At 48.2% G+C, this 57,671-nt stretch carries 55 protein-coding genes and 1 tRNA gene (2 of these 56 only partly in view); 34 read left to right on the forward strand and 22 right to left on the reverse strand.

The window, feature by feature from the left end; genetic code table 11:
• The 4 genes from ppk1 to ACFOET_RS16735 all read left to right on the forward strand — a co-directional run.
• A protein-coding gene (gene ppk1, locus ACFOET_RS16720; protein WP_379024742.1) for a polyphosphate kinase 1 crosses the window boundary here: on the forward strand, positions 1-1,834 show its 3' portion. It extends 224 nt beyond the left edge of the window; only the last 1,834 of its 2,058 coding nucleotides appear in the window; its start codon lies off the left edge, out of view; it ends in the stop codon at positions 1,832-1,834.
• A 6-nt stretch (positions 1,835-1,840) separates the two neighbouring features.
• Positions 1,841-2,743 (forward strand): Ppx/GppA phosphatase family protein, encoded by a 903-nt coding sequence (locus ACFOET_RS16725; protein WP_379024744.1) that lies wholly within the window; start codon positions 1,841-1,843, stop codon positions 2,741-2,743.
• 35 nt (positions 2,744-2,778) lie between these two features.
• Positions 2,779-2,864: transfer RNA gene (locus ACFOET_RS16730), tRNA-Leu, on the forward strand.
• Between the two features lie 204 nt (positions 2,865-3,068).
• Positions 3,069-4,139 (forward strand): glycoside hydrolase family protein, encoded by a 1,071-nt coding sequence (locus ACFOET_RS16735; protein WP_379024746.1) that lies wholly within the window; start codon positions 3,069-3,071, stop codon positions 4,137-4,139.
• Positions 4,140-4,193: 54 nt separating this feature from the next.
• Here the strand turns inward: ACFOET_RS16735 and ACFOET_RS16740 are convergent, their stop codons facing one another.
• From ACFOET_RS16740 to ACFOET_RS16750, 3 genes are all read right to left on the reverse strand, one after another.
• Positions 4,194-4,928, reverse strand: a complete 735-nt coding sequence (locus ACFOET_RS16740) for a peptidase associated/transthyretin-like domain-containing protein (RefSeq protein ID WP_379024748.1) — start codon at positions 4,926-4,928, stop codon at positions 4,194-4,196.
• Between the two features lie 84 nt (positions 4,929-5,012).
• Positions 5,013-6,989 (reverse strand): M1 family metallopeptidase, encoded by a 1,977-nt coding sequence (locus tag ACFOET_RS16745; RefSeq protein WP_379024750.1) that lies wholly within the window; start codon positions 6,987-6,989, stop codon positions 5,013-5,015.
• 22 nt (positions 6,990-7,011) lie between these two features.
• On the reverse strand, positions 7,012-7,356 hold the full coding sequence (locus ACFOET_RS16750) for an ArsC family reductase (protein ID WP_379024752.1): 345 nt from the start codon (positions 7,354-7,356) through the stop codon (positions 7,012-7,014).
• Positions 7,357-7,595: 239 nt separating this feature from the next.
• Here ACFOET_RS16750 and ACFOET_RS16755 point away from each other — a divergent pair, with 239 nt between their 5' ends.
• The gene (locus ACFOET_RS16755; protein ID WP_379024754.1) at positions 7,596-9,425 is read left to right on the forward strand and encodes a DNA polymerase III subunit gamma/tau; all 1,830 of its coding nucleotides are present in this window, start codon (positions 7,596-7,598) and stop codon (positions 9,423-9,425) included.
• Between the two features lie 15 nt (positions 9,426-9,440).
• Here ACFOET_RS16755 and ACFOET_RS16760 read toward each other — a convergent pair whose 3' ends face one another.
• From ACFOET_RS16760 to ACFOET_RS16800, 9 genes are all read right to left on the reverse strand, one after another.
• Complete coding sequence (locus tag ACFOET_RS16760) at positions 9,441-10,184, reverse strand: LOG family protein (RefSeq protein ID WP_379024756.1); 744 nt, start codon at positions 10,182-10,184, stop codon at positions 9,441-9,443.
• 186 nt (positions 10,185-10,370) lie between these two features.
• The gene (locus ACFOET_RS16765; RefSeq protein ID WP_379024758.1) at positions 10,371-11,102 is read right to left on the reverse strand and encodes an HAD family hydrolase; all 732 of its coding nucleotides are present in this window, start codon (positions 11,100-11,102) and stop codon (positions 10,371-10,373) included.
• Positions 11,103-11,259: 157 nt separating this feature from the next.
• Complete coding sequence (locus ACFOET_RS16770) at positions 11,260-12,378, reverse strand: ABC transporter permease (protein ID WP_379024760.1); 1,119 nt, start codon at positions 12,376-12,378, stop codon at positions 11,260-11,262.
• 125 nt (positions 12,379-12,503) lie between these two features.
• Positions 12,504-13,610 carry an ABC transporter permease gene (locus tag ACFOET_RS16775; protein WP_379024762.1) on the reverse strand — a complete coding sequence of 369 codons (1,107 nt, stop codon included), beginning with the start codon at positions 13,608-13,610 and terminating at the stop codon, positions 12,504-12,506.
• Between the two features lie 4 nt (positions 13,611-13,614).
• On the reverse strand, positions 13,615-14,361 hold the full coding sequence (locus ACFOET_RS16780; protein ID WP_379024764.1) for an ABC transporter ATP-binding protein: 747 nt from the start codon (positions 14,359-14,361) through the stop codon (positions 13,615-13,617).
• A complete protein-coding gene (locus ACFOET_RS16785; RefSeq protein ID WP_379024766.1) occupies positions 14,351-15,274 on the reverse strand; it encodes an ABC transporter ATP-binding protein in 924 nt (307 codons plus the stop codon). The genes ACFOET_RS16780 and ACFOET_RS16785 overlap by 11 nt, the downstream gene beginning before the upstream one ends.
• Positions 15,275-15,284: 10 nt before the next feature.
• Entirely contained in the window at positions 15,285-16,181 is an 897-nt protein-coding gene (locus ACFOET_RS16790; protein ID WP_379024768.1) for an HlyD family secretion protein, read from the reverse strand.
• Positions 16,182-16,199: 18 nt separating this feature from the next.
• Positions 16,200-17,471 carry a TolC family protein gene (locus tag ACFOET_RS16795; protein WP_379024770.1) on the reverse strand — a complete coding sequence of 424 codons (1,272 nt, stop codon included), beginning with the start codon at positions 17,469-17,471 and terminating at the stop codon, positions 16,200-16,202.
• Between the two features lie 61 nt (positions 17,472-17,532).
• Entirely contained in the window at positions 17,533-18,147 is a 615-nt protein-coding gene (locus ACFOET_RS16800) for a TetR/AcrR family transcriptional regulator (protein ID WP_379024772.1), read from the reverse strand.
• A 282-nt stretch (positions 18,148-18,429) separates the two neighbouring features.
• On the opposite strand from ACFOET_RS16800, the gene metA reads away from it, so the two are divergent.
• Positions 18,430-19,371: a homoserine O-acetyltransferase MetA gene (gene metA, locus ACFOET_RS16805; protein WP_379024774.1), complete on the forward strand. Its 942-nt coding sequence runs from the start codon at positions 18,430-18,432 to the stop codon at positions 19,369-19,371.
• A 34-nt stretch (positions 19,372-19,405) separates the two neighbouring features.
• On the forward strand, positions 19,406-19,636 hold the full coding sequence (locus ACFOET_RS16810; RefSeq protein ID WP_379024776.1) for a hypothetical protein: 231 nt from the start codon (positions 19,406-19,408) through the stop codon (positions 19,634-19,636).
• 102 nt (positions 19,637-19,738) lie between these two features.
• Here ACFOET_RS16810 and ACFOET_RS16815 read toward each other — a convergent pair whose 3' ends face one another.
• Entirely contained in the window at positions 19,739-20,203 is a 465-nt protein-coding gene (locus tag ACFOET_RS16815; protein WP_379024778.1) for a hypothetical protein, read from the reverse strand.
• A gap of 164 nt (positions 20,204-20,367) precedes the next feature.
• On the reverse strand, positions 20,368-22,143 hold the full coding sequence (locus ACFOET_RS16820) for a DNA topoisomerase 3 (RefSeq protein WP_379024780.1): 1,776 nt from the start codon (positions 22,141-22,143) through the stop codon (positions 20,368-20,370).
• Positions 22,144-22,332: 189 nt separating this feature from the next.
• Between ACFOET_RS16820 and bla the strand changes: the two genes are divergently transcribed.
• Together bla and ACFOET_RS16830 are read left to right on the forward strand one after the other, a co-directional pair.
• Entirely contained in the window at positions 22,333-23,076 is a 744-nt protein-coding gene (gene bla / locus ACFOET_RS16825; protein ID WP_379024782.1) for a subclass B1 metallo-beta-lactamase, read from the forward strand.
• Between the two features lie 28 nt (positions 23,077-23,104).
• Positions 23,105-23,464, forward strand: a complete 360-nt coding sequence (locus tag ACFOET_RS16830) for a DUF4180 domain-containing protein (protein WP_379024784.1) — start codon at positions 23,105-23,107, stop codon at positions 23,462-23,464.
• 50 nt (positions 23,465-23,514) lie between these two features.
• Here ACFOET_RS16830 and ACFOET_RS16835 read toward each other — a convergent pair whose 3' ends face one another.
• The 4 genes from ACFOET_RS16835 to ACFOET_RS16850 all read right to left on the reverse strand — a co-directional run bounded on the left by ACFOET_RS16835 (position 23,515) and on the right by ACFOET_RS16850 (position 26,058).
• Positions 23,515-24,237, reverse strand: a complete 723-nt coding sequence (locus ACFOET_RS16835) for a pseudouridine synthase (RefSeq protein ID WP_379025134.1) — start codon at positions 24,235-24,237, stop codon at positions 23,515-23,517.
• A gap of 13 nt (positions 24,238-24,250) precedes the next feature.
• Positions 24,251-24,523: a DUF4342 domain-containing protein gene (locus tag ACFOET_RS16840; protein ID WP_379024786.1), complete on the reverse strand. Its 273-nt coding sequence runs from the start codon at positions 24,521-24,523 to the stop codon at positions 24,251-24,253.
• A gap of 196 nt (positions 24,524-24,719) precedes the next feature.
• Positions 24,720-25,433 carry a 3-ketoacyl-ACP reductase gene (locus tag ACFOET_RS16845; protein ID WP_379024788.1) on the reverse strand — a complete coding sequence of 238 codons (714 nt, stop codon included), beginning with the start codon at positions 25,431-25,433 and terminating at the stop codon, positions 24,720-24,722.
• A gap of 157 nt (positions 25,434-25,590) precedes the next feature.
• On the reverse strand, positions 25,591-26,058 hold the full coding sequence (locus ACFOET_RS16850) for an NUDIX domain-containing protein (RefSeq protein WP_379024790.1): 468 nt from the start codon (positions 26,056-26,058) through the stop codon (positions 25,591-25,593).
• 194 nt (positions 26,059-26,252) lie between these two features.
• Between ACFOET_RS16850 and ACFOET_RS16855 the strand changes: the two genes are divergently transcribed.
• Both ACFOET_RS16855 and ACFOET_RS16860 read left to right on the forward strand, forming a co-directional pair.
• Positions 26,253-27,506 (forward strand): exonuclease SbcCD subunit D, encoded by a 1,254-nt coding sequence (locus ACFOET_RS16855; protein WP_379024792.1) that lies wholly within the window; start codon positions 26,253-26,255, stop codon positions 27,504-27,506.
• Positions 27,503-31,234, forward strand: a complete 3,732-nt coding sequence (locus ACFOET_RS16860; RefSeq protein ID WP_379024794.1) for an AAA family ATPase — start codon at positions 27,503-27,505, stop codon at positions 31,232-31,234. Before ACFOET_RS16855 ends, ACFOET_RS16860 begins: the two co-directional genes overlap by 4 nt.
• A gap of 45 nt (positions 31,235-31,279) precedes the next feature.
• Here ACFOET_RS16860 and ACFOET_RS16865 read toward each other — a convergent pair whose 3' ends face one another.
• Complete coding sequence (locus tag ACFOET_RS16865; protein WP_379024796.1) at positions 31,280-32,767, reverse strand: hypothetical protein; 1,488 nt, start codon at positions 32,765-32,767, stop codon at positions 31,280-31,282.
• Between the two features lie 166 nt (positions 32,768-32,933).
• Here ACFOET_RS16865 and ACFOET_RS16870 point away from each other — a divergent pair, with 166 nt between their 5' ends.
• The 13 genes from ACFOET_RS16870 (at position 32,934) to ACFOET_RS16930 (ending at position 48,014) form a co-directional block, all read left to right on the forward strand.
• A complete protein-coding gene (locus ACFOET_RS16870) occupies positions 32,934-33,794 on the forward strand; it encodes a ribokinase (RefSeq protein ID WP_379024798.1) in 861 nt (286 codons plus the stop codon).
• Between the two features lie 37 nt (positions 33,795-33,831).
• Positions 33,832-34,836, forward strand: coding sequence for a GRP family sugar transporter (locus ACFOET_RS16875; RefSeq protein WP_379024800.1), 1,005 nt, complete (start codon positions 33,832-33,834; stop codon positions 34,834-34,836).
• A gap of 30 nt (positions 34,837-34,866) precedes the next feature.
• Positions 34,867-37,803 carry a SusC/RagA family TonB-linked outer membrane protein gene (locus tag ACFOET_RS16880; protein ID WP_379024802.1) on the forward strand — a complete coding sequence of 979 codons (2,937 nt, stop codon included), beginning with the start codon at positions 34,867-34,869 and terminating at the stop codon, positions 37,801-37,803.
• Between the two features lie 27 nt (positions 37,804-37,830).
• The gene (locus tag ACFOET_RS16885; protein WP_379024804.1) at positions 37,831-39,345 is read left to right on the forward strand and encodes a RagB/SusD family nutrient uptake outer membrane protein; all 1,515 of its coding nucleotides are present in this window, start codon (positions 37,831-37,833) and stop codon (positions 39,343-39,345) included.
• Between the two features lie 42 nt (positions 39,346-39,387).
• Positions 39,388-40,377, forward strand: a complete 990-nt coding sequence (locus ACFOET_RS16890) for a nucleoside hydrolase (protein ID WP_379024806.1) — start codon at positions 39,388-39,390, stop codon at positions 40,375-40,377.
• A 142-nt stretch (positions 40,378-40,519) separates the two neighbouring features.
• Positions 40,520-41,221, forward strand: coding sequence for a MarR family winged helix-turn-helix transcriptional regulator (locus tag ACFOET_RS16895; protein ID WP_379024808.1), 702 nt, complete (start codon positions 40,520-40,522; stop codon positions 41,219-41,221).
• A 175-nt stretch (positions 41,222-41,396) separates the two neighbouring features.
• Positions 41,397-41,957 carry an SgcJ/EcaC family oxidoreductase gene (locus ACFOET_RS16900; RefSeq protein WP_379024810.1) on the forward strand — a complete coding sequence of 187 codons (561 nt, stop codon included), beginning with the start codon at positions 41,397-41,399 and terminating at the stop codon, positions 41,955-41,957.
• A gap of 259 nt (positions 41,958-42,216) precedes the next feature.
• Positions 42,217-42,792: a GNAT family N-acetyltransferase gene (locus ACFOET_RS16905; RefSeq protein WP_379024812.1), complete on the forward strand. Its 576-nt coding sequence runs from the start codon at positions 42,217-42,219 to the stop codon at positions 42,790-42,792.
• Positions 42,793-42,812: 20 nt separating this feature from the next.
• On the forward strand, positions 42,813-43,358 hold the full coding sequence (locus ACFOET_RS16910) for an alpha/beta fold hydrolase (protein WP_379024814.1): 546 nt from the start codon (positions 42,813-42,815) through the stop codon (positions 43,356-43,358).
• A gap of 845 nt (positions 43,359-44,203) precedes the next feature.
• Positions 44,204-45,280, forward strand: a complete 1,077-nt coding sequence (gene bioB / locus ACFOET_RS16915; RefSeq protein ID WP_379024816.1) for a biotin synthase BioB — start codon at positions 44,204-44,206, stop codon at positions 45,278-45,280.
• A 777-nt stretch (positions 45,281-46,057) separates the two neighbouring features.
• On the forward strand, positions 46,058-46,471 hold the full coding sequence (locus tag ACFOET_RS16920; RefSeq protein ID WP_379024818.1) for a hypothetical protein: 414 nt from the start codon (positions 46,058-46,060) through the stop codon (positions 46,469-46,471).
• 331 nt (positions 46,472-46,802) lie between these two features.
• On the forward strand, positions 46,803-47,234 hold the full coding sequence (locus ACFOET_RS16925) for a VOC family protein (protein ID WP_379024820.1): 432 nt from the start codon (positions 46,803-46,805) through the stop codon (positions 47,232-47,234).
• A 225-nt stretch (positions 47,235-47,459) separates the two neighbouring features.
• Entirely contained in the window at positions 47,460-48,014 is a 555-nt protein-coding gene (locus ACFOET_RS16930) for a hypothetical protein (protein ID WP_379024822.1), read from the forward strand.
• Between the two features lie 325 nt (positions 48,015-48,339).
• Here the strand turns inward: ACFOET_RS16930 and ACFOET_RS16935 are convergent, their stop codons facing one another.
• Together ACFOET_RS16935 and ACFOET_RS16940 are read right to left on the reverse strand one after the other, a co-directional pair.
• Positions 48,340-49,257, reverse strand: a complete 918-nt coding sequence (locus tag ACFOET_RS16935) for a helix-turn-helix domain-containing protein (RefSeq protein ID WP_379024824.1) — start codon at positions 49,255-49,257, stop codon at positions 48,340-48,342.
• Between the two features lie 111 nt (positions 49,258-49,368).
• Entirely contained in the window at positions 49,369-50,205 is an 837-nt protein-coding gene (locus ACFOET_RS16940) for an SDR family NAD(P)-dependent oxidoreductase (RefSeq protein WP_379024826.1), read from the reverse strand.
• Positions 50,206-50,624: 419 nt separating this feature from the next.
• On the opposite strand from ACFOET_RS16940, the gene ACFOET_RS16945 reads away from it, so the two are divergent.
• The 9 genes from ACFOET_RS16945 to ACFOET_RS16985 all read left to right on the forward strand — a co-directional run bounded on the left by ACFOET_RS16945 (position 50,625) and on the right by ACFOET_RS16985 (position 56,755).
• A complete protein-coding gene (locus ACFOET_RS16945) occupies positions 50,625-51,005 on the forward strand; it encodes an iron chaperone (RefSeq protein ID WP_379024828.1) in 381 nt (126 codons plus the stop codon).
• Between the two features lie 492 nt (positions 51,006-51,497).
• The gene (locus ACFOET_RS16950; protein WP_379024830.1) at positions 51,498-51,827 is read left to right on the forward strand and encodes an MmcQ/YjbR family DNA-binding protein; all 330 of its coding nucleotides are present in this window, start codon (positions 51,498-51,500) and stop codon (positions 51,825-51,827) included.
• Between the two features lie 314 nt (positions 51,828-52,141).
• Positions 52,142-52,360, forward strand: coding sequence for a hypothetical protein (locus ACFOET_RS16955; protein WP_379024832.1), 219 nt, complete (start codon positions 52,142-52,144; stop codon positions 52,358-52,360).
• A gap of 192 nt (positions 52,361-52,552) precedes the next feature.
• On the forward strand, positions 52,553-53,086 hold the full coding sequence (locus tag ACFOET_RS16960; RefSeq protein ID WP_379024834.1) for an NAD(P)H-dependent oxidoreductase: 534 nt from the start codon (positions 52,553-52,555) through the stop codon (positions 53,084-53,086).
• Positions 53,087-53,166: 80 nt separating this feature from the next.
• Entirely contained in the window at positions 53,167-53,508 is a 342-nt protein-coding gene (locus tag ACFOET_RS16965; RefSeq protein WP_379024836.1) for a YciI family protein, read from the forward strand.
• Positions 53,509-53,510: 2 nt separating this feature from the next.
• Entirely contained in the window at positions 53,511-54,758 is a 1,248-nt protein-coding gene (locus tag ACFOET_RS16970; protein ID WP_379024838.1) for an RNA polymerase sigma factor, read from the forward strand.
• 112 nt (positions 54,759-54,870) lie between these two features.
• Positions 54,871-55,242, forward strand: coding sequence for a hypothetical protein (locus ACFOET_RS16975; protein ID WP_379024840.1), 372 nt, complete (start codon positions 54,871-54,873; stop codon positions 55,240-55,242).
• Entirely contained in the window at positions 55,242-55,613 is a 372-nt protein-coding gene (locus ACFOET_RS16980; protein WP_379024842.1) for a hypothetical protein, read from the forward strand. Before ACFOET_RS16975 ends, ACFOET_RS16980 begins: the two co-directional genes overlap by 1 nt.
• Positions 55,613-56,755, forward strand: a complete 1,143-nt coding sequence (locus ACFOET_RS16985; protein ID WP_379024844.1) for a glutathionylspermidine synthase family protein — start codon at positions 55,613-55,615, stop codon at positions 56,753-56,755. The genes ACFOET_RS16980 and ACFOET_RS16985 overlap by 1 nt, the downstream gene beginning before the upstream one ends.
• Positions 56,756-56,818: 63 nt before the next feature.
• Here ACFOET_RS16985 and nrdI read toward each other — a convergent pair whose 3' ends face one another.
• Entirely contained in the window at positions 56,819-57,478 is a 660-nt protein-coding gene (nrdI, locus tag ACFOET_RS16990; protein ID WP_379024846.1) for a class Ib ribonucleoside-diphosphate reductase assembly flavoprotein NrdI, read from the reverse strand.
• 172 nt (positions 57,479-57,650) lie between these two features.
• Here nrdI and ACFOET_RS16995 point away from each other — a divergent pair, with 172 nt between their 5' ends.
• Positions 57,651-57,671, forward strand: partial view of a hypothetical protein gene (locus tag ACFOET_RS16995; protein WP_379024848.1) — the start only. The gene runs 402 nt beyond the window's last position; 21 of the gene's 423 nt are visible here — the first part of the coding sequence; its start codon is at positions 57,651-57,653; its stop codon lies beyond the right edge, outside the window.

The raw sequence follows: 57,671 nt of genomic DNA on the forward strand, positions 1-57,671 counted from the left end.
CCCGAAGAAAATCCTGAACGAGATCAAGAATACCGTAGTGAAGCTCGAAAAGCGGTTTGACTACCTTTACGAGCAGGAAATTATAAAAGAGCTTGAAGCACAGAAGATTTTCATCATTAACGAGCAGCAACTGAACGTAGCCCGGGGCACCTATGTACGCGAGTATTTCAGGCGGCACGTGTTGCCTACACTTGTGCCCATTATGCTGGAGGGTGAGGACGCGTCCAAGCCATTGCCTGAACTAAAAGACCGCCGTATTTATTTCATCGTAAAACTCACCTTTCGCAAGAAAGTGAGGTATGCGTTGATAGAAATACCAACAACCATTATATCCCGTTTCCTCATTTTACCCGAAAACAGGGGGCTGAAGTTTATCATCCTATTGGATGATATCATCCGGTATTGCTTGGACGACCTGTTTTTTATTTTCGAATACGATACGGTGGAAGCATTCAGCATACAGCTGACACGGGATGCCGAGCTGGACATCGATGCGAATATAAGTGAAAAGTTTGTAGACGCGTTGATGCAAAGCTTACAACGGCGGGACAAAGGTAGGCCGATGCGCCTTCTCTATGACAGCGATGTGCCATTGGATACGCTCAATTATCTGGTATCCCGGATGCAACTGGAGGCGGAAGCACTAATTCCCGGCGGACGATACCACAATTTCAAGGATTTTATTGATTTTCCGAACGTTGGTGGTCCGTCGCTTGAATATCCCGCCATGCCACAGCTACGGGTGAATGACCTGGATTTGGGGCGCAGTATATTTAGCCAAATGGCAAAGCGGGATTATCTGGTAAGCTTACCCTACCAATCATTTGATTATATCGTTCATATACTAAGGGAAGCTGCGATAGACCCGAAGGTGAAGGAAATTAGTATATGCCTATACCGGCTGGCTGAGAATTCTAGCGTCATAAATGCACTTATCAATGCCGCTCAGAATGGCAAAAAGGTAAATTGTTTGCTTGAACTGAAGGCACGGTTTGACGAAGAAGCTAATATCTATTGGCGGAACAGGCTCGAAGAGGGGGGGGTTAATGTGAATATTGGTGTTGTTCAGTATAAAGTGCACGCCAAGATTTGCTTGATCGCACGCCGGGAAAAGCGGGGACTGGTATATTATGCCAATCTTGCTACGGGAAATTTCAACGAGAAGACGGCTAAGTTGTATTGCGATCATAGCTTGTTTACTGTGAATCCGCTGATTACCAAAGATCTTAGGCGTCTCTTCAAGGGGCTGGAAAAGCAGACATTCCATCGGGGTTACAAAGCCATCATTACCTCACCGCTGGAAACGCGCAAGCGATTGTACGACCTCATCGAGAACGAAATCGAAGTGGCAAAGACCGGAAAGAGGGGGTACATGATTCTGAAGATGAACAGCCTATCGGATGAAGGGATAATAGGAAAGCTATATGAGGCAAGCAATGCCGGCGTCACCATCCAACTGATTGTCCGAGGAATGTGCTGTCTTGTGCCTGGCCAGGAGGGATTCAGTGAACGTATTTCGGTGCGAAGCATCGTGGATCGCTACCTTGAGCATGCCCGCATATGGATTTTTGGCAATGGTGGGGAAGAATTGATTTATTTATCGTCGGCAGACATGATGACACGCAACATAGACCGCAGGGTGGAGGTTGCCTTTCCAGTTATCGATCCTCACATCAGGCGCGAGGTGCGCGACATCATCGATATCCAGCTTCGCGACAATACGAAGGCCAGAGAGATCAACCAGTTTAATAATAACCGGTACATTGGTGCTAAAAATAAAATCAGGCATCGTGCACAGGAAGACATCTATAATTATCTAAAATATAAATCCTGATAAAAGGTGAGGTACGCAGCAATAGACATCGGATCGAATGCAGTACGGCTCTTGATAGCCGATATTATTCAGAACAACGATATTGTATCATTCAATAAAAACACGCTCGTGAGGGTGCCGTTGCGCCTGGGAGACGATGCGTTCATCGACCACCGGATATCTGAGCCAAAGGCCGTGGATTTGGTGAAGACGATGGTCGCTTTCCGCAATCTGATGGACGTGTATAAGGTAAGCGAATACATGGCCTGTGCTACATCCGCCATGCGCGAAGCTAAGAATGGTCAGGCGTTGGTGGATGAAGTTAAGGCTAAAGGTATTGATTTGCAGATAATCGACGGACGGGAAGAGGCTAAAATTGTTTACAATAGTCATATTGAGCAGCACCTGGGCAATAAAAAAACATATTTGTATATAGATGTGGGAGGGGGAAGCACCGAGCTCTCTTTATTTTCGGATACGCAACTGGTCGCTTCCGCGTCATTCAACATCGGTACCATACGTATCTTGGACAACCAGGATAAAGAAGAGACTTGGGAGGAAATGAAGGCTTGGGTCAAACATCATACGCGCATGTTCAAGACCATCTATGGCATTGGTACGGGCGGCAATATCAACAAGCTGTCCAGGCTTGCCAGCAGCAAGGAGGATAAGCCTATTTCTTACGTGAAACTGAAGTCAATGTATGAGTACCTCAATTCTTTTTCGCTGAAAGACCGCATCAATGTACTGGGACTGAACAACGACCGCGCAGATGTGATTATCCCGGCCTGTGAGATCTTTCTCACACTGATGAAATACGGCCACTTACGGCAAATTATTGTGCCCCGGGTAGGATTGGTAGACGGCATCATTCAAACGTTGATAGATAAACATATTTCTGCTCCGGTTGCTGAAAAAATTCTTGAATAAAGAAAAATTTAGCTTACTTTTGCGGCATCAACCCTGCGGAAGTGGCGAAATTGGTAGACGCACCATCTTGAGGGGGTGGCGCCCTACGGGCGTGGCAGTTCGAATCTGCTCTTCCGCACCAACCAAAAAGCCCCTGCTAAACAGGGGTATTTTTTTGCATTAGCACACTAAGCTTGCTTGAAATGGGTCTATGCAAAAATACCAAAGCACGACGTGCTGGTTCAATGAACTGAGGTCGCGATCATGTTAGCCGAATGCAAAACACTCGAAAACCGATCACACCTTGAAGGAAAAGAAGAAGATGGTAAAGAATAATCTTTTGACGATGACGTGGCTAATAAGCTTGTTGATTCTTTCTGCTTGCAATAAGGACACGCTGCAGCGAACACCTGAACATCCGGCAGGAGCCGGTAACTGGAACGAATTTTCAGTATCGGAACCGGCTTTTATAGATCAGGCTGGGGTAGATATGAGAGGCTACTGGCCGGATGGTAAAATATCTGTCGTTGAGAATGACCTTTCGGGGAAATATACGTTATACTGGGGAGAAAGATACAGTTTCCGGACGGTAGCTGAAACACCCTTTCCCGAAGACCATATTTCACAGGTAAGACCAGGGAACCGGGTTTTTGGAATCGGATTTGGAGAAAAAGCAGGTTTTACAGACGGCGGAGCGTGGTTTATCGGTATTTATAAGCTAAAAGACGGTAGGCTTGCCGGATTTTTCCATGCCGAGAGTCATTGGGGCGGGTTACAGGCTTACAAAAGTATCGGGGTGGCATATTCATCTGACGATGGGTTGACATGGACCCGCGGTGAAAAGATATTAAACGTAGATTACCCAAAGCCAGCAAATCCGCGCTGGAGCGGTCTCGGTGATGGATGTGTCATATACGACGAGGAAAACGAACGATTTATTTGTTATTACTCCGCTTTTGTAGACAATCAAGACTATAAAATATGTATGGCAATATCGGAGGACGCTTCGGGAGCACCCGGTACCTGGAAAAAATGGGATGGCCAACGTTTCTCGGTCGAAGGGTATAATCCCAGCAACAATTTAGGCGGCAGGGATTACGGCATCGCTGGCCTGAAGGTTCGCTCGGGCGCCAATCCGTCGGTGATGTGGAACGAATACCTCAAGCGGTGGGTCATGGTGTACGCCGGATGGAACGAAGTGCTCTACATGTCTGCTAGCGATGACGGAATCGCCTGGGAAAGACCGATAGCGATCACAGATGTCGTGAATGAAACCGCTCGCTATCCCAACCTCATCAGCGAAAACGGCGATTTAAAAGGTGGGAGCGTCGTAAAATTGTATTATGGCCGTAACCAAAATTCGGCGGGCGTAAGGCAATTTGCCTTACGGACAATTACCTACGATGAACAACCTTAGCTTCGTACCGCTATCTGTAAGCTCACGCTGAAACTAAACGCGCGGCGAACACAGCTAAGTTGTGTCTTTTGGAGCCTTAATTTTGGAGCGTTGTTCTGGCGTAAGGTCTTTGAATTCCGCGTAGGTGTCCATAATGTAAAGTCGCAGATCAGCTTCGTCTGCCGTAGAAAGGAACTTAGTTGAAGGACGATACTTAGTCATGTATAGATCCAGCTCTTCCCCCTTCAATGGGGTGAGGGCCATGATGGCTTCTGGCGTAAAGCGGGCATCGACCTTTCGACGGTCCTGCTCGGCTAGCAAAAGCTTATAGCGCCGACGTGCTTGCTTGCCTTCCTTGCCGAACCACCGGGATGGCGAAATGCGGACACCGCCTCGGCGCTGGGAAGCTTCGGAAAACTGGCCTTCTTCCTCGGCACGTTTTATTTCCGTTTGCAAGCGGCTGTCTGTCATTGCTTGTATTTGTACCTCGTCAATCAGGATGCTGCTGCCATCTGGTGTCATGTATATCCGTTTGATGTCAAACTCAATGACCACTAATGTGTCGGTACGGTATCCTGGATATTCAAATCGCAGCCGCTCGTTTTTCTGCACAGCAATACTAAAACTTCCGTCCGCTGAGCTTTCGGCTGCTGCACCGGTATTTAAGTTCTTTATTTCGACATATTGCAGGGGCTCGCCGCTGTCCAGCTCGAGTATATAGCCGCGTAAAACCGAATTTTGCTGCGCAACAGCGACCGGAGTGCTAAGGGTGCCGATAAGTAATAGAACATACAGGGTCTTAACTAACATTTGTTTCATCATATCGAGTAGCATGGGCTGTTATTATAGACACTGTATGTTCTTGTTTGTTTAATGTTTCGGTAATTAATGCCGTTATTGTGCAGGCGCCTCCCAGCGGTTGTTGTCCGGGTTGTGGTCGGGATATACCTTATCGGGGTCAAGTTGTACCGCTATCACCTGCTCGGTGGTCGGATATCTGAATGTCCACGAGGTATTCCGTTCCCAGATTTCAACAGGCAGTTTGACACGGTGGATTTCGCCGCCTTTTGTCGTGATGTCTACCACTACAGGCATGGGCAGCTTTTCGAGGTTGTCAATGGTGATCAATACACCGTTTGCAGGATCATTATCCTGATAGGTTACATTGCGTATTGCCTGATCAAGCCGCCAGTTGTATTTAAACCAGCCGCGCCAGAACCAGCTGAGATTCTCGCCAGCGACATTTTCGATGGTGCGGAAGAAATCATCCGGCGTCGGGTGCTTGTATGCCCAGCGGTACAGATAAGCTTTGAATGCCCGATCGAAGCGCTCGGGGCCGAGGATTTCGTCGCGGAGCAGGCGGAGCCCAAAACCAGGCTTTAAGTAAGCGAGCATCCCTATATTGCGTTCCTGCATGTTTTGCGGAGCGCTCATAACAGGTTCAAGGTCCGGTCGAGTCAAAGCCTGTGCCAACCGATTGGCGTCGCCCATCGGCCGGTAGTATTCCCCGTTGTTGAAGGATTCAGTAGACAAGTCATTCATGAACGTATTAAACCCTTCATCCATCCACGCATGCAGGCGCTCATTGCTCCCTACGATCATTGGAAACCAGATGTGACCGAATTCATGGTCAGTCACACCCCACAGTCCTGCCGCTTTGGATTTGTAGCTGCAGAAAACAATGGCTGGATATTCCATTCCGCCAATATCCGCTGCGACATTGATGGCCACGGGGTAAGGATACTCCATCAACAGCTGCGAATAAAATTCGACGGATGCCTTCGTGTATTCGGTTGAGCGCTCCCAAGCGTTCCCACCATTGCTTTCCACTGGATAGGCCGACAGTGCTAATGCGGTTTTACCGCTTTCAAGGTTTATTTTCGCACCATCAATAATGAAAGCTGGCGAGGACGCCCAGGCAACGTCGTGAGCATTCTCAAGCCTGAATCTCCACGTCAGTTCCTTTCCTTTCGGACGGGATTCCGGCTGGATTACTTCTTCAGCTGAACGGATCATGACGGTTTTGTCGCTTTTCTTTGCGTGGTCTAGCCGTTTTACCTGTTCGGGGGTATATACCTCATTCGGGTTAAGCAGTTCCCCACCCATAACTACGATGTGATTGGCTGGCGCGGTAATTTCCACGTCATAGTCGCCGAACTCCAAATAGAATTCGCCTGGTCCGGTATAGGGCTGCACATTCCAGCCGAGGATATCGTCATATACGGCCACCCGTGGAAACCACTGGGCGATAGCGAATATTTTGCCGTTTTGGGTCTCCAGTACCCCCGTGCGGTCGGCACCATGCGTGGGCACGATGTATGAATAGTCAATGGTAATAGACGTTTTGCCGCCGTTCGGCTTCAGCGGTTCGGGCAGAAACACTTGCATACGGGTATCAGTAATCAAGTGTTCTGCAGCTGCGCCAGAGCCAATCTTCACGGATTTGATATCATAGCCACCGTCAAAATCAGATAAGGCATTACCGTAACGGCTCCGGGTGAGCGGTACGATTTTTCGGCCACGGCCCTCCTTTGAAAACATGTTTTGGTCCAACTGCAACCAGATGAAGTCAAGCAAATCAGGGCTGTTGTTGGTGTATTCCATAATAACCGTAGCGGTAATCTCGTTGGTCTGGTCATTCAGGCGGGCGCTGATTTTATAATCCACGGCATTCTGCCAGTATTTAGGTCCGGGCATACCGCTTGCAGAACGGTATTCATTACCGTTGTTGCTGTAGAAGAATGGGCTGAACGCTTCTTTATAGTCGTACTTACTCGCTACGGTTTGTGCCGTCGTAAGCGTTGGGAAAATGCCGACCAGCGACATGGTGCCGATGCTGATAATGCTTAGTATGATTAGTGATTTTTTCATCTGTGATTATTAGTTGGTTTGCCTATTTAAATTTTATTGCATATTCGTCGGGATTGAATCCCAAAATAAGGCCTTTAGGGCTCTCTATCACGGGGCGTCTGATGACACTCGTCTTGGCTTGCATTAACGTAAAAGCAGATTGCGCATCTACTGCGGCACTTTGCTCTGCAGGCGAGAGCTGCCGCCAGGTCGTACCCTTTTTATTTACCAGCGGCTCCCATCCGATTTCTTTTGCCCACATTTTCAGCTTTTCTTCAGAAACGCCTTCCTTCTTGAAATCATGAAACGTATAAGGAATATTGTTCTCTTCTAACCAAGTAAGTGCTTTTTTAACCGTATTGCAATTTTTGATCCCGTAAATGTGCATAAAAGATGTTTTGAAGCAAACATACTACAAATACAGAACAAGTGAATAACGATTCTGCTAATTTCCGTTAAAAACAGTGGCCGGCATCGAGTTAAGTTTGTTGGTAGTTCCTGTCGGTTTTGCTGTCTTTGGCTGAGAACGAAAGCATGTAACCGGATGGTGAATGGTAAGGTTGTGAAGGTAGCGAAAGCGATGAAGTCGAGTAGATAGTTTCGTGCGAAATCCTTACCTTCGTACCGATGGATAATTTTATCGTTTCGGCTCGTAAATACCGTCCCGCCACCTTCGATACGGTGGTAGGCCAGCAGCATATCACGGTCACCCTTAAAAATGCCATTAAAAACAAGCAGCTTGCTCAGGCATTCTTGTTCTGCGGCCCGCGGGGTGTTGGCAAAACAACCTGTGCCCGTATCTTGGCTAAGACCATCAACTGCGAGCAGCTTCGGGACGATGTAGAGGCCTGTGGTCAGTGCGATAGCTGCAAGTCCTTCCAGCACGGCAATTCCTTCAGCATACATGAGTTAGATGCCGCTTCCAACAACTCGGTAGATGATATCCGTAGTCTGATAGACCAGGTCCGTATACCGCCGCAGACCGGAAAATATAAGATTTATATTATTGATGAGGTGCACATGCTATCGCAGCAGGCATTCAATGCCTTTCTAAAGACGCTTGAAGAGCCACCTGCTTACGCGATATTTATCCTCGCCACCACGGAAAAGCACAAAATCCTGCCAACCATCCTTTCCCGATGCCAGATTTTTGATTTTAATAGGATAAAGGTTGGGGACATGGCCAGCCACCTGGCCGCTATCGCAACAAAGGAAGGGGTATCGCATGACCCGGACGGGTTGCACATTATTGCCCAGAAGGCGGATGGCGGCCTGCGCGATGCACTTTCAATGTTCGACCAGATCGTAAGCTTCTCTAATAAGGCAGTGACATACCAGGCCGTCATAGACAATCTCCATATTCTGGATTTTGAATATTATTTCGGGCTTACGGATGCCATTATAAAAGAAGACTCTCCATCGGCGTTACTTCTTCTTGACGAAATCCTTTCCCGTGGATTTGACGGAAGCCATTTCATCAGCGGGCTGGCATCGCATTTCCGCGATTTGCTGGTGGCAAAGGAGCCTGCGACGCTGAAATTGCTGGACACTAGCGATACCATCAGGCAGCGGTATATGCAGCAATCCCAGCAGGCATCGCCGGGGTTATTGCTTTCTGCACTCAATATTGCAAATCAATGCGAAATCAATTACCGCACGAGCAAGAACCAGCGCCTGCAGGTAGAGCTGGCCTTGTTGAAGATGTGCCATATCGGGTCAGCCATCCAGTTGGCGAAAAACGGCGCGGTGCAACTCGTTAACGGGGAGGCTGAAAAAAAAAAGCTTAATGAGTCGGTAACGGCGGTCGCTGCATCCGACAGGCCGGATGAACCGGCCGATGATTCGGCGGCGGGTGCGAGGCCTGTCGCAGCCACAGCTAGTCATGTCGCTCCCGCCGAACCGGGACCACGGGTTGCAGACCGTCAACCATCCGCCGCCGTTTGTGATCCCGCTCCGGCTACCACCATGAAAAGCCGCTCGTGGGGCAGCGTAAAGCTGAGTAATGCTATTCCCGATTTAACCAAAATCTTCGATGACAAGGAAGCTGAAACAGGTGTCGACGAACCCGAACTGCTGAGTGGCGACGAACGCGAACATTTCACCCATGAAGACTTACTGAAGCAATGGCACGCTTACGCCGATAGGCTGAAAGCGGAAAACAAGATTAACCTGTTCACTTTGATGACAGCAAACCCGCCGCAACTCTTGGCTGATTTCCAGATCGGGGTAGTGGTAGAAAATTCTATCCAACAGGATTTGCTGAACAGTTCGAAAATCGATATCCTGAATGATCTCCGGATGAAGCTCCGGAATTTCGCCATAGACCTTCAGCCGGTACAGGTGGCACATGAGACCGTGCGCAAGCCGTATACTGCACAGGAGAAATACCAAGCGATGGCCTCTAAAAATCCAGCGCTTGATACGTTGCGAAGAGCGTTTGATTTGGGATTGGAGTAAACCACAATAACGGCGTTATGCCCGTTTGAGCTGCTGCTCCCCTAATAGCCACGCGGCTTTTCGCGGTGGTTCCAATTTGACGCTTGGCGACTCTTCAGCATGTTTGCGGATGTGCGCCACCACGTCTTCCACGGAGTCTGTAAAAAGAAGGAGGTCCATGTCTTCCGGACTGATGGTCTCTTCGTCCATCATCCGCTGCACATGCGCGATGATTTCCTGGTGAAAGCCAACTCCCATCACCACAATGGGGAACCGCTGAATCTTGCCGGTTTGAATGAGCGTCAGTGTTTCAAAAAATTCATCCAACGTGCCGAAGCCGCCGGGCAGCACGATAAACGCAAACGAATATTTCCGCAAAAGTTCTTTGCGGACAAAAAAATATTCCATAGTTACAAACCGGTCAAGGTAAGGATTATGTTTTTGCTCGTGGGGCAGTAAAATGTTACATCCTACAGACAGCGCGCCTGCCTCTTTTGCTCCCCGGTTGGCGGCTTCCATAATGCCCGGCCCGCCCCCGGTCATAATGGCGAAACCTAACCTGCCGATTTCCGCAGACACACTACGGGCCAGTTCATAGTAAGGATGATCCGCTTTAAAACGGGCCGATCCGAAAACTGTGACGCACGGGCCGATAAAATGCAACCCCCTAAATCCTTTAAGAAACTGCATCACAACACCACCTACATATTTCAATTCTTTCCATCGGGCGCGGGCGCCTTCCAAAAATTTTTTTTCTTCTTTTACAAACGCGTTGCTCATGGTGTTGATGTATGTTGATAAATTGCCAATTAAGTTGTGTCGCTTATATTTTGCTGCTTTTCAAAGGGAACGCAATCCAGCGTATCCAATAGCGCCTTACCAGCAGCGGCTAGTGAAGCAGCTGATATCTACTTACAATGCCGCTTGCCTTTTCTGGCAACTAATATGCGAATTTTTTGTGAAACGTTACCGATAGTGGTCTAGCGCTGTTGGTTCCCACCGTTCGAGCAGCTGCGGCAACTGGCTGAAATCGCCGATCTCGGCGTCTGAAATTTCAAGCTCGTCGATGCCCCATTCTTCCCAGCCCATGACATTCAACCACACGGTTTTGCAGCCAATTTCCTTTGACGGCAAAATATCCCGGTTGTAGGAGTCGCCCACAGCTACACACTCCTCTGGGGCATACCCCAGCCGTTTCACGCCTTGCTCATAAATCTCCGTATTGAGGTGTGGAATTGTGTTGGTGGTCTCAATCACGTCCGCAAAGTATTGGCGGACCTCGAATTCAGCCAGCACAGCGTTGAGGTTGCCATAAAAATTGGAAACCAACACGATGGGAAAGTTACTGGATAGGCCTTCCAGGATATCCCGAGTTTTCCGCAATGTGCGTGCCACAAGTTCGTTACATTCTTTGGCCATGGTGTTGACAAGCGAATAATCTAAGCTGTAACCATGTCCTATCAGGTAATCGAATTGCCTGTTGATTTTTTGAGTAAGCACATCCAAAAAAACGTCAGACGGCTGAATGACATCTTTGGCAGCAAGTGCATCTTCTGAATAGGCATAAGCTCTGTTGAATACTGATTTGTCCAATCCGATGATATGCCGCTGGAATTTGTGCCACAGTATGGCACCCCAATGCTGCCCATTGGTATCTATGGTGCCTTCGTAATTCAGTAAGATCCCTCGTGTTTGCATAATGCTATTTGTAAAGTCGATAAGTGGATATTTGACTTTTCGTGCGCCCTGGTCAAATGTATAAAATTTTTCCAGTGCTGCCTAATTCTATTATTATAGACGAGAATAATGACGGATAAATTACAATAACGTGAATAAATATTTAACTGTTTTGTTTTCACTTAATTTTCTGGTAATTTGATACCGCCCAAGTGTTTACGATAACAGCGAATCCGAGTACCGCGCCCAAGTGTGGCAAAATAGCCCCCCAACCGCTGCCCTTGAGCATGATCATGCGCATCACTTCAACGAGGTAAGTCACAGGGTTCAGCCCTGAAACAGCTTTGGCCCACGCAGGCATACTATCTAAAGGAGTAAACAACCCACCCATCAAAATGAAGATCATCATGAAGAAAAACATGACAAACATCGCTTGCTGCTGCGTTTCTGTATAAGTAGATATCAAGAGTCCAAAGCCTAAGACCACCAATAGGTAAACCCAAATGAAGGCATACATTGCCAAGATATTGCCTTGGGGAAAAATTCCGTACACCAGCCAAGAGACAAGCAAACCGAGTGTAAACACGACATTCCCCAATACCCAGAATGGGGTAAGTTTTCCAAGGATGAAATGGTGTTTTTTGATTGGCGTTACATTGATCTGTTCGATGGTACCTACCTCTTTTTCCTTGACGATGTTTAGCGCCGTGAGAAAGCCGCCAACCATGGTCAGCAAAATCGCCAGGATTCCTGGCACCATGAAAAACCGGTAGCTGAGTAGGGGGTTAAAGCGGTTGCTCGGTAGCACTTCAATGATTGGCATTGGTTCGAAGCGGGTGGGGGCCGTCCACTCCAGCAAAATTCCATGGTGATAGTCGAGGAGGATGTCAGCAAGGTAAGCGCCGCCGAGGCCAGCCTTGGTCCCGTTGATTGCATTCACAGCGATGAGCAATTGCTGCTCACCTTCTCGGATAAGGTTGCGCTCGAATCCACTTGGTATTTCCAGTGCAAGGTCGGCGTCATCCAGTTCAATAAGCCGATATGCTTCTGCCATTGACGCATGGTATCCTTGCAGCCTGAAATAACCCGATGCGATGATTTTCGAGATAAGTTGGCGTGAATAGGGCGAATGGTCGTGGTCAACCACCGATAAGTTGATTTTTTTTACCTCGTAATCGGCGGCAAGTGGCAAAATGATTAATTGCATTATCGGCATGAAGATGATCAGCACTAATATGGCCCGGTTTCTAAAAATCTGCCGGAATTCTTTTTGCAAGATAAATTTAATGGTTCTCATGTTTTATGGATAATCAGCTATCGGCAATTAGCCATCGGCCTTACTCGTTTTATTGCGTCGTTATTTACTGCTTCTGGGGTTGTTTTCGCCGCGTTGTGTCTTACATCCCGACCGCTTATGCTGTCCTATTCCAACCGTACCTTGAAACTTTTCAGGCTAATTATGAAGAAGAACAGCGTGATACCGCACAGAATAAGCGTTTCTTTCCATATCTCAGCGATACCCACACCTTTGATCATGATGGCTTTTGCAATGATGTAGAACCATTTGGCCGGCACAATGTTGGAGAAGAGCTGCAAGGGTACCGGCATATTTTCAATGGGGAACATGAACCCGCTGAACATCATGGTGGGCAAAAGCATGCCCATCAGTGAGACCAGCATGGCCACCTGCTGAGACTTCGTCTTAATCGAGATAAAAATTCCGAGTGCTAAGCAGGTGATAATGAACAGTGTGCTCTCAGCAAACAGCAACAGCCAACTCCCTTCAACGGGGAGTTGAAGGAGAAACACGCTCATCAACAAAATCGACATCACATTGATGAGCGACAGAATCAAGTAGGGGACAGCCTTTGAGAGGATAACCCCCACCGGTCTGAATGGTGAAACCAATAGGATTTCCATGCTGCCCATTTCTTTTTCCCTGACGATGGATACAGCCGTCATCATCACGGAGACAAGCATCAACACCAATGCCATTACACCGGGCACAAAGTTAGGTGCCCCTTTCAGCTGCGGGTTGTACAGCATGCGGATCTCCGGGGTGATGCGATAGGGCAACGCCATATTCTCGCTGATTTCCGTTTGATAGTCCTGAATGATGGATGATACGTAATTCGTCAACGTCGTTGCATAATTGGGATCTGAAGCGTCTGCAATTACTTGTATCTGTGCATGATTTTGATGGACGAGATCTTGATGGAAATTGGCCGGAAATACGATGGCTAGTCTGATTGTTCCTTCCTTGAAGGCCGCTTCCAACCGGTGCCTGTCCCTCACATTTTCCTCGACTTCGAAGTAGTTGCTGGCCGCTATCCGTGCGGTGATGTGGCTGGATGCTTCATCATGAGCATAGTCGAGGATAGCGATGCTGGCGTTTTTCACTTCGTTGGTCAGCGCAAATCCGAAGATCAGGATTTGTGCCAGCGGCATGCCAAATAGAATAAACAATGTTCGTCGATCGCGAAGTACGTGGTAGAATTCCTTCCTTACAAATGTAGCAAACTGTTGCATTTTTTTATTCCCCCCGTTTTGCGACGCGTGCCAGCTGGTAAAAGACACCGTCCATTGATGTTTCGTTCAGTTGCGCTTTCAGTTCCCTGGGTGTTCCCAACGCTTTAATTTGGCCGTCTACCATAATTGATACACGGTTGCAATATTCCGCCTCGTCCATGTAGTGCGTGGTTACGAAGACGGTGATTCCCCTGCTTGCAGCTTCATAAATTAAGGTCCAAAACTGCCGCCTCGTTACGGGGTCAACGCCGCCGGTCGGTTCATCCAGGAATACGATTTTGGGTTCATGCAGTATGGCTATGGAAAATGCCAGTTTTTGCTTCCAACCGAGCGGCAGATTTCCAACTAACTTCTTTGCTTCCGACTCGATTTCCAGTTGATGGAGCAATTTTCCGCTCTTCGATTTAAGCTGCTGGTCGGTCAGTCCATAGATACCGCCGAAAAACCGTATGTTTTCCAGTACGGTTAAATCTTCATAGAGCGAAAATTTCTGGCTCATGTAGCCGATATTCCGCTTGATCTGCTCGGTTTGTTTGTACACGTTAAGCCCGGCCACGGCCGCCCTTCCGGAAGAAGGCACAGACAGGCCGCATAGCATCCGCATGGCTGTGGTCTTTCCAGCACCGTTTGCGCCGAGGAAGCCGAATATTTCACCGCGGTATACATCAAAAGAGATTTCGTCGACGGCGGTAAAGCTATCGAACCGTTTGGTTAATTTTTCGGTGAGGATAACCGGTTCCTTATTTTTCATGATGAGTCAACATTTTTATAAAACAATCTTCGATGCTTGGCGCTATCGGTTTCACTTCAACGCCGCTGAATCTGCGTTCCACGAGGAATTGCCGCAGGCGCTGTTCCATAGCAGCATCGTCCTTTCCCCGGGTATGCGCATGAATATACTCTCCGAATAGATAGGCGTCTAAGCGTGGCTCATAGGTGGATAATACGTGGATAAGACGTGGCATATCCGTGGCTTTTACAGCGTATAATTTGCTTGGATAAGCCGCCGTGATACCCCCAGGTGTGTCAATGGACATAATACTGCCCTGCTGTATCAGCGCTACGCGGTCGCATAGCGAGGCTTCATCCATATATGGGGTCGAAACCAGTATGGTAATGCCATGTTGTTTAAGTCGCCCGAGCATCTCCCAGAATTCTTTACGCGATACCGGGTCCACTCCCGTGGTGGGTTCGTCCAGGAAGAGCACCTCCGGTTTATGGATAAGTGCGCAGCACAAGGCCAGCTTCTGCTTCATGCCGCCGGACAGCTTGCCCGCCCTCCGATTTTTAAACGGCGCAATCTGCGCATAAATATCCGCGATGAGTGCATAGTTCTTTTCCATTGTGGTATTGAACACCGTGGCAAAAAAGCGGAGGTTTTCCTCAATACTGAGATCCTGGTAGAGCGAAAACCGCCCAGGCATATAACCTACCTTCCGTCGTATCGCCTTATAACTGGTCACAATATCATGGCCAGCCACGGTAGCTGTGCCGCTGTCCGGCACGAGCAGCGTGGTAAGCATCCGGAAGATCGTGCTTTTTCCTGCACCATCCGGGCCGATAAGGCCGAACAGTTCGCCTTCGGCTACCGAAAATGAAGCATCTTTCACTGCGCTGATAGCGCCCTTGCTGTAGGTTTTCGTTATGTTTGTTAGGGAAACCATCTTCCTTCCATTAATTGCCAAACAGCACTTCGCCGTACATGCCGATTTTCAGTAAGCCATCGTTTTTCACGCGAATTTTAGTGGCATATACGAGGTTTTCACGTTCGTCTTTGGTCCGAATGGTTTTCGGCGTAAACTCCGCTTTGTCACTGACCCATTCGAGGACACCCGTATATTGGCGGTATTGTCCATCTGCGCCGTCCACCAATACCGTTACCGGCTGGTTCAGTCGGATCTGTGCAAACTGCCGGCCCGACACGTAGGCCCGTAGCGTTATGGTAGAGAGGTCAGCGATCTTGTATAGCGGTTTGCCTACCGTTGCCATCTCGTTGGCTCGGGCATATTTTACCAGGACGGTTCCGTTTATGGGGTTAACGATGCGACTTTTTGCGAGCTGATCTTCCAACTGGGCAATCTGGATTTCCAGCGGTGAAGTTTCTTGCAGGATGCTGGAGGACGTGATACCCAGTGATGAGTGCTGCGCAGCAATCTGTTTCTGTATGATGGCCACCTGTGCTTCAGCATCGTCAAGCTGTTTGGGTGTGGCCGCATCGGCTTTCACCATGTTGGCAATCCGCTGCCGCTCACGAGTCGCCTGTTCGAGTTGTTCCTGCAAGGCAGCGAGCTGTGCTGCCACGTTGGGCCGCCTGCTGAGCGTAGCCGCAATCTGCGACTGTAATTGGCGCTTTTTAAGATGGAGCTGGGTGGTGTCTATGTAACCGACGTACTCGCCGGCGTGCAACTGCTGGCCTTCCTCGATCTGCAAGAGGTTGATTGTTCCGTTTGCTTCGGCCGCGATGATGGTTTCTACTGCCTCAAAAGTGCCGGTGGCATCATATTCCGTTTGGCGCGCGGTACAAGAAGCCAACAATAAAATGGCTGGTACGATTGTGTTCAGATGGTTCATAAGCTATATGGGATAATGTTATTTTCCGGATAGTTGTTGTATGTCGTATTGGATCAGGAGCCGCTGGACTTCGTGAAGTATTTTGGTCACTTTGGCCAGATCCTCGGCATGCACTTCACGCAGGTAGTCGGCCGCATTGATGACACCGTTCTCCAGTTGAGCGAGCGCAGCGGCTTTTACCGATGTGCGCAGCGCAATGATACGGTCATCTGTGGCCAGTAGCTCCTCATATTTGTCCAGCGCAATGCGCTGCTGCCGAAGCGAAAGGTCTGTATTGAACAGGAAAGTCTCCTGTTTTAGGTCGATGGCTCTCCGGCGGATATCCAGCAGTGCCCTGTCTTTCTGGATTGTATAGAAGCCGCTTATGGGAATGGTGATCTGCACGCCACCGTAATAGTAGGCCTCCAAATCATTGCTGAGCATGTTCAGCGCGGGCCGTCCAATTCCTCCTTGCAAGAACAGGCTCAGTTTGGGTAGATTTTTTGCGGTAAGTAGCTGATCTTCGACGTCGACAACACGTAGCTGGCTGGTATACCACTGTATTTCAGGGCGATTGACTTTCAGCGATGGGCGCACAACCGCCGGCCGCTGTAATACGGTATGCTCGTCCAGTGGCCGGTTAATGAATAGCCCGAGCATCCCCATATAGGCTTTGCGCGAGGCCTGCAGTTCCGATTCCTGCTGCTGGGTTTTGAGCAGTTCCGCTTCAAGCAGGCTGGCGCTGCTTATCAGGGACGAGCCGTTGGCTATGGCCGCTTGGGTTTTCTCCAGTCCGGCAACGATATCTTGCTGGAACAACCTGTTCTGGACCAACTGGGCATCCAGTAGCAGGATGCCAAAAAACAACTGGTTTACCCGTTGTTTGACACCGTATAATTCCACTTCAAGTGCCCGTTTTTCCATTTCCGCTCCCGCCGTGGCCGCGGCTTTCTGCAATCGCGTGATACCTCCGTCGTACAGGGTTTGGTTTACTTCGCCATACAACTTGTACTGGTCTTTACTCAGGGCGGGCATCGCCATACCGGGTACTTGAATCGGGATCTCCGTAACGGCCGACTGGTACGTAGCCTGGCCGGTGATGTTGAGCTGCGGAAAGTAGCTTGTATGCGCTTTTTCTACCGAAAACCTGGCGCTTTGCGCGATAAGGTCACGCTGCTTCGCCAACGGATAGTTTTTTTCCGCCAAGTGGTGGCATTCTGCGAGCGACAGCGGTTCGGGCTGGCCTTGAGCGATATGGCCGAGCGCAACGGTTGCCGTCAAGCCTAAAAGATGAGTGAATAAGGTATTCATTGTATTTGTCATTTGAATTAATCATTTGATTAATATTGGATTAAAAAAATAGCTTTACGTCTTACGTCGCTTCCAGCATCGCACTGAACCAAGTTGAGATCAGTTTTTTCCGTTCGTTCATGATGGTGACGGCCTCCTTTTTAGAAATTCCTGCAATCAGCTGCACCAATGGCTTTCCGATAAACGGGAAAACGATCAGTCCCAACATATTGAAAATAAAATGGATTGGATCAACATCAGGTCGCCGTTTGGCCAACTGTCTATAAAATGCTGAATCCGCGAAGTTTGCTTTTGACTTGATCATACTGGCAAATTTGTCCGGATTGTTCCGGATTTCGCCCAGTACAAACAGCGGAATATCCGGGTGTGCCAGTAAGGTATCGATGTAGTGTGCGGCTATTTCCTCCACTTTCTGTTCGATGCTGGTATCTTCGTTCATTAAGATAGGGCCTATTCTGCCCAGTAGGAGCTGCATCTTCTCTAAGATCACGATTTCGAAAAGCTTTTCCTTGCTCCGGAAGTAATAGTTCAGCAACGCAAGGTTGATGCCAGCCTCCTCGGCGATATCCCGTGTACGGGTGGCGGCATATCCTTTTTGGAGGAAAACCTTCCGTGCCGCTTCCTTGATTTTCTCTTCCGTACTCAGACCTGCCGTTGATGTTTTTTTCTTTGCCATATCGTGGTGGGGCAAACTTAAATATGATTTCTGATTTATCCAAATTTTTTAATCATTTGATTAAATCTGATTGAAAATCTTTCCCCCTTCAAATTTTGTGTCCATGGTCCTACGATGATTAAGTTATCCAATTTACGTAGCAAAGTAATGCACTTTCCATAATCATTCGATGGCGATCGTACTGTTTCTCAAGCGTTGTTGCGCGTGCAATTAATACCTTCATTATTATAGCCCAAAAAATCTGCGTATTTTTGCAGGTGAATAAAGGTACGAGGAGATAGCATGCCAGTAAAGATCCCGAACAATCTTCCAGCGATAGGACTGCTCGAGAAAGAGAATATATTTGTGATGAACGACTTGCGGGCAAGTACCCAGGATATTCGCCCGATGCGTGTTATCATACTGAATTTGATGCCGCTAAAGATTTCCACGGAGACCGATTTCATCCGGTTGTTATCGAATAACCCTTTACAGGTTGAGGTCGAATTTCTCCGCTTAGATACGCACACGCCAAAAAACACCCCGGAGGAGCATCTGGAAATGTTCTATAAAGGTTTCAATGAGGTTGCGGAGAACTACTACGACGGAATGATCATTACCGGCGCGCCTGTAGAAATGCTTGATTTTGAAGCGGTAACCTACTGGGATGAAATCAAAATGATTTTCAATTGGGCAAGAAAGCACGTCACGTCGACCCTCTACATCTGTTGGGCCTCCCAGGCAGCGCTATATCATTTTTATGGCGTTGGCAAGATTCCGTTGGATAAAAAGCTCTTCGGTGTTTTCAAACATAGCGCAATCGACAAAAGGCATCCATTGTTCCGGGGTTTCGATGATGAGTTTTACATCCCCCATAGTCGGCATACCACCATTGCAGAGGCGGATCTGAAAGGTTTAGCCGAAGTTGCCTTGCTGTCCAGGTCGGAAGAGGCAGGCGCGGCGATCATTACTTCAAGAGGCGGACGTGAATTTTATTTAACGGGGCATTCGGAGTATTCACCGTGGACTCTCCACGAGGAATATACCAGGGATTTGGAAAAAGGCCTGCAGATCGACGTGCCCAGGCATTATTACGCAGAAGACGATCCCCGGAGAGCGCCCGTTGTCCGTTGGGCCAGTCACGCTAACCTGCTGTTCAACAATTGGCTGAATTATTTCGTTTATCAAGAGACACCGTTTGATTTAACGGAAATAGCATCGATGGAGGACATCAAGCACCCGTAAGAAGCTATTGTTAGAAAACTAAACATTTTTATGTATGTCTGAACCATTTGATATCGAAGTCTTTGATCATGTCTATTCTGTTTTCCCGGAAGAGGAGGGTGTATATTCCATTTACAAAGAGGGAAGGGAATATTTGCAGATTCAAAAAGATACAGAAAGTCAATGGCTGAAACTCGATCCGGAGTCAGGTATCCCGCTTTTTGGGTTGGATGAAGAGGTAAATGCCATTGGCGTGGCAATTGTTGCTCACGAGAGACAGCAGTAAGGACTTTTTGAAGGGCCTAGTTCCTAAACAAAAAAAATCTTCCCCCGGTAAGCGAGGGAAGGTTGCCTGATAGGTAATCTAATATCTTGAACGCGATGTCGACTAGCGGGTTGTGCTGGCAGTTTTCGACAGTGCTTTCTGTGCCTTGATAAACTTTTCTTCTTCTTTTTTCACTGCTATTTCCAAGTGCTTTTGCAATTTGGCGATTTCCTTGGCCTCGTAAGCGTCCCGCTCCGCACGCAGTTTGGTATAGCGGGCGTTGATCTCAGCGATGGCCTTTTTGCTCTGCTCTACACGAATGCCGCTATCAATATCTTGCTGGTATAAATCCACAAAGAATTTATGTTCGCGGTTTAGCTCTGCATGATTGCCCCGGCTCGTTTTTATCCGCGTTTCAGCGAGGCCATACTGGTTGTGAAGCACTGCTATATTGTGCCGGTGGAAGGCGGCGGCTTCTTTTAGCGTGGTAGCGTTACTTTTATCGTTTGTCGGGTCATTAGGGTTTCCAGCGAAGCTGCTTCCAAGCGTCACTATACTGATCAAGGCGGTTAATACGAGCATTTTCATAATGATATCGTTTTTAAGGTTATTAATTATTGTTAATGTTTTTTGTTGTTCTTTGTAGATAAGACGACAAACTTGAGAAAACGTTGCAGCACAGTTGGACGGTTTTCGACGAAGAGGTATTTGGCATCGACCAACAAACGATATTTTAGGCCAAAAGGCTGATTTTATAGATGGTTTTTGTGTTGTTTTACTTCGCTTGTAAGCTGAAAGACCATCGCAATAAGCTCTTCTTTAAACTGAGCGGCACCATATTCACCTTTCTCGATCAGGCGGAGTTTCCGTTCCCATGCGCCTGTAAGCTCAGCGCTTTTCAGCAATTCGTTTTGGATGGTGTCAATAAGGTTAATGCCGGTTTGCGTTGCCACCAACTTCCTTTTTTGCCTTTCAATGTACTTCCTTTTGAAGAGCGTTTCGATGATGTTGGCCCGAGTTGAAGGGCGGCCGATGCCGTTTTCCTTCAGTAAATCGCGCACTTCATCGTCGTCCACGTGCTTGCCGGCGGTCTCCATGGCGCGCAGCAATGTGGCTTCAGTATACGCCTTGGGTGCTTTGGTGCGCCCCTTGTGGATAAATGGCATGTGTGGCCCTTGTTCGCCGACCTCAAACAGCGGGATTTCCTGCTCGTCGTCTGCCGGGGAGTCGGTTTTCTTTGTTTCCTTAGGGTATATCGTACGCCAGCCAGGCTCCAGTATCTGCTTGCCAGACACACGGAATGGAACAGTGCCCGCCCTGCCCTCCACGGTGGTGTTCGATACTTTACATGCTGGGTAGAAGACGGCGAGAAATCGCCTTGCCACGAGGTCGTAAACACGCTTTTCGTCGAGCGGTAATGTCTCAGGCGATACGTCCGTTGGGATTATGGCGTGGTGGTCGGTTACTTTAGAATCATTGAATACCGCCTTGGATTTTGGGATCGGTTCTTGAAGGATTGGAGCCGTCAGCGCCTTGTAATGTTTCATGCTTCCGAGGATACCTGGTACCTGTTGGTGCAAGTCTTCCGAAAGGTATGTGGTATCTACTCGCGGGTAGGTCACAAATTTCTTTTCATAAAGGGCCTGGATGTGCTTCAGCGTATCGTCCGCCGAGAGGCTGTATTTCTTGTTAGCATCTACCTGCAATGACGTTAGGTCATATAATCGAGGATTGCGCTCTGTACCTTCCCTGGTTTCGGCCGAAACGATTTCAAAAGTGTGCCCTTGGAGGTATTCGAGGCCCTTTTCCGCACGTTCAGCGGTTTCTAAGCGGGCGATGGTGGCCACAAACACGGTATCCCTATAGGTGGTTTTCAATTCCCAGTAGTCTTCCGGCTTGAACGCGTTGATTTCCTTTTGACGCTGTACGAGCATAGCCAAAGTGGGGGTTTGCACGCGGCCGATGGAAAGCACCGATCTTTCTGTGCCGTACTTCGTGGTAAAGAGACGCGTGGCATTGATGCCGAGCAGCCAGTCGCCCATTGCCCTCGCACTGCCTGCGGCGTACAGGTTGTCGTAATCTGCTGCTGGCCTGAGCTTGCTGAACCCTTCTCGTATGGCTGCCTCGGTCAGCGATGATATCCATAGCCGTTTCACGGGTGCCTTGCAGCGGGTTTTGAGCAGTACCCAACGTTGTATAAGCTCGCCCTCCTGCCCGGCGTCACCGCAGTTGATTACTTCGTCGCAATCAGCCACAAGGCGTTCGATAATGCTGAACTGCTTTTCTACACCTTTATTGGAAATAAGCTTAATACCGAACGAAGGTGGGATGATCGGAAGGTGGGCAAGTTGCCACGATTTCCACGTCGGCATGTAATCATGCGGTTCCTTCAGGGTGCAGAGGTGCCCAAACGTCCATGTAACGCGGTAACCGTTGCCCTCATAGTAGCCGTCCATGCGTACGGTGGCCCCGATCACTTGTGCGATGTCTTTCGCAACGCTGGGTTTTTCGGCTATACAGACCTTCATCGTTTCCGTGGCTCGGCAATAGTTGTTTCAGCGATGGGTTCCATTGACAAATGGTGTTTTTCTTTTTAGGCGTAAAAGTAAGGTATATTTCTTATAGTTCTGAATGCAAAAAAGCAATTCCAAGGAAAACCGTATAATTGCAGCAGCGTTTCGTCTTAGACGAGCAGTTCGAATACCCAAAGCATACAAATGACACAGAGCTTACAAGCACTATGTTTGGCATTGATTGCCGGAATAACCTCGCTTTTCGGGCAGGATCTTGACTATATTTCGGAAAACCTCGTTATCCGCAAGCTTGCGGACGGTGTTTACATGCACACCTCATTTTTGGAGACTCAAGACTTCGGAAAAGTGCCCTGCAATGGCATGGTCGTGTCAGATGGGAGGGAAGCCGTGGTATTTGATACACCGGCTACGGACTCCATATCCTCAGCATTGATCGATTGGGTAGAAGACCAACTGAAATGTAGTATAAAAGCAGTCATCCCTACACATTTTCATGCAGACTGTTTGGGCGGCTTGGATGAATTCCATAGACGTCGTATACCATCTTACGCCAATAGCCTGACCATTGTGCTTGCATCAGCGAATGGCTCGACAGTGCCGCAGCATAGTTTTGACGATATGCTCGAGCTGGCGGTTGGAAGCAAGAATGTAATTGCTGATTTTATTGGAGCAGGCCATACACGAGATAACGTCGTGGGCTACTTCCCGGACGAGCGTATCCTTTTCGGGGGATGCCTGATTAAAGCAGTGGGATCAGATGAAGGGAATTTGGCGGATGCCTTGGTAGATCACTGGACCTTGACAGGCATCAAGCTGAAGGCCAAATATCCTGAAGCAAAACTGGTAATTCCCGGGCACGGTGAGCCGGGTGATACATCGTTGTTAGACTATACCATTCAGCTGTTCGAGCAATATCGGGCAAACTGATGTAAATGCATCGGCACAAATTTATACAATGAACATTCAACCCCACAAAATAGACGGCAAGGAAATTGCTGAAATCACCTCGGATAAGATAATTATCCAGCACACCGACGATGCGTTGGATCTAATGGGCAACATCTACTATCAAGGCTTTGAAAGTATGATACTTTATGAAAAGAATATTACTGCAGACTTCTTCGATTTGAAGAATAAAATGGCGGGCGATATCCTTCAAAAATTTTCGAACTACCGTATCCGTCTCGCAATTGTCGGAGATTTTTCTAATCTATCAAGCAAAAGCCTGAAGGAATTTATTTACGAGAGCAACAAGGGAAAACACGTCAATTTTGTCGCCTCCCTCAATGAAGCATTGGACTCGTTAACCCGGTAAAGATGAATACTGCTGGACAGGAAGACCATTTGATCCACTTGCTGCGTTTACTATATTTGAATAGAAGCGCTTGGGGCCCGATGGTCGCTTGATTGGAATTTTAGAATCGACATGGCCCGGTTGAATTCCGGGTGGAGCGGGGCTTCTATCGTCACATCCGATCCGCTAACGGGATGCCTGAAGTGCAGTTTGCTCGCATGTAACAACATGGTGTCCATGTTGTACGTCTGCTTCCAAAGTTTGTTCTGTTTGTTGCAGCCATGAGGCCGATCCCCGATAATCGGGTGTAGAATGTGTGCGAAATGCCGCCGCAATTGATGCATTCGGCCGGTTTCGGGCACGGCCCTAACGAGTGAATAGCGTGAGGTCTGGTGTTTGCCGGACGGAAGTGCTACTTCAGCTGTTGCTATGGTCCAAAATCGGGTCAGCGCGTTTTGCATGGTGCCGCTTTCCTTTTTTAAAGGGTAGTCGATCTCACCTTTCAGCGGTGCGTAGCCCCGCAATACAGCGACATACGTCTTTTCCGTCTGCCGAGCTGCAAAAAGCTGCTGCATCATGCTATCGCTGGTTTTATCAAGCGAAAAAAGCAGTATACCACTGGTTTTCCGGTCTAACCTGTGGGCGGGATAGACCGGCTTTCCGATCTGATCGCGCAAAAGTTGGAGCGCGAACATCGAGACATCTTTCGCGATCGAAGATCGGTGGACCAGTAGCCCGGGAGGCTTGTTGACCGCGATCAAATGCTCGTCTTTATATAGGACATCGAGTGTCATTCCCGCCGTTTGGTTAATCCCCGGGTTGTTCGCCGGAAGCGGGTTCGTTGTCTTCATACCGTTCGACAGTGATCGTACATTCGGTTAACAGCGCGGCAGCAGCACCGATGGCGGCAAGCAGGGGAGCCAACAGGGCACCGACTACGCCAACCGTCACCGGGAAGCTCATAATTTCCTTGCCTGATTTATCGGAGATGATGATTTTTCGGACATTGCCTTCGGCAACGATATCCTTGATTTTCTTCAACAGCTCCTCGCCCCTGACAAAAAACGATTCTTTTTTCATAATGCTTATTACGTCGTAAAGGTAACAACCCTTAATCAAAATTTCGATAGGATCTTTTCACAGCGTGCCAGCCTTGCTTCGCCGCATACTTTCTTCAGTCAAGGCTATTTGGTCGGCGGCCAGCCGGATTCCCCAACTGCCGCTGCCGTATCCCAGTCGGAGTGAAGGATGTGCTGCGTGGCCATAAAAATGAGTTTCATGGGTTGGTCGAGAAAATAGAGCCGTTGGCAATCAACGCCCGTCGTTTCATTTTCAGCATGTCTCTCACCCATTCCGCAAAATCTTCCGGCTGAAGCACCTTTTCTGGATTACCGTCCGTCAAGCCGGCTTCAATACTCATATCGGTCGCGATCGTGCTTGGGGTAAGGGTAAATACCCGGATGTTGCGCTTGCGAAGTTCGCCCATCAACGACTGTGAAAAAGCGATGACAGCAGCCTTGGACGCGCAGTATGCCGACATGCTGGGTGCTCCTTTTAAACCTGCGGTCGATGCAATGTTGACAATGTCACCTTCGCCACGTTTTTTCATATAAGGAATAACAGCTTTAGCGGTGTAGTACACCCCAAATAAATTTGTTTGGATAATATTTTCCCACTCATCGATGGCCATTTCTTCAACTGATCCAAATGTCGCCACGCCTGCATTGTTGATGAGGATGTCTATACCGCCAAGCTTATCGGCAAGCCCGGCAATGCCGTCTGTAACCGCCGTCGCTTGGCCTACCGGGAATGCGGCATGATATGCCGCGATACCCAGCTTTTTGAGTTCCTCTACAGCAACAGCAAGGCTGCTGGCGTTGCGTCCTGTTATTCCGATATTGACGCCTTCTCTGGCCAAGGTTAGCGCTAAAGCTTTTCCTAAGCCCCTGCCGCCACCCGTAATAATTGCATTTTTTCCTTCTAATTCCATATCATTATGTTTTTATTGCAACCTTGTTCTGCGACGGCCACTGTGGTAATTGGCCACTGTGGCTTCCGCATGGTAGTGTTTAGCAAAATTAGTAAAAGGCACTTTTTACTACAAATGCTTTTGTCTTGCAATAGCTCATCGCATAAGTTGGCCATACTCATTTAGGTCCACCTTCCAGCCGCTCCACAAGCTGCTCCAGCAACGGAACCTGCCGCTCATTAATCAATTGTTTGGCGTCCAGCAGCGTAAACCACCCGGATTTGTCTATTTCAGGGAAAGAACGCCGTTTGCCCGACCGCGGTGGCCACTCCAACTCAAAGGTGTTACTCACTACGCTTTCGGGGTTTAAATCAGCTTCTACTGCCCAGCAAATTACTTGCTTGCCACCTTTCTGTACCACTGCGTTTAGTGGAATAAATGGGCCATCGAGGGGTATTCCCGTTTCTTCTTCGAACTCCCGGACCGCTGTTTCAAGGGGTTCTTCAGGCGGTATGATTTCACCTTTGGGAATGGTCCAAGCACCGGCGTCTCTCTTCGCAAAGAATGGACCGCCGGGGTGTACCAGAAAGAATTGGATTTCTGAGGCCGTACGGCGAAACACGAGTATACCTGCGCTTTGTTTCATGACGTCTTGGAGTTTGCAAGATACCTATTTTCCGTTACTGTTTTATCCGCACTCCATTTTATATACAACAATTTTTTAATGGCAACCGGGAGACCGACGCGGATATTTGCTAAATTGATGACCATGTTGTAATTTGCATGACACAATGGATCGGTGAGTCACACGCCCTAAATATAACGAACATCAGTAAACGAATGAACATCCTCCACACTGCCGACTGGCACTTGGGCCAACTCTTTCACGAGTACGACCGCACCTACGAACACCAGCAGTTCTTGGACTGGCTGGTTCAGACACTGGAGCAGGAGAGGGTTGATGTACTGCTTATCAGCGGCGACGTGTTCGATCTGACTAATCCGTCCGCTGTCTCCATCCGGCAATTTTATGCCTTTCTTAGCCGGGCCAGCCAAGCCTGCCCAAATATCCAGATCGTCGTCACCGCCGGTAACCACGACTCCGCGTCGCGGTTGGAGTCGCCAAAACCATTGCTGGAGTCGTCCAACATCCACATTATCGGTCTGGTTGAAAAAAATGACGACGGTAACATCGATTACGATAAACTCATCGTCCCCCTTGTCAAAGACGGGAATATAAATGTCTGGTGCATCGCTGTGCCATTCCTGCGCACGGGCGACTATCCCGCCATCGCCGACTGCGACAATCCCTATGCGGAAGGCGTAGCTGCGCTGTACCACGACCTATACGAGGCTGCGAAAAGCAAACAGCAACCCGGACAGGACATCATCGCCATGGGGCATCTCCACGCCCGGGGCGCGGAGACGTCCGATATGGACAACGCGGAACGGCTCATCATGGGTGGCGTTGAGTGCATTGCCGCATCGGCGTTTCCCGAAGACATCGCCTATGTTGCCCTTGGCCACATCCACAAGGCGCAGCGGCTCGGCGGCAGGGAGCATATCCGGTATAGCGGCAGTCCACTGCCGATGTCATTCTCGGAGATCAACTACAAGCATCAGGTTATCCTATTTAGCCTGCGAGAAGGGCAGCTCAAGCCACCCCGTGGTATCGTAGTACCAGTTACCGTGCCCTTGCTCAAAGTGCCAAGGATACACAGCCGCGTGGAAGAAGCGTTGCTCGCTTTGCAGCAATTGCCTGTGGCGCATGGAAAGGATCGCGCCACAGCTCCCTATTTGCAGGTGTCCATTTTGCTTGATGCGCCAGAGCCGGGCCTCAGGCATAAGATTGAGCAAGCGATAGCAGACAAACACGTTCGCCTTGCGCGCATCGATACTCGCTATCCGGAAAAGAAAGACGCTGCCGACCGGGAGCAGGTCATTTCCCCCGACCAGATCCACGCCTTAAAGCCCCTAGACGTCTTCAAGCAAGTATACCAGTCGCGCTATGGCAATGAAGTTCCGGAGGCCTTGATGGCGCTGTTCAACGAAGTCACCCAGCAGGTCTATGAAAACGAAGGAGGCGAAGCATGAAGATACTCACCATCCGCATCAAAAATCTCGCATCATTGGAAGGCATTACGGAGATCGATTTCACGCAGGAGCCCTTGTGTTCCGCCGGTATCTTCGCCATCACCGGACCTACCGGCGCGGGCAAGTCCACCATCCTTGATGCACTGTGCTTGGCGCTCTATGCCAAAACCCCGCGTTATCTACAAGCCCGCGAAACCGGTATCGAGATTACCGACGTTCAGGGCAGCACCATCAACCAAAGCGACGTACGCGCCATCCTGCGCGATGGCACTGCCGAAGGCTACGCAGAGGTCGATTTTGTCGGCATCGACGGTCAGCACTATCGCGCTACATGGAGTGTCCGCCGCGCGCGTAACAGGGTAGAAGGCAGCCTCCAACAAGCCGGCATTACACTAAAGCACCTAACCACCGGCAGAGATATCGGCGGTAAGAAAACCGAGCTCCTGCCCGAGATCGCCCGGCTGGTCGGCCTCACCTACGAGCAGTTCATCCGTTCGGTACTGCTAGCACAGGGCGATTTTACCGCGTTCCTGAAGGCCGACAAAGACCAGAAAGCGTCGCTACTCGAAAAGCTTACGGGCACGCACATCTATTCCGAGCTATCCAAGAAAGTGTTCGAACGCTACCGCGAAGAAGAGCAGCAGCTTAAACTGCTCCAGCAGCGGCAGGAGGGCATCGTTATCTTAACTACCGAAGAACTGACCGAGCTCAAAGCACAGGAAGCCCAACTAGCAACTGCACTCGAGCAGTTTGAGACACAAATCGATGCGACCACCATAGAGATCAAATGGCATGAGGCCTTAAGCCGTCACCAAGCTCAAGTCCATGAAGCACAGCAAGCTCTACAGGAACGTCTTGCCGAAAAGACCGAATCGGCCGGGCGCGAAATGTACCTCAGGCAGGTAGAACAGGTACAACCTGTCCGCATCTCGGTTGATTTGCATCAGGAAGCGACCGAACGTCTCATCCAAAGAAAGCAAACACGCGAAGAAATCCGCAGCCAGCAGCAGCTTTTGGCGCAAAGGGTCAATGATGCTGCAATAGCAACAGCCGAAGCCACCCAATACTTAGAAGCACAAAGCAGCGCCCAAGAAGCGGCAAGGCCCCAGTTGGCTGAAGCCAATAAATTAGGCATCCAGCTACAAGCCCAGCAAGCGGATCTTGCCGCCGCGCAGCAGCAATGGCAAGCCCGGAAAGCCCGATGGGCGGGAAGCCAACAACGGCTTGCGGACAAACAGCGGGAATCCGATACCGTGGAGCAACGGATAGCCGCCCACCATCAGTGGATAGCGAAGCATGCCAGTCGCCAGCCGGTAGCCGAGCATCACGCGCTCATCGTCACAAAGCTCGCGGAGGGCCGCAAGCAGTTGGAAGCTATCTACCGGGCGGCCGCCGATATCGCCCAGTACGAGGCACAAATCCAAGCTAAAACCACGGAACATGCGGAGGCCGCCCAACGTTCAGAACGCCTCGCCAAGCAGGTCAGTGACGTCCAGGCAGAGATTGCAGCACTACGCAAAGACCTCGCTGCCCTTCCAATCGGCCAGCTCCGCGAAGAAAGCAAAGCTGTGGCTGCCCAGGCAGAAGCGCTGTTTGCGGCTACTACTCATTGGCGTCAACTTTACCGGGTACAACAAGATGCCCAGCAGCTGCAGCAGAAGCTCGAAGAGCATCAGCTTTTGCTGAAGGAAAAAGAAGTCCAACTCCAGGACACAACTAACGCCCTTCAATCCATCACGGAGCAACGTAAAGCTTCAATTGCTATGCTCGAGAAAGCCATGGTTGCTGCATCGGCCGATGTCGAAATCCTGCGCAGCCAATTGACGGATGGCCAGCCGTGCCCCGTATGCGGCAGCCGAACCCATCCTTACGCCCACGGAAGCCCCCAGCTCAATCACGTGCTGGATGAATTGCGAAAAGTGCACGAGACCATCGAACAGACTTACGCCGAACACGTTGCTACTGACAGCAGGCTGTCGCAAGCAGTTCCCCTACTCCGACAAACCATCAAACAACTCGATATGGAACTGGTCGCAAAGCAACGCGAACTGAGCGAGCATACCTGTCAATGGGGACAATATCCCGTCAGCCAGGCGTGCGCAGATATTGAGCCGGTCAATAAGGAAGCGTGGTTGGCCGGTCAGGCCCAGCAACTTAAGACGGCCAAAGAACAGGCTTCCGAGCAATTGGACCGGTATCAGCGCGCGCAGGACGCATTGGATGGCCTCCAGCAGACCTTACAACGTTTACAGGGTGAACATACCGCATCTGCCGATACCGCAAAAGACTTGGGCCACCATTTGCAGCGCCTAACAGAGCGCCTCACAAGAGCCAAGGAAGAACATGCTTCCCGCAATGCCGAACTGGAAGACATACTGGCCTCGGTACAGCCCTGTTTCCCAGATGACCAATGGGTTGCCGGCTGGAAGAGCCAAACTGAAGCCTTTCTGGAACACGTCAACACGTTTGCTGCCGAATGGAAGCACATCACCGAAACGTTGGATGCTGACCGCAATAACCTCATGGTATTGCGCGCCACCATTACCGGCATCCAAAAGGAAGAACAAGACCTCGCCGCAGAGGTCGCCCTTGCCGGGCGCGATTATGCCGATAAGCAGGCCGTCCTCGAAAATTTGCGGGCAAGCCGCCTGTCGCTGTTCAACGGCGAAGCCGTCGAAACTATCGAAGCCCGGTTGAAGCACCGAATCACCAAGGCACAGGAACAGCTGAACATCCGGAGGCAATCGCAAGAGCTGCTGCAAACCGAAAACGCCCAGTTAGAAGCTACGGCTACGGAAATAGGGCGGGAAATCACCCGGCTGGAAAAGCGCACCGCGGAGCTATCCGGTAAAATCGAACAGTGGCTTTGCGATTACAACGCCAAACATCAGAGCACACTGGGTAAAGCGCTGCTTCAAAAACTACTTGCCCATCCCTCGGAATGGATCGCCGAAGAGCGGGAGGCCTTATCAGCCATTGAGCGTACCGTTACTCAAGCCTCGTCGGTATTGGATGAGCGTACCCGGCAACTAGCCCGACACGAGCAGCAGCGACCGTCTGGCGAATCCTTGGATAAGCTGAAACAACGGCTGCAAGAGCAGCAAGCCAACCGGTCTGGAAACCAGCGGGATCTCAGTGAAATCGGCTTCCGATTAAAGCAAGACGAAAGTAATAGGCGGCAGCTTGGCGACCTGCTCGCCACTATACAAGCCAAGCAGTCGGTAGCGGACAACTGGTCCAAGCTCAACGATATTATTGGCTCTGCCGATGGCAAGAAGTTCCGGCAGGTGGCGCAGGAACATACGCTGGATGTATTACTCAGCTATGCCAATGTACATCTGGAAGTACTCTCGAAGCGCTACCGTTTGAAACGGATACCGAATACGCTGGGTTTGCAGGTGCTGGATCAGGACATGGGCGATGAGTTGCGCACGGTGTATTCGCTTTCCGGCGGGGAATCCTTCCTCGTATCATTGGCCCTGGCATTAGGGCTGGCGTCCCTATCAGCCAGCCGGATGAACGTCGAGTCCCTGTTTATCGATGAAGGCTTCGGGTCGTTAGATCCCAATACGCTTAATATCGCGATGGATGCGCTTGAGCGGTTGCATAACCAAGGGCGCAAGGTAGGCGTGATTTCGCACGTACAGGAAATGACCGAGCGTATACCCGTACAGATTAAGGTAAGTAAGCAGCAGAGTGGGAGGAGTGAGGTGGAAGTGCTCGGATAATAGCTTAGTCAATCCGCAGGCGATTATAGTAGCAGGGAGCTGTATTCAGTATAAATGCGCCAGCACCCATTGTCCGAAGTCGGCAAATTTTGTTAATTGAAGTTCCCGTTTATCTGCTGCAATTTCTTTTAATTTTTCAGCAACCTTTTTGCGCGTGGTCGTCTTCCATGCATTTCCCCTGCGCTTAGGATCCGCCGCGATCGTGTTGAAGATCAGTTTTTCGGTTTTGTAGGCTTTACCCTGTTTACTGAATGCCCTTTTGTACGATCGGATCTCATACTCGATATAAGCCAGGTCATTCATTTCATAACTAAGAAGTATATAGAGTAAACGGCCGGCCCGGTAGACAAGGTGTTGTGGGGTTTGCTTCGCAGCATCAATGAGCAGGTTTAATTGTTTTTTCGCCTTGCTCCATTGTTGCTGCATAAAATGGGAAAGTGCTACAAAAAAATAGCACTCCAATTGCTTTTCATGGGCAGTGATTGATCTTTGGCCATTCACGTGGACGGAAGCGTCCGTCAACAATTGATCGGCCATGCCGTATTGCTTACAACCGAGCACCATATTTAACCGATATACTTGCGCGGTCAGTGTCGCGACACTTTTGAAATGTTCAGGATAGGCGCGTTCCGATAATGCGGTCAGCTTATCGATAAAGGGAGACATTTCTTGGTAGTAACCGATGCTCCGTAGACTGTCCAGAATACCATCAAGCGCGGATAGATAATCATAGGGAGGATAGTCCCACATAGGTTCGTTGGCTTCCGTCAATTTGGTGAGCGCATTGAATATCCGCAATGCCGAGCGGTAGTCACCGGAATGAAGAAAAAAGAAGGACTGAAAAAGCAAATGTAATTTTTGTGGTTCGAATTGATGCTGGCTGCCCCGGGTAGATAGGCTAAGCTCGCTTAGGATTAGATCATTCACCTGTTTTTCTCGTTGTCCGTTTTCGGGACGCTTGCGATTTGTTAGCCGGTGGCGGAGGAGTTCGTAAAGGGAGTAATGTTCATGAATTTGCCGGAGGGATTGCAGCGTATGTTTGGCCCTCATTTGTTTATCCACCAATTGCTGTTCACTAAGCCCGGGGAAACCCAGGTCAGAAAGGGCGGTCAATTCCATTCGTGCAGCCTGATAAGCCACCGGATAGTGCTGACTTTCCGCCGCTAATTTTGAGGCTTTCTGAAGCTCTTTGAATGCTCTGCCGGGTATCGAGCGCTCGAAACACAACCTCGCTTTCAGCAGGCATTGGTATTGCTGATACCAAGGGTCTTGTTCAATACGGACCTGTACGAGTAAATCGGTCAGGACCTTATAGAGATAGGCAGCCGTGTTTTCCAGCGACTTCGAAGGGTAAGCCTTCCTGAATTGCTCCTGCCATGGGGCGGTGTCCGGGGGGCTTGTCTGTCCGGCAATTTGTTGAAAAAGCGAGACATACACTTTGTTGCCTTTTAGCAGCGCCGAATGTTGCTGAAAAAGCTTTTTCTCTGCTGCAGATAGCGATTTAACCAGCTTTTCAAGTTCGTAGAACAACATATTCGATAGATTGCAAATTATTTTTTCATAAATGTCTGATAATCAGGATTATTTTTAGTATACAATTGGTTTTTCTTGTGTTTACACTTCATAAAGTTATGTAAAAATGGCCAATTTTACAAGGATATCGGTGGTACTTTTGACATCGTTATAAACCACTTCAGCAATGTTTACCAATTATATGACCAATAAAATCATCGTTGTAGGTAGTATGAACATGGATATGGTAGTGAAGACGAGCCATATTCCACAGCCAGGAGAAACTGTTTTGGGCGGATCTTTTTTAATGAATCCCGGAGGAAAAGGAGCGAACCAGGAGTCATCTCAATTATTTGATGAGGAAGGGGTAGACACCAATGGGATTTTGGCTGATGACAACAGCCCATCCGGCATTGCATTGATTACGGTCGATGAGCGTGGTGAAAACAGCATTGTCGTCGCCCCCGGGGCAAACGCGCATCTGGAACCCGGCGATGTAGAAAAGGTGCTGGACAACTATCCCGGCAGCAAAATCTTATTGATCCAGTTGGAAATACCGATGCGAACCGTTGAACATGCGGCCGGTAGAGCACGCGACAGGGGAATGAAGGTGATTCTTAATCCAGCGCCTGCCAATGCAATGGTTCACAACATGTTCCACTTAATCGATATCATCACACCGAATGTAAATGAAGCGGAGATGTTGTTCGGTGTGCGGATTACCGACATCTCCAGTGCGCGGCAGGCAGCGGAGCGCATACACGAACAGGGAGTGAAACAGGTGATCGTGACATTGGGTAAGGACGGCGCGGCGCTGCTCGAGGACGGTGCGTTTTATCACATTCCGGCACCGAAGGTCGAGACCGTGGATACCACGGCGGCGGGCGACGTATTTAATGGAGCGCTTGCAGTAGCGGTAGGAGAAGGCAAGTTATTGAAAGATGCCGTATCCTTTGCCTGTCGCGCTGCCTCGCTTGCGGTGACGCGTATGGGTGCGCAGTCCTCTATTCCGTTCCGCAACGAAGTTTTGTTGAGCAGCATGACATAGACAACAATTGTATAACCAATTTCAAAACTGACAAATTATGTTTATCGTAGAAAGTTATGGGCTCGCCGTCCTGTTTTGCGTCGTCACGATGCTTTGCTGGGGCTCGTGGGCCAACACCCAGAAGCTTGTGCAGCGCGAATGGCGGTTTGAACTCTTTTATTGGGATTATGTATGGGGAATTTTCCTGTTGGCACTTGTCGGTGCCTTTACGATGGGGAGCATGGGAGGATCCGGCAGGCCATTTCTGGCTGACCTCGCGCAGGCAGAAGGCGGGAATATCCGGAGTGCCCTTACCGGCGGAGTGGTATTCAACCTAGCCAACATCCTGCTGACGGCAGCCATAGCAGGTGCGGGGATGGCCGTTGCTTTTCCGGTAGGGATCGGATTGGCGCTCGTGATCGGCGTGCTCATTAATTACATCATGCATGCGAAGGGAAATCCTGTTTTCTTGTTTGCAGGTGTCGGTTTGGTAACGCTGGCCATCATTTTAAACGCGGTGGCTTATAGTAAACACTCCGGTGGAACGGGCAAGAAAGGCGTAATTAAGTGGATCGTGGTGTCCGTTATCGCCGGCGTGCTGATGTCCACATTCTATCCGTTTATCGCAGCCGGAATGGATCTGGAAAATTTCGTTTCGCCTGCGACCGGCAAGATGACGCCCTACACCGCTTTTGTTGTATTTGCAGCCGGTATTCTGGTAAGTAACTTCTTGTTCAATACCATACTCATGCGCAAGCCGCTGGAAGGCGCTCCCAGCAGCTACGGCGAATATTTCACAGGGCGGTTTAGCGTCCATGCGGTGGGCATTGTGGGCGGTTGCATCTGGGGACTGGGCAATCTTTTCAACCTTATTGCCGCAGGCAAAGCCGGCCCCGCGATCTCTTATGGTCTTGGTCAGGGCGCCACACTGGTGGCCGCACTCTGGGGGGTGCTGATCTGGAAGGAATTTAAGGGGGCTTCCAAATCTGTTAGCTCGCTCGTAGCAGCGATGTTCGTGCTTTTTGTGGTAGGACTTGGATTGGTGGTCGCTGCTGGGGAGTAAACTGATAACCAACAAACTTAATTAAACGTTATGAAAAAAAATGTGTTAACTGCAATTTTTCTCTGCTTTTTGGGAGTATTGCAAATTGCTCTTGCGCAAACGAATGTAACCGGACACGTCACCGATAGCCTCACCGGTGAACCCTTGGTGGGAGCCAATATTCGGGAGATAGGGGGCAAGGGTAGTGCGACAACGAACGATTCGGGTGCTTTTTCAATTTCCGTTTCAGGTGCGAATTCGTCACTACAGGTGACGTACATTGGGTATCAATCCCAACAGGTCAGCGTTGCTGGCCAAGCGACGGTCCACATATCCCTGGTACGCATCGGAGACGCTTTGGATGAGGTCGTCGTAGTTGGTTACGGCACGCGGCGAAAAAGCCAATTGACCGGCGCAATTTCGTCCATATCATCCGCTGAATTAAAGGAAACACCAGTCGTCTTTATTGATCAGGCACTGCAAGGACGAGCGGCCGGAGTCGACGTGGTGTCCGCAGGTCATCGACCCGGAGAAGGAGCCACAGTGCGTATCCGAGGCGTTAATTCGATTTCGGCCGGTAACGATCCGTTATACGTTGTAGACGGTATACCCGTATCGCGGGGCGTAAACCTCATCAATCCGAACTTTATCGAATCCATAGAGGTATTGAAAGACGCATCTGCAACCGCAATCTATGGATCACGCGGTTCTAATGGGGTAATTTTAATTACGACGAAGCAAGGCAAGGCAGGACGTACGCAATTCAGTTATGAGAGCTATGCGGGCTTTTCCAGGATTCTTAATAAAGTGGATGTGTTGGATGGTGAAGAGTGGGTCCGATATAAAGAAGCATCACGGCGTACAGATGACCTTACCGTGTTGCTTGATCCTATTGAGCTTGCAAATTATAATGCCGGTATCGAAGTGGATTGGGTAGACCTTAACTTACGGGACGGTTTACAGCACAGTCATTCGTTGAGTTCGTCGGGCGGAAATGAGAAAACCAAGTTTTCCGTAGATGTAAACTTCTTAAAGCAAAACGGTATTGTTTACAATTCCGATTTTACCCGTGGATCGTTACAATTCAATGTAAATCACAAGGTAAATGAACGGTTCAATTTTGGGCTTACCACGCTTCTTTTTATGTCGAAAACCAATCTGATTAACGCGGGGGCGGTTCTAAGTCAAGCGATGCAGATCAGCCCCTTGGGAGATATCTACGAAGATGATGGCCGTTATCGATTGTTTCCCACTAACGAAGCGCTGATTGGAAACCCGCTCGCCAATGTAGACAATGAGCGTAACCAGCAGATACGGAACCGGATGTTCAGTAGTCTTTTTGCCGAATACCAAATTATAGAAGGACTTAAGTATAGACTTAACTTCGGTCCAGATCTCACCTTTTCAAATGATGGAAATTTTATCGGAAGCTATACGACCATCCTGCAAGGCGCGCCCAATAGGGCGTCTAATTCCCGAGACGATACGAAGGCTTACACGTTAGAAAATTTGCTGATGTACAATCGGGAATTTGGAAATGGCCACGAAATCGACCTGACGTTGTTACAGAGTATCCAGGAAGAGATTACAGAAAGCAACACGGTTTCGGCGATGGGAATGCCATCGGAAAAAATGCTTTGGCATAAACTATCTGCTGGCGAAATTAGGTCTTACGATTCCGACCAACAAGGGTGGTCCCTGCTGTCCTACATGGCCCGTTTGAACTATGCTTACAAAGGTAAGTATATGCTCACGCTCACCGCCCGCCGAGACGGCTCCTCGCGGTTTGGTGATGATCGAAAATTCGGTTTTTTCCCCGCATTCGCGATGGGATGGAATATTAAGCAGGAAAATTTCATGTCAGATGTATCTGGTTTGACGGAATTAAAGTTACGGGCAAGCCATGGTTCGGTTGGCAACACTGCGATAAACCCATACCAGTCGCTAGGTGCCGTATCCCGAAGTGGGTATGTTTTTGGTGATGAGACTGCGTTGGGTTTTCGGCCCTCTACGTTGCCCAATCCGGACCTGCGTTGGGAAAAGTCGACGACGACAAATATTGGATTGGATTTCGGATTGTTTAACAATCGGCTGACTGGTGCGCTCGAATATTATGTGGTTAATACAACGGATCTGCTATTGAATCAATCGGTGCCAAGACTATCAGGATATAGTAGTATTTTGGTCAATATCGGCAAAACGAGAAACGTAGGCTACGAGGCGTCGATTTCGTCTACAAATGTAGATGCCGGTGGTTTCAAATGGGTCACGAATCTTAATCTAGGAGCAAACCAAAATAAAATCGTCGACTTATACGGAAACGAAGCCGATGATATCGGCAACAGTCGGTTTATCGGTAAGCCCATCTCGGTGTTCTATGACTTGGCTTTTGATGGCATATGGCAGGAGCACGAGGCAGAGATAGCGGAGAGCTACGGCAGAATACCTGGCCAGATAAAAGTAAAGGATACGAACAACGATAGTCAAATCAACGCAGAAGACCGTGTAATCTTGGGCTCACCGTTTCCAAAGTGGCAAGGAGGACTAACAAATTATTTCAGCTACAAAGGAATCGACCTATCAGTCTTCATCCACACCCGGCAAGGTTTTATGCTCAATAGCAGTTTACATACGATCGATAATCTTGCTGGCCGGTACAATATTCCGAGATTTGTCAATTATTACACCCCGGATAACCCAAGCAATGAGTTCCCGCGGCCGGTCAACCAAGGGCAGACCAACGTAAATATGGGAGTTTTGCGCTACCGAGATGGTTCTTTTGTACGAGTGAAAAATATCAGCTTGGGTTACACGTTCAACGCAAAATCATTGGCTGCCTTGCGACTACAATCGTTGCGCGTGTATCTTAACGCCTTCAACCCGTTTACGTTTACTTCGTACGAAGGGTGGGACCCCGAGGCGGGGAGCAACGTGGACAGCTATCCGAGCACCAAAACGTTTTTGGCGGGTTTGAGTGTTAATTTTTAAATAAAAACAGTTTTAGAATTGAAGACAATGAAAACGAATATCATATACATCCTGTTCTTTGCAACGTTATGTTTTTCATGCGATCGCGATTTTCTGAAGGAAGACCCACGTTCGGTCCTCAATCCTGTGGGATTTTATACCGACGAGGCGGGACTACGGGCTGGCGTTAACGCGACATATGCCGCATTGCGCCCCATGTATGGTGAGCAAGAAGCTCCCTTCCAGCTGACGTTGCTTGGCACAGACCTATTCACGCATGGAAAAGCCGAGATCGGATTGCCATTCGATTATTACGATGCTGACCTTAATTCTTTTTCTGGAGAAGTTGCGTTCATTTGGAACAATTGCTATAACCTCATTAATATTGCTAATTCCGTTGTATCGTCCGCGCCAGAAGTTCAAATGAACGAAGTGGAAAAAAATCATCTGGTTGGCGAAGCCAGATTTATCCGTGCGCTCGCTTATTTCTGGCTTGTACAGCAATTTTCGGATGTTCCGCTGCGCTTAGAACCAACGATGGGCGTAGTACGCGAGGTAAAGCGGAATAGCAAGGATGAGGTCTATAAGGCGATCATTGCTGATCTGGTTACTGCTGAAGCAAACCTTGGTGATTCCCATGCTCAATGGGGACGCGTCCGCAAAGGTGCTGCCAGGCATTTGCTAAGCAAAGTATATCTTACGATCGGGGATTGGGAGAATGCATTTTTTTACGCGGATAAGGTGATCGCCGATAAGTCTAACTACGGATTGGAGGCTACGTTTAGCGACATCTTCCACCACGACAATCAGGTCAATAAGGAGGTTGTCTTTTCGGTGCAGTATCGCAATGATCTCGTGAATTCAGGAATTGGAAATCGAACGCATTTATTTTTTACGAACTCGTATTCTGACATTCCCGGAATGCAGCGAGAGCTCCAATGGGGGCGCCCATGGTCACGCTATGCCCCCACGGCATTTCTAATGAGTCTATTTGATGATGAAAGTGATGAGCGAACGGATATCTGGCGTACCTTTGACGATTTTTATTATAATAACCCTTCATCGTTGCCTGACGGCAAAAGTCTTGGCGATCCGATCGATCCAAGTTGGGAAAACACAATTGAATTTCACCCAGCACTGATTAAATATTGGGATCCTACACGGCCGCAAGTGAATGAGGAGCGGGGCAACAAGGATTTTATTGTTTTCCGGTTGGCTGAAACCTACTTAATCGCTGCCGAAGCGTTACTTATGGATGGAAAGCGGGCGGCGGCGTTGCCTTATTTCAATGCGGTGAGACAACGGGCATCCCGCGAGGGATATGATCTTTCTGTTACTGAAGAAATGCTGGATGTCGATTTAATCTTGGATGAAAGAGCACGGGAGTTGGCTGGCGAAATGCATCGGTGGTTCGACTTAGTCAGAACCGGGAAGGCCGTGGAGCGGATTCGGTTGTATAGCAAAAACGGCGCAAATATCCAGCCACATCATTTGTTACGACCGATACCACAGAATGAAATCGATTTGCTGGAGACGCCGTTACCACAGAATGACGGGTATTAATCCGTATATTGCCAAAAACAAGGTTGTAAATTACATATTCGTATGGTGGAAAATTTGAAAGTGCATTTGATTATATTTTTCCTGGTGGGGTGCTTCATTTCATCAACTAGTGTGCTGGCAGACCCCATTAAGGTCATCCTCGACACAGATATCGATTCCGATGTTGATGACGTCGGTGCATTGGCGATGCTACATACACTTGCAGACCACGATGTAGTAAAAATCCTCGGTGTCATTGTGACCAGCAATGATACCTATGCGCCAAGCTGCGCGGATGCAATCAATCATTATTACAAACGTCCAGCTATTCCAATTGGTGTTCAGAAAGGGTTAGAGACTACTAATTTTTCGAAATATACCAGGCAAATTAGCGAGGAATTTCCCCATAGGATTTCATCTTACGAGGACGCTGAAGATGCAATTTCACTTTACCGGAGGATTCTGGCAAGTCAGGAAGATCAAAGCGTTGTCATCATCTCCATTGGGCATCTAACGAATTTGAGACTTTTGCTCGAGTCCCATCCCGATGAGCACAGCATGCTTTCAGGAACGGAGCTGGTAAAAGCCAAGGTGCGGATGTGGTCTGCCATGGGAGGAAAATTTCCGGCTGGTAAAGAAGCAAACTTTTACCGGCCGGATCCCGAATCGACCGTGGTAGCCATAGCGAACTGGCCAACACGGGTCGTGTTCGCGGGGTGGGAAACAGGGAACAAGGTGATTACAGGAGGTGAATTTCTTCGAAAATCACTCAAACAGAATCACCCCGTATGGCGAGCTTATCATCATTATAACAATTTCGAAGGAAGACAGAGTTGGGACCAGTTGTCGGTTCTTTACGCAGTGTCATCGGCACCTGATGATTATTGGGATTTGCAATATGGAGAAGCATTAGTCCATTCAGACGGCTCCAATGGCTGGAAGATGTCATCCGAGGTTACCAACCAAGCTTTTTTGGTTGAGAAGGCGGACCCTACCGAAGTTGCGAAAATTATAGATGCGCTTATGGTAGGACTTTATAAGCCTGGTTTTTAATCGTCTTGACTTATGAACGGAGAGCGTCTTTCCTGAGAAAGAACTTCCGTGTAGGATGAGCTTGCCTTGTCTTGCTCAGCATAAAATTGGTTTAAAGCCTATCACGTTTCGCTTTCTTTTCGCTACATTTGTTTAAAAAGTGATGAGACCAATCGTCGAATTGATTTCCGAATGGGATACCTATGTCAGTTCTCATGACGGGGTAACAGTAGAAGAATTCTGCAAGTACTACCTGACTAAGAAAAGCGTCGGAGAACGCAGAAAGGCGTTTGCAGGAATGACTCCACCTGACCTAGATACCACACTCGCCAAATTAATTGGCCGGGTTGCGTCCATGTATTCCGCCTATTGCAAGATGGCCTTACAGGAAAAACCCGAAATAGACCTTGATAGTTTTTATTTCCTTAATGCCATCTACCATAAAGCCGAGTCACAAAAAAAGGAAATTATCCAATTCCATTTTGTGGAGCGGTCTACGGGCATGGATATCTTGAAGCGCCTGCTTATTTCTGGATATATTACCGAACGCGCGGATCCTGTCGATAAACGAGCAAAATTAGTAAGCATCACGAAAAAGGGAGAAAGGACGCTACATGAACTTTACCGTCTGCTTTTCAAACCAACGGTTTTGATGTTCCATTCCATTCCAGAAGAAGAGAAAAAGTTGCTGGCCGATATACTTACACCTGTCGAAATTAAGCATGGAGAAATTCTTTCAAAAAGCAAAACTCAGCATTTGGATGAAATTTTGAAAGACGAAGTTGGGGAGCATGTGCTCAGAAACATTTACGCTGAATTGGGTAAAAGAATCAACCAATTTACCGAAAACAAATCTAGCCAATAGCACATCGCTTTCTGCACACCCGTCGCTATCAGAACGCGAATGTGAATAAACAATGTTTAGCCTAAATTCTACCCGCCGATTTTAGCCCCGGTCCGAGAGACTAAAAAAAACAACGAAAATAACATTAGTTGTAACGAATCCGTTGTATATTTGTCCAATATAGAAATTTTAGATCATGAAAAAGTATACCACGTTCAAAACCGGATTTATTGCATTGGTGACAATTAACACTTTAATTATTATTGCAAATAACATTTATGTCACACCACCGATCAATATCCGAACTCAGCAATTACCAGCGGGCAGAGCAAATGATATTGATGCCATTAAGGCGCTCGAACAGCTTTCTGCAGAAGGATGGGCAGAAGGGAATGGCAAGAAAATGGCATCTGTTTATACGGATCGTGCTGATTACGTTACATTCAATGGTGAATGGTTGCAGTCTCGTCGTGAAATAGACTCCCTTCATCAAGAATTGTTCGACGGAGTACTGAAAGGTTCGTCAATTGAAAACAGGAAGATACAAAGTATTCGTTTCTTAACAGATAGCGTCGCTGTAGTCCATATTACAGGTGCTGTGAAGCACAAAGGCGCTAAAAAGCCTGCTAAAAGTAGAGATTCTATTCAAACATTGATTGCATGGAAGAATGATGGTAAGTGGAAGTTTACGGCCTTCCACAATGCCCGCATAAGCAGGGTTTCGCTATGGGAAGGTATTATGATGTCTTTTAGTTGATAACTAACTTGCTATGATGCAACGCAGTGAAGCCCAAGTACCGTTTCAGCGTCATTCGGTCAGGATGCGGCAATAAGTTACTTCAGCATGACAATGAAATGTCCAAAATACCCCGCAATAAAGTCCGTTAGACACCCCTTTTAAATACCGAATAGACAATATTTTTGCCGAATATGCTGAAGATTTGCGGCAAAAGTTTATACAATGACCTGGCAGGTCTACCGGCAATGACTTTGCGAATAATGAAAATGAACACGTTATGACAGTAAAAATCGCTCAAGCATCAGATGAAGGCGGCGCCATTGAAGCGTTGACGTTGGCATTCAGTGCTGATCCGATGACCCGCTGGTCTCTTGCGAACCCTGTGAAATATTTGGCGGCTTTTCCTTCGATCGTAAGGGCTTTCGGCGGAAGTGCTTTCCAGACGGGTACAGCCTATGTTGCCGATGGTTTCGCAGGGGTTGCCTTGTGGTTGCCACCCGGCGCCGGATCTGATGAGGAGTCGCTGATGAGGCTGTTCGACGAAAACGTTGGCGACGGTGTAAAGGAAGATTTGCCGGGAATTTTTGAACAGATGCAAAAATTTCACCCTACCGAACCGCACTGGTATCTGCCGATGATAGGTGTCGACCCGGCGTATCAGGGTACAGGCGTAGGCACGGCATTGTTGACCGAAGCGCTAAAAGCTGTTGACCGTGATGGATTAGCTGCGTATCTCGAATCTTCGAATCCTAAGAATATTTCGTTATATAAGCGTCACGGTTTTGAGGTCATCGGCGAGATTCAATCCGGCGGCTCGCCTATTTTACGCCCTATGCTGCGAAGCGCGCGATGACTCGTGTAAATTCCTTCTTTATGAGCAAGCAAATATTATTTATACAAGGAGGAGGCGAAGGAGGGTACGAAGCCGACAAAGAATTGGTTACTTCGCTTCAAGCAGCCCTAGGGGAAGAATACATGATCAGCTACCCCGAAATGCGATGGGATGAAGCGGCTGCTGACTTTGGCTGGACGAAGCAGATTGGCGAAGAGATTGCCCAAGCGGATAACGGTCTTGTTTTGGTTGGACATTCATTCGGTGCATCTATGATTTTAAAATACCTTTCCGAAACCACCATAAACAAAAAAATTAAGGGAGTTTTTCTCTTAGCAGCACCGTTTTGGAGTGGGGACGAAGCATGGAAGGCGGGGTTTAAACTAAAATCCGATTTTGCCAATAGCTTACCCGCTGACGTGGTGTATTATTTGTACCATAGCAAAGATGATGACGAGGTGCCCATTTTCCATTTCCACCAATATAAAAAGAAGCTTGCCCGGGCGAACTTCAGGGAAGTTAACAGCGGCGCACATCAATTCGGTAACGATTTGGCGTTGGTAGCTGAGGATATCAAATCCTTGTAAAAGCAAAAGTAGCGATCGAAACTATCGGCCGGGATGGGTATTCATGGAGTTGGCTAAGGAAGTACCCTTGCCGGAAGGTCGATGCGAACCCGCAGGCGGACATTGCCGTGTCCGTATTCGCACACTTACTGTCCGTATTCGGACACCGACTAATAGGTAAACCGGTGATTATTTCTTTCTAACGTGCTTTTTTGCGTTGGCAGATTTGTTGATGCCTGCACATAACTACGACGGAAAGTTAACGAACATCGTTCATGATAAAGAACTATTTCAAAATCGCCTGGCGCAACCTGGCTAAAAGCAAGGGGCACAGCGCCATTAATATCGGGGGCTCGCCGTGGGCATGGCCGTGGCCATGCTGATCGGCCTCTGGGTACATGATGTTGGTATTATCTTGCGCTATGGCTTTCGAATTATGATTACCGAGTAAGCATCAGTTGGGTGGTCTTCGTGTTGGCCGCAGTCTTAGCACTTTTAGTCACCATCGTGACGGTCAGTTTCCAAGCTATCAAAGCAGCGTTAGCCAATCCGGTGGATAGCCTACGGAATGAATAGCAAGCAAGCTCGCTGACGCATCTTTCCATCCGCACTTAGCCCATACGCCTCCATTGCTTTTCGCCGTAGCCATGTTTCTTTCGAAAACTGAGTATTACAAGAAAGCAGCGTCAATCCCATCCGTTGGGCAGTAGGGTTAAGGGATAGCATCCGGCCTACCCACAATAAAAAAACCGGCACCTTTTGTAGTCGAGAAAGACCCGTAGTTTTGGCCTGAAATAGGAAAATACAGCACATGTTAACAATAATTGTGTCTAACCCGGAATTTACGACAGATAAGATTACAACAAATGCAGACGACAAAACAAGTCCGTCACGACTGGACAAAAGCGGAAATCCAAACAATATATGATCAACCCTTGCTGGAATTGATATACCAGGCTGCGCAAACGCACAGAACATGGCATAAACCTAACGAAGTGCAGCTATGTACCCTATTATCTGTAAAAACCGGAGGTTGTCCCGAAGATTGTGCTTATTGTGGGCAGGCAGCCCGTTATCATACCGATATAAAGGTGCAGGCGCTATTGCCGACCGAAACCGTTATCGAGCACGCTAAAAAAGCAAAGGAGCTAGGATCTACGCGTTTTTGTATGGCCGCTGCCTGGCGTGAAGTACGCAATAATAGCGACTTTGACCGGATTATAGCTATGGTAAAAGGTGTAAATGATTTGGGGTTGGAAGTATGCTGTACACTCGGAATGCTCACGGAAGAACAGGCCATTCGTTTGCAGGAAGCCGGTTTACATGCGTATAATCATAATTTAGACACCTCAGAAGCGTACTACGATGAAATTATTTCCACCCGAAAATTCGACAGCCGTATCAAAACCATCCATAATGTCCGCAAAGCCGGCATCACGGTTTGTTCCGGTGGAATCATAGGGTTAGGAGAAACCCATAACGATCGTATTTCCATGCTGCTGACCTTGGCCACAATGCCTAAACACCCCGAATCGGTTCCGGTAAATGCGCTGGCTCGTGTAAAAGGGACGCCTTTGGAAAATAATCCGAAAGTTGATATATGGGATATGGTCCGTATGATTGCCACTGCGAGGATTGTAATGCCTTCTTCGATGGTACGTTTAAGTGCAGGACGTATAGAAATGACCGAAACAGAACAAGCATGGTGCTTTATGGCCGGCGCTAACTCTATTTTTACAGGCGAGCGTGAAACATTACTTGTTACATCTAATCCGGGGGTAGCTGAAGATTTGCGGATGTTTCGCAATTTGGGGCTGACGCCTATGGTAAAACATGAAAAGACAATCGCATGTTCGCACCAAGCGCTTGACCCTAAGTTTGATGATTGGGAGAATTGCTGCCGTTGCTCATTAGTGCTTTTGCGGACAGACACTCCCGAATAAAACGCTTTAGAGCCTGCCGAGAAGCGTGAACTGGTGGGCTATGCCCGCCAGGAGTTCAAGTTGAGCCTCCCGTAGGCCTGCATAATATTCCATATGAGTACATCGGTTTACATTATGCAAGAAACTCGCGAACAGGTCTTGCCTTTCTTCGTACTTTCTTCTGCCTTTCTCCCGACATCTCCCGAGAATTTATCGGGGCGTATGCGGGCTGCATGCGGGAAAAGGTAACATACGCGCCGCATACGGCTTGCGTACGGCACGCGAGATGGCAGAACACGGGCAGAAGAAAGTCGGGCGTGGGTGTGTCCGCTCTTGGGATAGCTTCGCCAACACCGTGCTCCGGCCCACCTTCCATTACGGTGCTATCCCCATATGTCCCGCTTACCCTTCGCAAAAAGCTCCAAAAGCGGCACTTTAGCGAAGGGTAAGCGGCTATATAGCGGTACAAAGGCATATTGGGAGAAACATGGAATGGGAAGAGCGATGTTGGAGAGATTGTATAGGGCTTCGGAGCTTGGTACTAGCTCAGAGCGAGCTTCTATTGGACTCGTTCTGCTCCGACCAAACCAAGGTGCGACTGAGTCCAAACCAAGACCAAACCAAGACCAGACGGAGGTCCGTACCAATTGTTTGCCATTCCCTTAATAACGAGGTAAACAAAGGGTATGTTAGGTGTAAATGAAGCATATGCATTGGGTAAGGCGTAGCGAAACAGCGCTACGTCTCGTCTTACACGGAAACTGACCAAAAATGAAAAAAATAGCCATTTTATACACGATGTTTATAACCATCACATTGTCTTGCAGCGAAAAGGAATTGGGAAACGAAGCGATACTGAATTGTAAATCCGTGCCATGTACCTATGAACTGCGGTGGATCGCCGTTAAGCTCGTAGACCAATCGGAAAATCCGGTAGCGCTCGACCGGATGAAAGTGACCCGCGTAGCAGACGGTAAGGATTTAACAAAGACGTATCACAGTGACGAATGGAATACGTTCACAAGGCTAGGGAGCTATCCGGTAACCGGCGACAATGACCATGGGGATATCCCGAAATTCAAACATACCAAGCTGCGTTTTCAGGGGTATATCGGCAACCGGGAGGTGGTCAAGGGCGATTATGTGGTTACTTTTGATTGTTGCCACATCGCCTTGGTATCCGGCGAACGGGAGTTGGTGGTGAGTCGTTAGATTCGCGGATTGGTTTAGCTGTCTTTTTGTCCGAATCCGAACACCATGGTGTCTAAACCGTCCTTCGCCTGTTTCCGATAGTGGAACGAAAGTACAGCAACGGTATGTACGCTATATTTGCTGTTTTGGTAACACACCAAGTTGAAGTTTTGAATTGAACATTTTAAGAAATTAAACCTGCGGAAGCCGGAGGCGAACGCAAGCTTCATTACCGATGAAACTAATGGCGTCAACGACAATGTAGGTTCCATTAGACAATTAAAAAACATACTTATCGAAGCGATCTCATTGATGCCGCTAAAAACAAATATAGATCATTAATTATTTTCTAATGAAAGCAAGAATTTCTGTACTTACGCTAGGCGTTGCCGACCTGGAGCGGTCGGTTTCCTTTTACAGAGACGGCATGGGCTTAGCAACCGAAGGTATTATCGGTACCGAATACGAGAATGGTGCCGTAGCATTCTTTCGGTTGCAGGACGGCTTGCAACTGGCGTTATGGCCTTGGGCGAGCATAGCCGCGGATACCGGCCTACCTGCGGGCGGCGGCACGCCCGGTGCGTTTACCATTGGCCATAACGTGAACAGTAAGACGGAAGTGGATCAGGTGATGGACCAAGCGGCAAAAGCCGGAGCTGCCATCGTCAAACCGCCGCAACAGACGTTTTATGGCGGCTATGCAGGTTACTTTCGGGATATTGATGGCCATCTGTGGGAAGTGGTCTGGAACCCTGCGCTGTCTGTGGAGGAATATGAGGCCTGAATCGCTGGATGTGTTACATGGCCTTGAAACGTTGGCCTAGACGGGTACGAAGAATTAGGGCTGCTAGGCTTGCGACCTCACGGAAAGCGTGTGTTGTTTGGTATAAAACAAAGACACTTATATCTGTATCGCGACTAAGCAATACGAAAGATAAAAAGGGATTTATCCAGCGATCGTCCTCGATAGAGAGGGCGTGGGAGTTTTTCAAAGACGATATTGTCGAAGGTGTTGAGAAGTATAAAGACAGGGCGATACGGAATCTTAGGTTTTGAGATCCGTAAACTTGCCAAGTCGTATATCTTCAAGGAACGCTGGAAACCAAACCGCCCCCTGCTTGTTTTCAATAGTGGAACCGAAGTACGGCGATCCGCCATGGCCAAACAGAAAATAGCTCGTAAGACTCAAATGGAGGAAGCACGGCAGCTTGAAAAAGAAGGAAAATCTGCCGATGCGTTGAAAATTTACCGTTCACTGGCCCGACGTAAGCCGCTGAATGCGGATGCTTACAGCCGAATGATGGTCATCCTGCGCAAGCAAAAGAAGTACGACGCAGAACTGGATATCATCCGGAAGGCCATCGCCGCCGCAGAGGCCGCTATTGCGTCCAGCCAGCAGGCCTTTGACGACAAAGACAGGGACTCGGCCGCACTAAGCCGTAAGCTTGCTACGTCGCTCGGCCTACTGAATGATGAAGGGCTCCCAGTATACGAGGAGCCTCAACTGCGCGCCTGGCGCAAACGGGAGGCGGTGGTGGAGAAACGGCTTGAAAGCCGGCATTGATGACCGTGAATTATGACGCACGATGTGGTCACTGGATCCGGCGAACACCAACTGGACTCTTCGGTGTTGGATGAATTTATCCACCAGCAGGAACAGTAGGTCCAGCTCCTCGCTGCCATAATTTCTTGCTGATCTCACACACAAAGTTGAGTTTGGTTGTCTCGCCGAAATAATTTACTTCTTGCTGCCCAACCTTTACCGCACTCAGCCGCGAGATGGCGATTTGCGAGCGAATATGCATCCCAATAAAATGTGGCGTAAAACGTATAACCGATAAAAATGCGGCCGTCTTCGGAGCGGCAACAAAAATGTGCGCCGTACTGGGCTAATTAAATTTTGCTCGAAACTCCAGTGGCGATTGATTGGTTTTGTTTCTGAATAATTTGCTGAACGACTGTGGGTGTTCGAATCCCAATTCGTAGGCGATTTCGCTGATGGACAGATGGGTTGTAGATAATCGTTCCTTGGCTTTTTCGATTAGCTTATTGTGGATGTGTTGTTGGGTGGTTTGACCGGTGAGGCTTTTGAGGAGACTTCCCAGATAATTGGGCGAAATAGTTAACAAGCCGGCAATGTATTTTGCTGTCGGCAATCCCAAGTTTATCAAGTTGCCGTTATCGAAGTAGTCGTCCAGGATAGCCTCCAACTTGTCGAGCAGCTGGTGGTTGGCTTTTTTTCGGGTAATGAACTGCCGCTGATAATAGCGTTCGCTGTAATTTAACAACAACTCGATCTGGGCAATGATAATATTTTGGCTAAATTTATCGATGTTTGAGGCATACTCCCGTTGAATGTGCTGAAAGATGTCGACGACCACGGACTCTTCCTTTTCGGAAAGAAAAAGTGCTTCGTTAACTGCATATCCAAAAAAATCATACCGTTTAATGCTTTTGGCCAACGGCGTGTTCCAAATAAAATCGGGGTGAATGAGCAGTAACCAGCCGGTTGGCCTTACCGTCGGCTTATCCAGACTAAGGTGTACCAATTGCCCTGGTGCAACAAAGGATAATAAACCTTCGTCAAAATCGTACTGGCTTTGTCCATAACGGAATTTGCATTGGATATTCCGCTTTAAGCCAATCGAGTAAAAATGCTGCAGCCAACCGATCTCCGTCTCATCGATCTGATAGTCAACCAAACCGTAGTCGACCAAACTTACCAACGGGTGCTCGGGTTTGGGTAGTCCGCTGATGCGATGAAATTCGCTGATCGTGTTGAACGTGTATATCTTTTTCTGCTTCATGGCTATTCAAATTTACGTAATGTCGGGTTTCTATGCAATCGATAAACGATTTATGATTGAAATTGATCAAGGCGATGGGATCGCTATGATGCCATCGCCTGCTGGGTAACCTTAAAAATCTGTAGACTTGCTCAACGCTTCATTTATGTGAAGCGCTTGCGTTAGCACATCGATTTTGCCCGCTGCCATGCTGAATGCATCGGTTCCCATCACGAAATGCAACGGCGGATTTTTGCTTTCTGCGAGTTGTATGAAAGCCGAAGCGGCTTTTTCGGGACTGCCCGGCTGATTGCCCTTCATTTCAGTTTTGTGCCATTGTTCGGAATTTCTTACCGCTGTATAAGCGGCTATTGGATGTTGGGGAAGCTGGATCGAACCGTTATCAAGAAAATTGGTGCGAAAATATCCGGGATAAACTACAGTAGCATGTACGCCAAATTCGTTTGCTTCCGCTGCCAACGATTCGGTAAAGCCTGCCATCGCAAATTTAGTGGCACAATAAACGCCAAAGCCGGGAAATGAACCGAGCAGGCCGGCCACCGAAGCGACGTTGATGATGTGGCCGGATTGCTGATTCCGTAGATGTGGCATGACGCTCCTAATTACGTTTAACGCACCGAATACATTGACATCGAAATTGTGTCGTGCTTCCTGATCACTCAGTTCCTCTAGGGCTCCAATTTTTCCGTAGCCAGCATTGTTTACGACGACGTCTATAGTGCCAAAGTGGGTTATTGCTTTAGCTATGGCGTTGCTTACACTTTGCTCGTCCGTGAGCTGCATTTCGAGCGGAAGGAAGTTTTCAGCTACTGCGATTTCATTTTCCAAACTTGCAACCGTTCGGGAAGTGGCGGCTACGGGGTAGCCTTGTTCTACCAATTTTTTTACCAGGGTTAGGCCTAAGCCCTTGGATGCCCCGGTTACAAACCATACTTTTTTCGTGTTCATTTCTTTTAAAATTAAATGGTGAATGATTACACTGCAAAGTTGGCAAGAGCTGAGTAGGTAGACGTAGCTAAATCAAAGGTTGTTGTAACCAAAACAATGATGGCTTTCAAGCCGATTTTTCTTTTATCTATCTCCGGGAGCGGTGAAGCTATATCGTTTATCGACGTGCACTCGTTCATCAAATAGTTCAAGTAGCAATGAAAAAATAAAAATCAGTTATAAGAACATCTTGGTTATCAGTGCAAGCGGACGTGTTGGAAGGAACCTTGCATAGATTTTGTTACGTGGATTGGTTTGACACAGCAATTTGTCGCATGCGCCCCCTAAACATGTCGGTTTATGCCCCTGTACAACCGCCGGGCGCTGCGTAAATTAGTAGCCAAAGTTAATTTTTTCATTAACGGCAGTTTATTGTCGCTTTGGATTTCTTACAATGGCAAAAAGACTTCAAGACAATCGCCGAGTACCACGGAATCTTTTCCCACGATGTCCGGGAAAAGATGCAACAGATCCGTAAGGTGGTCAAGGGAGTTGCTCCCGAGGCTAAAGAAGTAATCAGCTATCAAATTCCGGCTTTTAAAATCGGGAAAAAGTATTTGATTTACTACTCGGCCTACACCAAACACATCTCGCTTTCAAGTCCGTGGAGCGAAGCCTTTCGAAAGAAATTTGCATCCGAACTGAAAGGGCTGACTGTCACGAAATCCGCCATCCAGCTTCCAAATAAGGATGAATTGCCGTTAGACTTAATTAAGAGAATCGTAGCATTTCGAAAATGGGAGATTGATCAGGAGCAATAATAAGAAGCTCCTGAAACATAATGCGCCAATGAGCAAACTACAAAACAAAAAACACCAATATGGCAAGGCAAATTTTAAATAAGATAGTTAACATTGAAGGCATCAATATCTTTTACCGAGAGGCTGGAGACAGGAAAAACTCATCCTGTTACTTCTGCATGGAGACCTTCCCGGTGCATCAATAATGTTACTTCGGGAACATAGCGACTTATATAAATAAGTTCACTGATACGTTAGGCTTCAAGACATTTACTGTCTATCTTCATGACTACGGCTCCGTTGTGCGTTTACGCCTCTGTGTCAACCATCCCGAAAAGATAGAGCGGATAATCATTCAAGACGGTAGTGCATATGTTTCCTGTATTTCAAGAATATTTCCGCACTTACTAACCTCCTGCTCTGATTATATGGGGGAAGTATGATATCTATTTTGGATGACAAACCAAGTTTCTTTTGATTATATTTGTACTGCTCACCAAAGGTTAGGTAAGAATGACAACAGAAACTTTCAGGGAATTGGCGTTGTCTTTTCCCGGCGCCATAGAGGCTCCACATTTTGACCGGGCGGCATTCAAGGTGAAAAACAAGAAAATTTTCGCTACGCTGCACGAGAAATGCAGGACAGCAAACTTAAAACTGCCAGCTGCCGACCAGCCTGTTTTCTGTACATTCGGCAAAGCGGAAGTTTATCCGGTACCCAACAAATGGGGGCTACAGGGATGGACCACATTCGAGTTGGATAAGATACCCCGTGAACTGATGCTCGATGCGCTGGATGTGGCTTATCGCGATGTGTTCCAACCTAAGCTCAAACGAAACTGAGTGCCATGCTAATTAAATTCGCGGATCGCCAGTTTGAGCCCACCTGCCGCCAAAGTATTATGCTTCTTTCATTTGATAAATACCATGAAAACTATGATGACATCGCTCAGGTAATGCAGCATGCCCTGATCTGCTGTGCTGATGTACGGCATATGCATGAGGTATGCACATGTAAAGCGCTACCTAAGCACCTATAGGGTACTACTGGGTTTTGTGTGCCTTATCGTATATCTGTCGACTACCGATTGCTTACCATGGAGCCGCTGATATAACCTACACGGTCGTGCCTCGTTTTACACAAAAACTATCCAACGATGAAAAGGCCAGCCATCCTGTACATACTTTGTATTGTAGTATTAACTTTTGTACTATCTTTTTGCCAAGTCATTTCGTACGCCCAGTCCAAGACGGAAGTCGGTATCCATTTTGGCGTCGCCAGCAACGCCTTGCTTCGTTTTCAAGAGATAGCGGGTGGGGGCAGCAGCGAAGAAAACTATCCTCGCTTGGGGGTGTACGGGTGGGCTACGGGTTAATTGATTGGCTAATGCTGATATCGGGTCTTGACTATGCTCGGCATAGGCTAACGATAGTCATCGCGCCTATGCCGAGCATAGTCAAGACTGACGGCCCAATTACTACATTATCCCTTCCTATGGTCGTTGAGTGGAGTATAGCGCAGTGGTTCTTTGACGGTTATTTTTGCATACATGAATTTTAAACGATATATGGAGACATTGATCATGGTTATCCACCCCGATATCACGAATTCGATCGTCAATAAAAGATGGATGACGGAGCTAAGCAAGTATCCTAATAAATATGAAGTCCGTCACTTGGACCAGATCTATCCGGACGGAAATATAGATGTGTTGGCAGAGCAGAAACTGATTGAGCGGTATGGAAGAATTGTGTTCCAGTTTCCTTACTACTGGTTCAATTGCCCACCGCGTTTTAAACAATGGCTAGATGAGGTGCTTACTTATGGATGGGCTTACGGCAGCAAAAGTGGATACAAGATGGCAGGAAAAAAAATCGCATTAGCAATATCGGTTGGAATAGACGAAGCGGTATATCGTTCGACGGCTAAGTATAAATACACATTGGCTGAACTGACCCGACCCTTTGAATTGACTTTTGAATATGTGAAAGCCGATTACAGACCGCTTTTTGCATACTATGGAATCGAGCTGAACAGTGGAAAGGAGTGGATAGAACGAAGTGTACCCCTGTATATGGATTTTTTGAGCAATCTCTCGTGAAGACGAAGATAAAAATATGAACGTTGTCCCCATGTGGGAATATCAATCGTCATAAGCAAGAACATTAAAATTTTTTAACAATGAAAGAATTTGCGTTAATTTTCAGACTAAAGGACATGGCTGACTTCCAGCCGTCGCCCGAACAAATGCAGGAACGGATGAATTGGTTAGCAAGCATCGCTGCGCAGAACAGGCTGGCGGATAAAGGCAATACACTGCTGCCTGGTGCAGGAAGTGCCAAACTCGTTAACGCCGACAGTGTGGTGACAGATGGACCTTATACCGAAATCAAAGAATTCATCAGTGGCTACATCGTGGTGAGGGCTGAGACAATTGACGAAGCGGTAGCCATTGCAAAAGGAAATCCGATTTTTAAGATCGGCGGTAACATTGAGGTCCGGGAGGTATTAAAGCGTGACTGACATTGAATAATCCAGGATCACATACCGAAATTCTGCCTCACTTGTTTCGGCAGGAGCATGCGAAAATGACGGCTGTCTTATGCCGTCATTTTGGTTTGAAGCATGTGGAGATCGCCGAAGACATTGCCAGCGACACGTTTTTAAAAGCGTCTGAACATTGGGCTATCCACGGCACACCCGGGAATCCGATAGCCTGGTTATATACGGTTGCCAAAAACAAGGCTAAAGACTATTTTAAAAAACTATCGGTTTTTGAAACCAAAGTCAAGAACAACCCAGAAAAGAAAAACATTCACTACGAGTTTGAATTTGAATACAATGACCAGCTCATTGCAGATAGCCAATTGGCTATGATTTTTGCGGTTTGTAATCCTGCAAATTCAAGTAAGAGTCAAATCTGTTTGGCGCTCCAGATCCTTTGCGGCTTCAGTGTCGAAGAAATTGCCAACGCATTTTTGACGAAAGCCGAAACGATAAAAAAGCGGTTGCAACGGGCTAGAACTAACCTTCGTAACGACAAGTTCCAGATTAGATCGTTGAGCGAAGCAGCAATTGTATCCAGGTTGAGCACCGTTTTAAAAACACTGTACTTGGTGTTTAACGAGGGTTATTTTTCCAAAACTAGCGATCAACACGTGAGAAAAGAACTTTGTTCTGAAGCAATAAGGCTCGGTATGGTGCTGACTGATAATGCGTTGACAGACACTCCGCAGGTAAATGCTTTATTGGCGTTGATGTGCTATCAGAGCTCACGGCTGGAGGCGAGAGCCGGTGATAACGGCGAAATCGTTCTGTTTGATGAACAGGATAGAGAAAAATGGGATAAGTCCCTTATCCAACGGGGGAATTGGTACCTGATCAATGCCACGAGCGGCGACGAAATTTCGGCATACCATTTGGAAGCCGGTATTGCTTATTGGCACACGGTCACGTCAGACGCAAAATGGCAGCATATCCTGCAATTGTATAATCAACTTATCGTTATCGATTATACCCCGATAGTAGCATTAAATAGAGTATTTGCTTTTGCAAAGGTTTACGGACGAAAAAAGGCAGTCGTCGAAGCTGAAAAGTTGGAGTTGACGGGTAACGGTCATTACCATGGGCTGCTTGGCTATCTCTACTCGGAATCCGATACCAAAAAAGCGATAGCACACTATGAACAGGCCATTCAACTGACCCGTTCTAAAAAAGAGAGGCAAGTATTGGCGGAACTCATATCGCGTTGTGCCGCTGGCTACGCGCAGTAGCTGTCGCCACTGAGCATGTTGTCCAAATCGTCTTGCAAGTACGCCTTTTGTGCTACAACCCAGCCGAGTTCTGTTGACGCCTCAGCATGGACCGAACGATATGATTTGCCGAATGGAACAATCATTGTCTTTGCGGCCGGGTATTCGTGAATGCAAGTCATTTTGTTTAATTTTGCATGGCAAGCAGCATATGAAATTTTTATTAGCAATAATCGGTTTTATCACCATCGCCTCCTGCCAGACTGGGCAACGTGAGCAAGCATTGACACAGCTTGATAAAAAACTGGCCCGCGAAGTGGCTTTAAAAACCGTGACCAAGGGTGATTCTGTATGGCACATCACCACCCAGCATATCTGGTACAATGGCGAACAGATTGCTTCTAAAAGTGATACCATCAAGACAGCCGTGATGCCCAACACCTGGGATAGTGCTGATTCATCGGCCACCTTGAGCGAGGTGCCGATCTATGTAACGATACAATAATGAGAAAAGCAACAGCAAAAAGCATCCAATTGGTATTGATCACCTCTGTATTGGCTTCCTGTGCTCAGCACAATGCGTCACAAAACGCCAAAGGCGGGCAGCGTGTATTTATGCGTGCAGACTCAACGGCGGCCTATACTGAAGTTACCGACAACTACGCCCAGGAGCGCTCGGGAATGGGAATGGGCAACGCCTTCCTCTGGTATATGGCCTTTCGGCACCTTGGTGGTGGCTTTGGTTATGCCAACAACAGTTTGCACCCGCAGTCTGTGACCGGTACCAATGCCGGAAAGGCCGCAGCCTACCAAGCACAGCGGGGCGGCTTCGGCCGCACCGCAGCTTCGGCACCTCGGTCGTCTTACGGTTCCTGATGCGGATAAAAAAACTACGTATCGATCCCCAATGGCAGTCCCGTTTGGAGTCCATCGGGTACGGATATCATACTACTGATGGCATCCCATACTGGATCGACGATTACTATTACGAGATAAGCAATCGCGAGGCAAACCTGATTTACAAGGCGACCAATGAGCTGTGGCAACTGTGCCTGGATGCCGTTGAGTATATCATTAAAAATAGGCGGTATGCGTATTTCCACATACCACCGTTCATGATTCCGCATATCGAGCGCAGCTGGGAGCAGGATGACCCCGCGATATATGGGCGATTCGATTTCGCCTATGATGCGGACCGCCGAGCGTTGAAGATGCTGGAGTTTAATGCTGATACGCCGACCTCCCTCTTCGAAACCGGCATTGTACAATGGCATTGGAAGAATCATTATTTTCCAAAACTCACTGACCAGTTCAATGGTATTCACGAACAATTGATCCAAAGCTGGGCAGCCTTAAAACCTTACTTAAAAGGAAATACATTGCATTTTTCCTGCGCCAAGGAGACCCTTGAGGATCTCACCAATGTCGAGTACCTCCGGGATACTGCACTTCAGGCGGGCATCCAGACCAAGCTCATCTACATTGACGATATCGGTTGGGCCGGCAATGGTTTTGTAGATCTGGAAGACATACCCATCCGATCAATTTTTAAATTATACCCTTGGGAATGGTTGACGCGTGAAGAGTTTGGCATGCATATCGTGAACGACCCCAATCAAGCTCAGTGGATTGAGCCATCGTGGAAGATGTTGTTGTCCAACAAAGCTATACTGCCCATACTTTGGGAATTGTTTCCGAATCATCCACACTTGTTGGCTTCCTATTTCAACGGACCGGATCACTTGAAGCATTTTGTTAAAAAGCCAATCCTGGCCCGCGAAGGTGCAAATATCGCCATGTATTACGACAGGCAGATGATCTACCATACCGAAGGCGAATACGGAGAAGAAGGTTACATTTACCAAGAATTGGCCACATTGCATCGGGAAGAGACCGGCTTTTCCATCATCGGCAGTTGGATTATCGGTCAGGAATCCTGCGGGATATCCTTCCGCGAGTCGGATATGCCCATCACAACAGATAAAAGCCGATTTATTCCGCATATTATCCGGTATTGATGGTATACCTCATACCCAAATCGGTGTTTTCGGTTGATCTGTTGTGACCACGATCCAGCTAAGTCATATATCAGCTGTCTGAGCTTGCCTATCGCCACCAAAGCCATATAAGTGGCTTATCTGTTCGATGATTTCGGGTTTGTATCCTACCATTCGGAGGATTTCACTTTTCCCTTCAGTGACCACGACGGTGGGCACTGATTTAACGCGATACTGCGTGGCCATGTCGGGATGGTCGAACGGATTGACGTCCCGGTAAGAAATGCCGTAAGTATCTAATGCACGAGCTACTGTTGCGCAGGTCGCGCAGCTATCGGTCTGGAATTTGATGATTTGCAAGTTTGTTTCCATGGTTTCGGGTTTGTTATTGATGTAATCAATGAAGTTTTGTACTTCACCGGGAGTTCCGGATAGTTCGAATTTGAGGTTTATGGGTATGCCGTATTGTTGGTATATCCTGTCTACCGCAGCCGCGAAATCGCGACCCCAGTTGCGGTTGCCGCTCCCTGAAACGGAAAGTATTTTATGGTGATTTTGGTTAAGAAAACTGACCACCATAGGGGGTATCGTCCCAGATGGATCGGTATAGGTAACCAGGTGAGCTTTCTGGAAGGGAATGATGTTCGGGAGTTCGCAGGTACGAAGTCGCAGCACGGAACGCTCGGCAGCTTTGTTTACAAAGCGCCTGACATTTCCTGTCCTGCTGGCAAATATGATAAGCATAATATTTGTGCTTAAAGCTCCCTGTTTCCTGATATGCATTGTAGTAAACCCCGGGGTCGGGGGATTTGTTTACGCATTGCGATGCGGATTTAGGCTGTCGCTAATTCAATCAGAAGCCTCAAACTGTAGCGAACGAAGGCCGGAGTTCGTCTCTTGATGAAATGTATGGTTAATGAAAAGCATAGCTTATACA

Source organism: Parapedobacter deserti (genome assembly GCF_042646065.1).
Lineage (GTDB): Bacteria > Bacteroidota > Bacteroidia > Sphingobacteriales > Sphingobacteriaceae > Parapedobacter > Parapedobacter deserti.

What these genes read in the sequence shown, in the direction of transcription:
- ACFOET_RS16955 (WP_379024832.1), top strand. Translation starts at nt 52,142, where the DNA reads ATGAAAAGGCCAGCCATCCTGTACATACTTTGTATTGTAGTATTAACT.
- ACFOET_RS16800 (WP_379024772.1), bottom strand. Translation starts at nt 18,147, where the DNA reads ATGGCAAAGAAAAAAACATCAACGGCAGGTCTGAGTACGGAAGAGAAA.
- ACFOET_RS16745 (WP_379024750.1), bottom strand. Translation starts at nt 6,989, where the DNA reads ATGAAAAAATCACTAATCATACTAAGCATTATCAGCATCGGCACCATG.
- ACFOET_RS16940 (WP_379024826.1), bottom strand. Translation starts at nt 50,205, where the DNA reads ATGAACACGAAAAAAGTATGGTTTGTAACCGGGGCATCCAAGGGCTTA.
- ACFOET_RS16965 (WP_379024836.1), top strand. Translation starts at nt 53,167, where the DNA reads ATGAAAGAATTTGCGTTAATTTTCAGACTAAAGGACATGGCTGACTTC.
- ACFOET_RS16820 (WP_379024780.1), bottom strand. Translation starts at nt 22,143, where the DNA reads ATGAAGGTCTGTATAGCCGAAAAACCCAGCGTTGCGAAAGACATCGCA.
- ACFOET_RS16910 (WP_379024814.1), top strand. Translation starts at nt 42,813, where the DNA reads ATGAGCAAGCAAATATTATTTATACAAGGAGGAGGCGAAGGAGGGTAC.
- ACFOET_RS16835 (WP_379025134.1), bottom strand. Translation starts at nt 24,237, where the DNA reads ATGACACTCGATGTCCTATATAAAGACGAGCATTTGATCGCGGTCAAC.
- ACFOET_RS16850 (WP_379024790.1), bottom strand. Translation starts at nt 26,058, where the DNA reads ATGAAACAAAGCGCAGGTATACTCGTGTTTCGCCGTACGGCCTCAGAA.
- bla (WP_379024782.1), top strand. Translation starts at nt 22,333, where the DNA reads ATGACACAGAGCTTACAAGCACTATGTTTGGCATTGATTGCCGGAATA.
- ACFOET_RS16870 (WP_379024798.1), top strand. Translation starts at nt 32,934, where the DNA reads ATGTTTACCAATTATATGACCAATAAAATCATCGTTGTAGGTAGTATG.
- ACFOET_RS16865 (WP_379024796.1), bottom strand. Translation starts at nt 32,767, where the DNA reads ATGTTGTTCTACGAACTTGAAAAGCTGGTTAAATCGCTATCTGCAGCA.
- ACFOET_RS16905 (WP_379024812.1), top strand. Translation starts at nt 42,217, where the DNA reads ATGACAGTAAAAATCGCTCAAGCATCAGATGAAGGCGGCGCCATTGAA.
- ACFOET_RS16775 (WP_379024762.1), bottom strand. Translation starts at nt 13,610, where the DNA reads ATGCAACAGTTTGCTACATTTGTAAGGAAGGAATTCTACCACGTACTT.
- ACFOET_RS16795 (WP_379024770.1), bottom strand. Translation starts at nt 17,471, where the DNA reads ATGAATACCTTATTCACTCATCTTTTAGGCTTGACGGCAACCGTTGCG.
- ACFOET_RS16790 (WP_379024768.1), bottom strand. Translation starts at nt 16,181, where the DNA reads ATGAACCATCTGAACACAATCGTACCAGCCATTTTATTGTTGGCTTCT.
- ACFOET_RS16980 (WP_379024842.1), top strand. Translation starts at nt 55,242, where the DNA reads ATGAGAAAAGCAACAGCAAAAAGCATCCAATTGGTATTGATCACCTCT.
- ACFOET_RS16985 (WP_379024844.1), top strand. Translation starts at nt 55,613, where the DNA reads ATGCGGATAAAAAAACTACGTATCGATCCCCAATGGCAGTCCCGTTTG.
- ACFOET_RS16845 (WP_379024788.1), bottom strand. Translation starts at nt 25,433, where the DNA reads ATGGAATTAGAAGGAAAAAATGCAATTATTACGGGTGGCGGCAGGGGC.
- ACFOET_RS16755 (WP_379024754.1), top strand. Translation starts at nt 7,596, where the DNA reads ATGGATAATTTTATCGTTTCGGCTCGTAAATACCGTCCCGCCACCTTC.
- ACFOET_RS16785 (WP_379024766.1), bottom strand. Translation starts at nt 15,274, where the DNA reads ATGGTTTCCCTAACAAACATAACGAAAACCTACAGCAAGGGCGCTATC.
- ACFOET_RS16925 (WP_379024820.1), top strand. Translation starts at nt 46,803, where the DNA reads ATGAAAGCAAGAATTTCTGTACTTACGCTAGGCGTTGCCGACCTGGAG.
- ACFOET_RS16760 (WP_379024756.1), bottom strand. Translation starts at nt 10,184, where the DNA reads ATGAGCAACGCGTTTGTAAAAGAAGAAAAAAAATTTTTGGAAGGCGCC.
- ACFOET_RS16890 (WP_379024806.1), top strand. Translation starts at nt 39,388, where the DNA reads ATGGTGGAAAATTTGAAAGTGCATTTGATTATATTTTTCCTGGTGGGG.
- ACFOET_RS16880 (WP_379024802.1), top strand. Translation starts at nt 34,867, where the DNA reads ATGAAAAAAAATGTGTTAACTGCAATTTTTCTCTGCTTTTTGGGAGTA.
- ACFOET_RS16935 (WP_379024824.1), bottom strand. Translation starts at nt 49,257, where the DNA reads ATGAAGCAGAAAAAGATATACACGTTCAACACGATCAGCGAATTTCAT.
- ACFOET_RS16860 (WP_379024794.1), top strand. Translation starts at nt 27,503, where the DNA reads ATGAAGATACTCACCATCCGCATCAAAAATCTCGCATCATTGGAAGGC.
- ACFOET_RS16740 (WP_379024748.1), bottom strand. Translation starts at nt 4,928, where the DNA reads ATGTTAGTTAAGACCCTGTATGTTCTATTACTTATCGGCACCCTTAGC.
- metA (WP_379024774.1), top strand. Translation starts at nt 18,430, where the DNA reads ATGCCAGTAAAGATCCCGAACAATCTTCCAGCGATAGGACTGCTCGAG.
- ACFOET_RS16960 (WP_379024834.1), top strand. Translation starts at nt 52,553, where the DNA reads ATGGAGACATTGATCATGGTTATCCACCCCGATATCACGAATTCGATC.
- ACFOET_RS16810 (WP_379024776.1), top strand. Translation starts at nt 19,406, where the DNA reads ATGTCTGAACCATTTGATATCGAAGTCTTTGATCATGTCTATTCTGTT.
- ACFOET_RS16920 (WP_379024818.1), top strand. Translation starts at nt 46,058, where the DNA reads ATGTTTATAACCATCACATTGTCTTGCAGCGAAAAGGAATTGGGAAAC.
- ACFOET_RS16895 (WP_379024808.1), top strand. Translation starts at nt 40,520, where the DNA reads ATGAGACCAATCGTCGAATTGATTTCCGAATGGGATACCTATGTCAGT.
- ACFOET_RS16765 (WP_379024758.1), bottom strand. Translation starts at nt 11,102, where the DNA reads ATGCAAACACGAGGGATCTTACTGAATTACGAAGGCACCATAGATACC.
- ACFOET_RS16770 (WP_379024760.1), bottom strand. Translation starts at nt 12,378, where the DNA reads ATGAGAACCATTAAATTTATCTTGCAAAAAGAATTCCGGCAGATTTTT.
- nrdI (WP_379024846.1), bottom strand. Translation starts at nt 57,478, where the DNA reads ATGCTTATCATATTTGCCAGCAGGACAGGAAATGTCAGGCGCTTTGTA.
- ACFOET_RS16855 (WP_379024792.1), top strand. Translation starts at nt 26,253, where the DNA reads ATGAACATCCTCCACACTGCCGACTGGCACTTGGGCCAACTCTTTCAC.
- ACFOET_RS16875 (WP_379024800.1), top strand. Translation starts at nt 33,832, where the DNA reads ATGTTTATCGTAGAAAGTTATGGGCTCGCCGTCCTGTTTTGCGTCGTC.
- ACFOET_RS16780 (WP_379024764.1), bottom strand. Translation starts at nt 14,361, where the DNA reads ATGAAAAATAAGGAACCGGTTATCCTCACCGAAAAATTAACCAAACGG.
- ACFOET_RS16885 (WP_379024804.1), top strand. Translation starts at nt 37,831, where the DNA reads ATGAAAACGAATATCATATACATCCTGTTCTTTGCAACGTTATGTTTT.
- ACFOET_RS16830 (WP_379024784.1), top strand. Translation starts at nt 23,105, where the DNA reads ATGAACATTCAACCCCACAAAATAGACGGCAAGGAAATTGCTGAAATC.
- ACFOET_RS16840 (WP_379024786.1), bottom strand. Translation starts at nt 24,523, where the DNA reads ATGAAAAAAGAATCGTTTTTTGTCAGGGGCGAGGAGCTGTTGAAGAAA.
- ACFOET_RS16975 (WP_379024840.1), top strand. Translation starts at nt 54,871, where the DNA reads ATGGAACAATCATTGTCTTTGCGGCCGGGTATTCGTGAATGCAAGTCA.
- ACFOET_RS16735 (WP_379024746.1), top strand. Translation starts at nt 3,069, where the DNA reads ATGACGTGGCTAATAAGCTTGTTGATTCTTTCTGCTTGCAATAAGGAC.
- ACFOET_RS16750 (WP_379024752.1), bottom strand. Translation starts at nt 7,356, where the DNA reads ATGCACATTTACGGGATCAAAAATTGCAATACGGTTAAAAAAGCACTT.
- ACFOET_RS16815 (WP_379024778.1), bottom strand. Translation starts at nt 20,203, where the DNA reads ATGAAAATGCTCGTATTAACCGCCTTGATCAGTATAGTGACGCTTGGA.
- bioB (WP_379024816.1), top strand. Translation starts at nt 44,204, where the DNA reads ATGCAGACGACAAAACAAGTCCGTCACGACTGGACAAAAGCGGAAATC.
- ACFOET_RS16900 (WP_379024810.1), top strand. Translation starts at nt 41,397, where the DNA reads ATGAAAAAGTATACCACGTTCAAAACCGGATTTATTGCATTGGTGACA.
- ACFOET_RS16950 (WP_379024830.1), top strand. Translation starts at nt 51,498, where the DNA reads ATGACAACAGAAACTTTCAGGGAATTGGCGTTGTCTTTTCCCGGCGCC.